56 protein-coding genes (1 of these 56 cut by a window edge) are annotated in these 55,939 nt (G+C 60.3%); 25 read left to right on the top strand and 31 right to left on the bottom strand.

Going from position 1 to position 55,939, the window contains the following annotated elements; genetic code table 11:
* From ACW9IB_RS11840 to ACW9IB_RS11775, 14 genes are all read right to left on the bottom strand, one after another.
* On the bottom strand, nt 1–47 hold the 5' end (the start) of the coding sequence (locus tag ACW9IB_RS11840) for a hypothetical protein (protein WP_457413755.1). It extends 1,243 nt beyond the left edge of the window; 47 of the gene's 1,290 nt are visible here — the first part of the coding sequence; the start codon lies at nt 45–47; its stop codon lies beyond the left edge, outside the window.
* Between the two features lie 128 nt (nt 48–175).
* On the bottom strand, nt 176–748 hold the full coding sequence (locus tag ACW9IB_RS11835) for a phage tail assembly protein (protein WP_457413753.1): 573 nt from the start codon (nt 746–748) through the stop codon (nt 176–178).
* A gap of 181 nt (nt 749–929) precedes the next feature.
* Nucleotides 930–1,436: a phage major tail tube protein gene (locus ACW9IB_RS11830; RefSeq protein ID WP_457365033.1), complete on the bottom strand. Its 507-nt coding sequence runs from the start codon at nt 1,434–1,436 to the stop codon at nt 930–932.
* Complete coding sequence (locus ACW9IB_RS11825; protein WP_457413752.1) at nt 1,436–2,602, bottom strand: phage tail protein; 1,167 nt, start codon at nt 2,600–2,602, stop codon at nt 1,436–1,438. Before ACW9IB_RS11825 ends, ACW9IB_RS11830 begins: the two co-directional genes overlap by 1 nt.
* A gap of 2 nt (nt 2,603–2,604) precedes the next feature.
* Nucleotides 2,605–2,808 (bottom strand): hypothetical protein, encoded by a 204-nt coding sequence (locus ACW9IB_RS11820; RefSeq protein ID WP_457365035.1) that lies wholly within the window; start codon nt 2,806–2,808, stop codon nt 2,605–2,607.
* Nucleotides 2,809–2,867: 59 nt separating this feature from the next.
* Nucleotides 2,868–3,296: a phage tail protein gene (locus tag ACW9IB_RS11815; protein WP_457413750.1), complete on the bottom strand. Its 429-nt coding sequence runs from the start codon at nt 3,294–3,296 to the stop codon at nt 2,868–2,870.
* A 2-nt stretch (nt 3,297–3,298) separates the two neighbouring features.
* Entirely contained in the window at nt 3,299–5,251 is a 1,953-nt protein-coding gene (locus ACW9IB_RS11810; RefSeq protein ID WP_457413749.1) for a phage tail-collar fiber domain-containing protein, read from the bottom strand.
* Nucleotides 5,252–5,881, bottom strand: coding sequence for a phage tail protein I (locus ACW9IB_RS11805; protein ID WP_457413747.1), 630 nt, complete (start codon nt 5,879–5,881; stop codon nt 5,252–5,254). It lies immediately after the preceding gene.
* Nucleotides 5,878–6,873 (bottom strand): baseplate J/gp47 family protein, encoded by a 996-nt coding sequence (locus tag ACW9IB_RS11800; RefSeq protein WP_457413746.1) that lies wholly within the window; start codon nt 6,871–6,873, stop codon nt 5,878–5,880. Before ACW9IB_RS11800 ends, ACW9IB_RS11805 begins: the two co-directional genes overlap by 4 nt.
* Complete coding sequence (locus tag ACW9IB_RS11795; protein WP_457365040.1) at nt 6,870–7,202, bottom strand: phage baseplate protein; 333 nt, start codon at nt 7,200–7,202, stop codon at nt 6,870–6,872. The genes ACW9IB_RS11800 and ACW9IB_RS11795 overlap by 4 nt, the downstream gene beginning before the upstream one ends.
* Before the next feature lie 9 nt (nt 7,203–7,211).
* A complete protein-coding gene (locus ACW9IB_RS11790; protein WP_457413744.1) occupies nt 7,212–7,823 on the bottom strand; it encodes a phage baseplate assembly protein V in 612 nt (203 codons plus the stop codon).
* A gap of 9 nt (nt 7,824–7,832) precedes the next feature.
* Nucleotides 7,833–8,330, bottom strand: coding sequence for a hypothetical protein (locus tag ACW9IB_RS11785; protein ID WP_457413743.1), 498 nt, complete (start codon nt 8,328–8,330; stop codon nt 7,833–7,835).
* Nucleotides 8,331–8,351: 21 nt separating this feature from the next.
* Entirely contained in the window at nt 8,352–8,696 is a 345-nt protein-coding gene (locus tag ACW9IB_RS11780) for a phage holin family protein (RefSeq protein WP_457365043.1), read from the bottom strand.
* A gap of 598 nt (nt 8,697–9,294) precedes the next feature.
* Nucleotides 9,295–10,029 carry a LexA family transcriptional regulator gene (locus ACW9IB_RS11775; protein WP_457365044.1) on the bottom strand — a complete coding sequence of 245 codons (735 nt, stop codon included), beginning with the start codon at nt 10,027–10,029 and terminating at the stop codon, nt 9,295–9,297.
* A gap of 199 nt (nt 10,030–10,228) precedes the next feature.
* On the opposite strand from ACW9IB_RS11775, the gene mutS reads away from it, so the two are divergent.
* Complete coding sequence (gene mutS / locus ACW9IB_RS11770) at nt 10,229–12,820, top strand: DNA mismatch repair protein MutS (protein WP_457413742.1); 2,592 nt, start codon at nt 10,229–10,231, stop codon at nt 12,818–12,820.
* 142 nt (nt 12,821–12,962) lie between these two features.
* Nucleotides 12,963–13,286: a ferredoxin FdxA gene (fdxA, locus tag ACW9IB_RS11765; protein ID WP_457365046.1), complete on the top strand. Its 324-nt coding sequence runs from the start codon at nt 12,963–12,965 to the stop codon at nt 13,284–13,286.
* A 496-nt stretch (nt 13,287–13,782) separates the two neighbouring features.
* Here the strand turns inward: fdxA and apbC are convergent, their stop codons facing one another.
* Nucleotides 13,783–14,877 (bottom strand): iron-sulfur cluster carrier protein ApbC, encoded by a 1,095-nt coding sequence (gene apbC / locus ACW9IB_RS11760; protein WP_457365047.1) that lies wholly within the window; start codon nt 14,875–14,877, stop codon nt 13,783–13,785.
* 171 nt (nt 14,878–15,048) lie between these two features.
* Between apbC and metG the strand changes: the two genes are divergently transcribed.
* The 4 genes from metG (at nt 15,049) to ACW9IB_RS11740 (ending at nt 19,176) form a co-directional block, all read left to right on the top strand.
* Entirely contained in the window at nt 15,049–17,100 is a 2,052-nt protein-coding gene (gene metG / locus ACW9IB_RS11755; RefSeq protein ID WP_457413740.1) for a methionine--tRNA ligase, read from the top strand.
* 101 nt (nt 17,101–17,201) lie between these two features.
* Entirely contained in the window at nt 17,202–18,176 is a 975-nt protein-coding gene (gene rsxB / locus ACW9IB_RS11750; RefSeq protein WP_457413776.1) for an electron transport complex subunit RsxB, read from the top strand.
* Nucleotides 18,177–18,244: 68 nt separating this feature from the next.
* Nucleotides 18,245–18,883 (top strand): endonuclease III, encoded by a 639-nt coding sequence (gene nth, locus ACW9IB_RS11745; protein WP_457365049.1) that lies wholly within the window; start codon nt 18,245–18,247, stop codon nt 18,881–18,883.
* Between the two features lie 107 nt (nt 18,884–18,990).
* Complete coding sequence (locus ACW9IB_RS11740) at nt 18,991–19,176, top strand: PA3496 family putative envelope integrity protein (protein ID WP_457365050.1); 186 nt, start codon at nt 18,991–18,993, stop codon at nt 19,174–19,176.
* A gap of 70 nt (nt 19,177–19,246) precedes the next feature.
* Here ACW9IB_RS11740 and ACW9IB_RS11735 read toward each other — a convergent pair whose 3' ends face one another.
* From ACW9IB_RS11735 to ACW9IB_RS11725, 3 genes are all read right to left on the bottom strand, one after another.
* Nucleotides 19,247–19,879, bottom strand: a complete 633-nt coding sequence (locus ACW9IB_RS11735) for a response regulator (RefSeq protein WP_457365051.1) — start codon at nt 19,877–19,879, stop codon at nt 19,247–19,249.
* Between the two features lie 588 nt (nt 19,880–20,467).
* Nucleotides 20,468–21,685 (bottom strand): argininosuccinate synthase, encoded by a 1,218-nt coding sequence (locus ACW9IB_RS11730; protein ID WP_025856870.1) that lies wholly within the window; start codon nt 21,683–21,685, stop codon nt 20,468–20,470.
* 129 nt (nt 21,686–21,814) lie between these two features.
* Nucleotides 21,815–22,723 (bottom strand): flagellar protein MotY, encoded by a 909-nt coding sequence (locus ACW9IB_RS11725; protein WP_457365053.1) that lies wholly within the window; start codon nt 22,721–22,723, stop codon nt 21,815–21,817.
* Nucleotides 22,724–22,879: 156 nt separating this feature from the next.
* Here ACW9IB_RS11725 and pyrC point away from each other — a divergent pair, with 156 nt between their 5' ends.
* The gene (pyrC, locus tag ACW9IB_RS11720; RefSeq protein ID WP_457413738.1) at nt 22,880–23,926 is read left to right on the top strand and encodes a dihydroorotase; all 1,047 of its coding nucleotides are present in this window, start codon (nt 22,880–22,882) and stop codon (nt 23,924–23,926) included.
* The gene (gene rnt / locus ACW9IB_RS11715; RefSeq protein ID WP_457365055.1) at nt 23,923–24,594 is read left to right on the top strand and encodes a ribonuclease T; all 672 of its coding nucleotides are present in this window, start codon (nt 23,923–23,925) and stop codon (nt 24,592–24,594) included. Before pyrC ends, rnt begins: the two co-directional genes overlap by 4 nt.
* Nucleotides 24,595–24,658: 64 nt before the next feature.
* Here rnt and ACW9IB_RS11710 read toward each other — a convergent pair whose 3' ends face one another.
* Nucleotides 24,659–25,261: a peroxiredoxin C gene (locus ACW9IB_RS11710; protein WP_457341699.1), complete on the bottom strand. Its 603-nt coding sequence runs from the start codon at nt 25,259–25,261 to the stop codon at nt 24,659–24,661.
* A 244-nt stretch (nt 25,262–25,505) separates the two neighbouring features.
* Here ACW9IB_RS11710 and ACW9IB_RS11705 point away from each other — a divergent pair, with 244 nt between their 5' ends.
* Entirely contained in the window at nt 25,506–25,724 is a 219-nt protein-coding gene (locus ACW9IB_RS11705; RefSeq protein ID WP_010564137.1) for a bacterioferritin-associated ferredoxin, read from the top strand.
* 201 nt (nt 25,725–25,925) lie between these two features.
* Nucleotides 25,926–26,396, top strand: a complete 471-nt coding sequence (bfr, locus tag ACW9IB_RS11700; RefSeq protein WP_457365056.1) for a bacterioferritin — start codon at nt 25,926–25,928, stop codon at nt 26,394–26,396.
* A gap of 69 nt (nt 26,397–26,465) precedes the next feature.
* Here the strand turns inward: bfr and grxD are convergent, their stop codons facing one another.
* Both grxD and ACW9IB_RS11690 read right to left on the bottom strand, forming a co-directional pair.
* Entirely contained in the window at nt 26,466–26,804 is a 339-nt protein-coding gene (gene grxD, locus ACW9IB_RS11695; RefSeq protein ID WP_457365057.1) for a Grx4 family monothiol glutaredoxin, read from the bottom strand.
* A 100-nt stretch (nt 26,805–26,904) separates the two neighbouring features.
* On the bottom strand, nt 26,905–29,013 hold the full coding sequence (locus ACW9IB_RS11690; RefSeq protein ID WP_457413737.1) for a molybdopterin oxidoreductase family protein: 2,109 nt from the start codon (nt 29,011–29,013) through the stop codon (nt 26,905–26,907).
* Between the two features lie 433 nt (nt 29,014–29,446).
* Between ACW9IB_RS11690 and argF the strand changes: the two genes are divergently transcribed.
* Both argF and ACW9IB_RS11680 read left to right on the top strand, forming a co-directional pair.
* Complete coding sequence (gene argF, locus ACW9IB_RS11685; protein ID WP_457365059.1) at nt 29,447–30,367, top strand: ornithine carbamoyltransferase; 921 nt, start codon at nt 29,447–29,449, stop codon at nt 30,365–30,367.
* The gene (locus ACW9IB_RS11680; RefSeq protein ID WP_457413736.1) at nt 30,364–31,410 is read left to right on the top strand and encodes an ABC transporter ATP-binding protein; all 1,047 of its coding nucleotides are present in this window, start codon (nt 30,364–30,366) and stop codon (nt 31,408–31,410) included. The genes argF and ACW9IB_RS11680 overlap by 4 nt, the downstream gene beginning before the upstream one ends.
* Nucleotides 31,411–31,418: 8 nt before the next feature.
* On the opposite strand, the gene ybaK is transcribed toward ACW9IB_RS11680, so the two are convergent.
* The gene (ybaK, locus tag ACW9IB_RS11675; protein WP_457365061.1) at nt 31,419–31,889 is read right to left on the bottom strand and encodes a Cys-tRNA(Pro) deacylase; all 471 of its coding nucleotides are present in this window, start codon (nt 31,887–31,889) and stop codon (nt 31,419–31,421) included.
* A gap of 326 nt (nt 31,890–32,215) precedes the next feature.
* Here ybaK and ACW9IB_RS11670 point away from each other — a divergent pair, with 326 nt between their 5' ends.
* The 11 genes from ACW9IB_RS11670 (at nt 32,216) to ACW9IB_RS11620 (ending at nt 44,686) form a co-directional block, all read left to right on the top strand.
* Entirely contained in the window at nt 32,216–33,070 is an 855-nt protein-coding gene (locus tag ACW9IB_RS11670) for an MIP/aquaporin family protein (protein ID WP_457365062.1), read from the top strand.
* A gap of 80 nt (nt 33,071–33,150) precedes the next feature.
* Nucleotides 33,151–34,656, top strand: a complete 1,506-nt coding sequence (glpK, locus tag ACW9IB_RS11665) for a glycerol kinase GlpK (RefSeq protein WP_457365063.1) — start codon at nt 33,151–33,153, stop codon at nt 34,654–34,656.
* Between the two features lie 95 nt (nt 34,657–34,751).
* On the top strand, nt 34,752–35,507 hold the full coding sequence (locus tag ACW9IB_RS11660; protein WP_457365064.1) for a DeoR/GlpR family transcriptional regulator: 756 nt from the start codon (nt 34,752–34,754) through the stop codon (nt 35,505–35,507).
* Between the two features lie 211 nt (nt 35,508–35,718).
* Nucleotides 35,719–37,257, top strand: a complete 1,539-nt coding sequence (glpD, locus tag ACW9IB_RS11655) for a glycerol-3-phosphate dehydrogenase (protein WP_457365065.1) — start codon at nt 35,719–35,721, stop codon at nt 37,255–37,257.
* A gap of 373 nt (nt 37,258–37,630) precedes the next feature.
* Entirely contained in the window at nt 37,631–38,557 is a 927-nt protein-coding gene (locus ACW9IB_RS11650) for a glutamate/aspartate ABC transporter substrate-binding protein (protein ID WP_457413735.1), read from the top strand.
* 195 nt (nt 38,558–38,752) lie between these two features.
* Nucleotides 38,753–39,499 (top strand): amino acid ABC transporter permease, encoded by a 747-nt coding sequence (locus ACW9IB_RS11645; RefSeq protein WP_457413733.1) that lies wholly within the window; start codon nt 38,753–38,755, stop codon nt 39,497–39,499.
* A complete protein-coding gene (locus ACW9IB_RS11640) occupies nt 39,499–40,170 on the top strand; it encodes an amino acid ABC transporter permease (RefSeq protein ID WP_457365068.1) in 672 nt (223 codons plus the stop codon). Before ACW9IB_RS11645 ends, ACW9IB_RS11640 begins: the two co-directional genes overlap by 1 nt.
* Entirely contained in the window at nt 40,167–40,901 is a 735-nt protein-coding gene (locus tag ACW9IB_RS11635) for an amino acid ABC transporter ATP-binding protein (protein WP_457413732.1), read from the top strand. Before ACW9IB_RS11640 ends, ACW9IB_RS11635 begins: the two co-directional genes overlap by 4 nt.
* Before the next feature lie 208 nt (nt 40,902–41,109).
* The gene (gene aauS / locus ACW9IB_RS11630) at nt 41,110–43,011 is read left to right on the top strand and encodes a two-component sensor histidine kinase AauS (protein ID WP_457365070.1); all 1,902 of its coding nucleotides are present in this window, start codon (nt 41,110–41,112) and stop codon (nt 43,009–43,011) included.
* Nucleotides 43,008–44,348, top strand: a complete 1,341-nt coding sequence (gene aauR / locus ACW9IB_RS11625) for a two-component response regulator AauR (RefSeq protein ID WP_457365071.1) — start codon at nt 43,008–43,010, stop codon at nt 44,346–44,348. Before aauS ends, aauR begins: the two co-directional genes overlap by 4 nt.
* Nucleotides 44,348–44,686, top strand: coding sequence for a GlpM family protein (locus ACW9IB_RS11620; RefSeq protein ID WP_457413730.1), 339 nt, complete (start codon nt 44,348–44,350; stop codon nt 44,684–44,686). The genes aauR and ACW9IB_RS11620 overlap by 1 nt, the downstream gene beginning before the upstream one ends.
* A gap of 57 nt (nt 44,687–44,743) precedes the next feature.
* On the opposite strand, the gene ACW9IB_RS11615 is transcribed toward ACW9IB_RS11620, so the two are convergent.
* From ACW9IB_RS11615 to ACW9IB_RS11590, 6 genes are read right to left on the bottom strand one after another with little or no spacing between them, the layout of a single operon-like run.
* Nucleotides 44,744–46,141, bottom strand: coding sequence for a sigma-54-dependent transcriptional regulator (locus ACW9IB_RS11615; RefSeq protein WP_457413729.1), 1,398 nt, complete (start codon nt 46,139–46,141; stop codon nt 44,744–44,746).
* Nucleotides 46,131–47,900 (bottom strand): ATP-binding protein, encoded by a 1,770-nt coding sequence (locus tag ACW9IB_RS11610; RefSeq protein ID WP_457365074.1) that lies wholly within the window; start codon nt 47,898–47,900, stop codon nt 46,131–46,133. Before ACW9IB_RS11610 ends, ACW9IB_RS11615 begins: the two co-directional genes overlap by 11 nt.
* The gene (locus ACW9IB_RS11605) at nt 47,900–49,024 is read right to left on the bottom strand and encodes a GNAT family N-acetyltransferase (RefSeq protein ID WP_457413728.1); all 1,125 of its coding nucleotides are present in this window, start codon (nt 49,022–49,024) and stop codon (nt 47,900–47,902) included. The genes ACW9IB_RS11610 and ACW9IB_RS11605 overlap by 1 nt, the downstream gene beginning before the upstream one ends.
* Before the next feature lie 30 nt (nt 49,025–49,054).
* A complete protein-coding gene (locus ACW9IB_RS11600; RefSeq protein WP_457413726.1) occupies nt 49,055–50,014 on the bottom strand; it encodes an alpha/beta hydrolase in 960 nt (319 codons plus the stop codon).
* Nucleotides 50,011–51,405, bottom strand: coding sequence for an aspartate aminotransferase family protein (locus ACW9IB_RS11595; RefSeq protein WP_457365077.1), 1,395 nt, complete (start codon nt 51,403–51,405; stop codon nt 50,011–50,013). Before ACW9IB_RS11595 ends, ACW9IB_RS11600 begins: the two co-directional genes overlap by 4 nt.
* A complete protein-coding gene (locus tag ACW9IB_RS11590) occupies nt 51,398–52,096 on the bottom strand; it encodes an MtnX-like HAD-IB family phosphatase (RefSeq protein ID WP_457413725.1) in 699 nt (232 codons plus the stop codon). The genes ACW9IB_RS11595 and ACW9IB_RS11590 overlap by 8 nt, the downstream gene beginning before the upstream one ends.
* Before the next feature lie 227 nt (nt 52,097–52,323).
* On the opposite strand from ACW9IB_RS11590, the gene ACW9IB_RS11585 reads away from it, so the two are divergent.
* Both ACW9IB_RS11585 and ACW9IB_RS11580 read left to right on the top strand, forming a co-directional pair.
* On the top strand, nt 52,324–53,094 hold the full coding sequence (locus ACW9IB_RS11585; protein WP_457413723.1) for a MipA/OmpV family protein: 771 nt from the start codon (nt 52,324–52,326) through the stop codon (nt 53,092–53,094).
* A 55-nt stretch (nt 53,095–53,149) separates the two neighbouring features.
* Nucleotides 53,150–54,016, top strand: a complete 867-nt coding sequence (locus tag ACW9IB_RS11580; RefSeq protein ID WP_457413722.1) for a fatty acid desaturase family protein — start codon at nt 53,150–53,152, stop codon at nt 54,014–54,016.
* Between the two features lie 84 nt (nt 54,017–54,100).
* Here ACW9IB_RS11580 and ACW9IB_RS11575 read toward each other — a convergent pair whose 3' ends face one another.
* From ACW9IB_RS11575 to ACW9IB_RS11565, 3 genes are read right to left on the bottom strand one after another with little or no spacing between them, the layout of a single operon-like run.
* Nucleotides 54,101–54,505 (bottom strand): transporter, encoded by a 405-nt coding sequence (locus ACW9IB_RS11575; protein ID WP_457365081.1) that lies wholly within the window; start codon nt 54,503–54,505, stop codon nt 54,101–54,103.
* Nucleotides 54,502–54,882 carry a transporter gene (locus tag ACW9IB_RS11570; protein WP_457365082.1) on the bottom strand — a complete coding sequence of 127 codons (381 nt, stop codon included), beginning with the start codon at nt 54,880–54,882 and terminating at the stop codon, nt 54,502–54,504. Before ACW9IB_RS11570 ends, ACW9IB_RS11575 begins: the two co-directional genes overlap by 4 nt.
* The gene (locus ACW9IB_RS11565) at nt 54,879–55,799 is read right to left on the bottom strand and encodes an arginase family protein (protein WP_457413721.1); all 921 of its coding nucleotides are present in this window, start codon (nt 55,797–55,799) and stop codon (nt 54,879–54,881) included. The genes ACW9IB_RS11570 and ACW9IB_RS11565 overlap by 4 nt, the downstream gene beginning before the upstream one ends.
* Between the last annotated feature and the right edge of the window lie 140 nt (nt 55,800–55,939).

Raw genomic sequence — 55,939 nt, 5'->3', positions numbered from 1 at the left:
GCGCTGTACGTCAGCCCGGCCGACGCCAGCGAATAATTGATTTGCATACCGCTCTACTCCTGTTTGACGCCAAGGCGAGTGATCGCGATGTCGTAGCGGCGCAAGGCTTTGGCGGCATCCCACTCCAGGATTTCCGCCTCATTGACCGAATAAACCAGCGGCACCACATCGAGGATTACGTCGATGTCGCGTTGCGAAAGAAGGCCGCCGGTTGATTTAAAAAATCGTTGATGCGCACCTGCAACTCGGTCCAGTCGGGCACCGTGAGTTGGGCCAGGTCGGGGATCATCAGGCCGGTGCAATGGGCGGTGATGAACTCGGCACGTTCCTTGTCGCTGGCGAGTTTTTTCATCACCTTGGTGGCACGCAGGGCGGGCATTTCCAGGGGCAGGTCGGTGTGGCTACGACCGGCGGCCTCCAGAGGCAGCAGCAGCTTGACCGGCGCATCGGCCGAGGCATCTTCGGGTTCGCCACGGAAGAACGACGCAGGACGCGTCGACATCTCGTGTACGTACTGGGCAATGCTCACGTAATCCGGGCGCTTGAGCTGGTCGAGTTCGTTTTCCGACAGGCCGGTGGCGAGTTTCGCCAGTTCGAAGAACTGATCGTCCTCGTCGTCACCGGCCCGGGCCAGCGCATCTTTCTGCGCGGCGTAGTACAGCGGTTTGAGCTGAACCTGCTCGATCTTCGCGCCGGTATCGGCGGTGATCGAAGACAGCAGGACATGCAGGGGTGGCATCCAGGCCATGGGGCAATTCCTTGGTCAACAACTGTTGAAGAAAACGCAGATACAAAGATGAGCGCGGTCAATGTGGGAGCCGGGCTTGCCCGCGAAGGCATCACCGCGGTGCAGCAGATAAACCGGGTCGCCTGTATCGCAGGCAAGCCAGCTCCCACATTGACAGTGCCCACCTCAGATCACGGGGTCTTTAAGGCATCAGCACCGCACGGCGGGCATCGCCGAGGATGTCCACGCCGTTGAGCACGAACTTCTGGGTGCGCACGTCGATGTCGATTACCGGGATGCCGTTTTCCAGGCGGTTGTAGGTGCGGCAGGACAGCTCCAGGGTGGTGGTGGCCTTGTCACCCATCTTCAGCTTCGCCTCCTCCAGGGATTTGAGCTTGCCGCCGACGGTGTGGTAGGTGAAATAGGTCTTGCCGTCCTGGTCCTGGCCGGCTTCACGCACATTGAGCAGGATGTCGTCCCCCAGGCGCACGCCCAGGGCCAGCATCACTTCCGGGCCGGCGCCTTGCAGCACCAGCTTGGCACCCAGCACCTTGCCGTTCTTGGCCATTTCTTCGGCGATGAAGCGGCCACCGGACATGGCTTCCATCTCGAACTCGATCTTCGGCGGGGTGAACTCTTCCACCGTCGCGGACAACGGCAGGCCTTGCAGGGTGGCCGCAATGGCCTGTCTTACACGGTTGGTAAACATTAGAGAACGTCCTCCAGGAACTGCTCGATGATTTCATCGCGGGCATTGAGTTGATAAATCATGTGTTCGTTCGGCGCGTAGCGGCCGTAGTCGATGACGATGTACCAGGTGCCGTTCTTGTACTTCTCGACACTGTTGAGTTCCGGGTGCAGGTACACGCTGCCACCGGGAATGGTTTCGTCGGCGACCAGGGTTTGCAGCCAGTCGTTGATGCGCTTGACCTCCTGGTCCATGAAGGACTTGGTGAGGTTCTTGGCCATGGCTTTCTGGCCGGCCTTGACCAGCTTGCGGCTGATGGCGTCTTCCAGGCCCACGTAGCTGATGAACTTGCCGGTGATGGACCGGTTGCCCAGCAGCGAGAAGCCGCCAAGGATGGTGCGGGCGTAGTAGCTCACGCCGTAGCGGTTGAGCAGGTCGCCTTCGGTGGAGGTGTCGAGGATGTTGTACTCAACCACGCGGGAAACGTCCTCGGCGAACGTCACCTGGTTGCCCGGGCTTTCCCACTGCTTGACCTTGGCCAACGCGGCGATGGCCAGGGACGACGGCGACAGGAATACGTTTTTCTTCGCCGCCCTGGAGTACACCGACGGCAGGTTGTGCACCAGCAGGCAACGGTCGAAGCCGAGGTCGGCACCGCCCAGTTCGCCGCTGTACTTCACTTGATCGGCGACGCTGACGTCTTTGCCATCCAGCACCACACGGGCCTTGATGCGTTTGCCGAACGCGGCGAACTCACCGGCCACGGCCTTGGTGCCGGTAAAGCCCGGCGCGCCAATGATGGTCAGGTCTTCCGGCACGCCGGCCAGCGCGGCCAGGCCCAGCTTGCGACCGGTCACCGGCTCGTCGCCGCCGATCACATTATTGACGGTGTCCGCCGGGGTCGCGCCCTCGTCGACGATCACCACATAGACCGGCACCTTGACCACTTTGAGGATCTGGTACACCGCCTGGAACAGCGTGCCCGACTCGGTACCGGTCGGGTCCAGCAGCGCCTGGGTGGTGAAACTGTTGATACGAAACGGCGCGTTCTTGGGGATCGACGCATGGGCCTTCGGCGCGGTGCCGACCAGCCCGATCACGTTATCGCCCAGGCCACCCATGGCCTCGGGGGATTCGGTGGCGTTGACGGTGATGCCGTTGTGCTCGAAGTTCAAAACCTCAGCCATGATTAGTCAGCCTTCTTGGTAGTGGCCTTTTTGGCCGGGGTGGTGTCCTTTGCGGCGTTCAGCACGCTGGTCAATTCCAGACGGCCAGCGGCGCGCAGGGCGGATGCTTCGACGTCCATCAGTTCCAGTTCCTCACCGACGGAGGACCAATGGCCGGCGCCGGTGGGGAATGGGGTGAGGACGGTGTAGGTTTGGCGAGTGGCCATTGGTGGATCTCCGGGCGAAAAAAAACCGCGATGTGCGGTTTTGGGTGATAAGTCGTTGCCTACTTGGTTTGTTCGACCAGCCAACTCGGTGGCTCCGGACGGTTTTCAACCATGGGGAAATTCGCAGACTGTGGCCAGTCACGTAACTGCTGCAGGTAGTTCAACAACTCGGCGAATTGATCTGGTGCCAACGTGGTCGTAATGGCCAACTCCAATTGATCGCGGTGCCGATCTCTTATTCCTGTCGCGGTCGCCAGTTGGCGGTCTCGCCATGAGCGCTCCTTGGCCCCCAACTGCTCGGAGGTGAGTCCGGGCGGATCGACAGTGACCGGAAAGCCTTGATCATCAGCAGCAATGATCCTCCCTGCGGCGTTTTCGGAGCGAAGTTCAGCGTGACGTGCGTTCGTGATCGCCTGACAAGCCTTATCAGACGGCTGCATGCCGGGCAGATAAAAACCGCCCGTTTCTGCGCAATAAAAGATGCTCATGGTTATTTTCCGATTCCGATGATGAACATATCCCTGTTATTAGCTGCAATCGTGTAAATATCTTGCCGATCAATGACCACTGTTGTTTTTGTCAATGCTCTGTACTGCGCACAGACGCCATCTTCAGCACGTGCAAATGGCGAATATGTTGCGCCGGAGATGGCGTAGCATGCGTCCGGCCATGCAAGTGGCCAAGTGAACGTTGTGGATTGGTCACCCGGTATCGAGACCCGACCGTACTGGATCAATAGACCACCCAGCCAAGTAGGAAACAGAATGTACCCACTGACGACGGCGAAACTCATTGCAAAGCCGAAGCGCATTTTCTTTGGAGTGATGATCGTTGCGTCATCCGTGCCAACGTCAGATTGAGCCTGCGAGGCAATTTTCGCGGTACCTTGAGAGGCTTCCGTGGCTTGAGTTGCGAGGGCCGCAAGGGCCGCAACATCAATATTTCCCTGATTAACCGGCGCGTTCCACGCCTTGATGCACCACATCACCGCCAGGTTGCGTGGTCGAGTCTCGATACCTCCCTCGGACTGAACATAACTGCTGCTGTTAGTCTGCGTACCACTGGAATACATCGTAGTGAAGCCGCCACCTGCTGCGGCTTCTCTGACAGTGATTCCGTGGTTGTGAGCTTTTAGCTGATCACTCTGCCAACTTCCCGCAGTGCGGCCAACGTCTACACCCCGACCATGATCCCAACCGCGCAAGAACTCCCCGCGCGACTCTGGCAGGCGAAAGAACCCGGCTGGCTCATTACCGGTGTTGAACGTAGTCCCTAGATACGCCGCCAGGTCAGGGTAGGTCGCAATGCTCTTCACACTGCCGTCCAACTCCAGGTATCCGGGCGGCACAGCAGCTTTGGGGAACGGCACGATCGATCCGACGGGCACGGCAGATTTCAAGGTATCGAGCTCGCTGACCAGCGCTGCAACGTCGATGTTTCCCTGGTTGATGGGGGCGTTCCAGGCTTTGATGCAGTACATCACGGCAATACTGCGTGGGCGTGTTTCATTCGCAGTGCGAGGGTCGCCGTTCACGCCATCAGTAATCGGTGTGGCAACTGTAGGACCAAGGACCGTATCACCTGCTTTATTGGATACGAATGGCCCATTTGACGCTTCACTGATAACGCCCGCCCTACCACGCAACTCATGACCATGGCCCTGGAAAGAGTCTGCGCGCCAACTACCGATTACACGCCCAGCATCCACCCCCCGCCCATGATCCCACCCACGCAAAAACTCCCCACGGGACTCCGGCAGTCGAAAATTCCCAACGCCCTCATCGCCCTTGTTGAACGCCGTCCCCAGGAACTTCGCCAAGTCCGGATAGGCCGCCGCACTCTTGACGCTGCCGTCGATTTCCAGGAAACCCACCGGGACCTTGTCGACCGGAAACGCGACCATCGATCCCACGGGCAATGCCGAAGACTGGGCAATCAGCGTCTCGATCTCCGCCTTCGAATAGGTGCCCTGCTTCAGGTAGTCCATCACCCAGGCCCGTGTCGCCTTCACCACTGTGTCGTCAATCAACAACGTCACGATCGAAGCGTTGCTGGTTTCGAAGATCGAGCGGATGTAGAACTCTTTCCCCGACCCGGACGTGGCCAGCACCGGCTTGTAGGATTCGGGGTATTTGACGATGGCGTACAGGATGCCGGTGTCGGTCCACAGCCCGGCCTCGCGCACATACCAGCCGCCAACATCGGAGGGGATGGTGACTTCGGCCATCAGCCAGCTGGGGTTCTTTTCGTCCTGGAACAACGCGTTCAACGGGCCGCGCCAGACTTCGCGTTTCAGCGCTTTTGCGCTGGCGTCGGGGTTGTAGACGGCGCCGTTGCCGTCGCCGACGGAGATCTGCGCCAGTTTGATCGGTACGCCTGCGGCCTTGCAGGCGGTTTCGTAGGCGATCCCCGCATTAGTGAGCAGGGTGTAATAGTCAGCCATTTAATGCTCCTGTGGATAAAGGGTGGTGGTTTCGACGGTGTAGAGACCGGCCGCCATAAAAGCGCGTCCTGTGGCCTCGACCCCTGCCAACACGTTGGGGTAAATCGTGGTGAGTTCGCCGCACAGCGTGGCGGCGCCGATGCTGTGGCGACCCGAGGCGCTCAAGCCGACGGAAATCGACAGAATGTCGCGCTCGCTTTTGGCGTCCGCCAGACGGCGGTCGAGTCGGGCGTCGACGGTTTCGCTGTAAGGCAATTCGGTCCAGGCCCGTACGGCAAAGCTGTAGGGCACGCCGGGCGGTGTCTGTTCGTACCAGGCGCGCACTTCGGGGCTCAGTTGCAGCCCCTTGGCGGCGTTTTCCAAGGCCTGGCGGGTGCCGGCCTGGCGTGCGGTGGGCCAGGCCAGTTTGACGGTCAGGCGCTTCTCGATTTCGGGCGCCGTGGTGCTCCACTCGTTCACCGCCCGATCCGCCGCCAGGTACGGCAGGAATGCTGCCGGGGTTCGGTCCGGGTCCATCAATTCGGGAAAGGGTGGCGTGACCCGCTCCAGTAAATAACCAAAACCCAGGTCCAGGGCTTTTTCCAGGGGGGCGCTGTTGACGGGCAACAGGCTCGGTTTGGGCTCACTCATAGTGTGCGCACCTCCACCTCGACACCCGTGCAATACGGGGCCTGGAACGCGGTGCTGATAATCGGCGCCAGCGGTTCGAGGATCTGCAATTGCACGGCGCCGGCGCTGTGGATGGCATAGTCGATCCAGCTGGGGTCCACGCGGCCTTCCAGGCGGTGACACGAGTCAGCGTAGGTTTGCAGCAGGTTTTGCGCCGCGACCTGGGTCAACCCCGAGTCGGGGCCGGCGTTGATTTTGGCGACCACACGAATCTTGTAGCGTTGAATCTGCGCCCCCTGGACGCTGACGAGATCGGTCTCCGGGCGTACATCGGGCCGTGCGAAATGACGCCGCACGCCGTCAAGCAAATCGGCGGACGGCGTGCCGTCGCCCTCCCGTGAAAGCACGGTGACCATCACTTCGCCCGGTGCCGTGCGCCGACCGTTGCCGTCCTTGACCTGGGCCGCATAGCCATCCGGGTCGAAGGTGTAACTGACGGTGACCACGCCAGGCGTCGCGCTTTGCACCTTGACCGAAGGCCGCTCACCGAGAGTGAACACTTCGCGGCGATACTGCATGCGCGAACCCGCCGCCGGCGCGTGGGGCGCCAGGTAATAGCGCAGGCGGGCGTCGTCATCGCTTTCTAGCACCGGCGGCACCGGCGGGAATGCCGACGGGTCACCGGGGTCGAGTACCTGGCGCTCCAGGCCCATGTCGGCCAGACGCGCATCCAGGTTGCTGCCGGTGGCCCACCACGCCAGCATCTGCTTGATGCGGGCGTTGTATTTGCGCTCGTGGGTTTGCAGGCGCACGCAAAACGCTTCCAGGGCCAGGGTCAGCAGTTCGCTTTCGTTGTCGAGACTGACCTTGAGCTTGGCCGCATTCTGCGGCGCGCGGGTGGCGACGTAATCGATGACAAACGCCTTGAATTCCGCCAGCAACGGTTCGAACGCATCGACGGCGATGATGGCCGGTTCCGCCAGTTGGTTCTGGCCAGGGATCAGCATGCTCATGTGACGACCTCGAAGGATTGTTGACGGTTTTTCCAGGTGCCGGCAAAACGCAGCAACAGACCTGCGCCCTGGCGGCTGGCGACGATGACCTGGGGTTGAAAGTCGGTGATGCCGTTCTGGGTGTTGTAGAACGCCTGGGCGGCATGGCTCTGGGCGAGGATCAGCAGGTCATCGCCCAGGTTCTGGCCGAGCAGTTGCGGGATCATCGAGCCGTATAGCGGGCGCTTCTGCCGAGTGCCCACGGGGGTAGTCAGCGCTCGGGTGGCACGCTGCACGAATTGCAGCCAGTCATCGACCGCTGCCCCGGTGTTCCTATCGATTCCGATCATGGCAAATCCTTATGCGCTGCTGATCACGCGGCCCTGGTGATCGACCACCGGACCGCTCAGGTGAATGCCGGCGGCGTCGAGCACAAGGCCGCTGCCACCGAGTTGCAAATTGATGCGGTCGGCGCTCATCAGCAGCATCGCCGCGCCGACCGTCGCCGTGACCTGCTCACGGGAACCGCTGACGGTGGTGGGGCCGTTGACCCAATTGAAGGTGTGGCTGGCATCGTCGTAATCGCTTTGAGTGCCGTCCTGATAGCGGCGCCGCGTCAACGACGCCACACCGGACACTGGTGGAAACTGGCCGCTGTTGAGGCCGAACAGGGCGACCGATTGTTCGCCCCCTTCCCCACCGCCATAGTTGAGCAGCAGGCATTGTTCGCCCACCGAAGGAATGCGGGTTTCCGTCTGCGCACCTGCGCTGGGGTTGAAGAAGCGGATGGACGGCGAGAGCAACTCACCGTGACTGACCCGACAGGTATTGCTGGCCGGGTCGACCGCCTGGCAGACGCCGATCCGGCAGAAGCTTTCGGCACGGCGGTAGAGGTCGTCGAGTTGGGCCTCCATTTCAGCCAGGCGCTCGACAATCGGCCCCAGTTGCATGCGCAGCAATGCATCGAACATGGGCGACTCCTACAGGGGGCGGTATTGATCCGGGTCGTCGATGTTCGAGACTTCCCAGGTGCGGGCAAACAGCGGAATACCGGTGGGATCTTCGAGCAGCAGCGGTCCGATATAGAGGGTTTGGGTGAAGGACACGGTCCAGGTGTCGTAGTCCGTTTCCGTACTGACTGATACCGACGGTGCCGCGACAATCTCCATAGGCAAATCGCACTGGTCTGGAGGCAGACCCCAGCGGTTATCCAGGGCCAGGTCCATCAGTTGGCTGGCCAGGTCGCAGGCCGCGAAAGGTGCCGAACCGCTGGCCACGGTGGCCCTGAGTGAAACCGACAAGGCGTGGGCCTTGCGGCCCTCGACTGAACGGGTGCCGGGGCCGTTGCGCTCCACGCTGATCAGTACGCCGGCGCCGGCAAAGTCGTGGTGATTGCCTACACGCAATTGTGGGAAAGCACTTTTCAGCGCGTCTCCAATCGCGACAGGTAGTTGAGAAGGTTTTTCGAGAGGTGTCATCGCGTTGCGTCCTTGCGGCGGTTATTGCTGATCCGGGCGGGAGGTCGGGGCCTGGTTGACCCCGATGCGTTTGGCCGCCCAGCGTTCATACAGGCCGATGGCGACGTCCGCGCCAGCCATGGCCGTGAGGCAACCAATGGCGCCGGCGGTCCAGATCGACATGCCGGCGGCATAACACAGCATCAGTGCCGATACCCCGCAGACCATGCACGCTCCGGAGCGCAGGGCCAGGCGCCGTATCAGCGACCAGCCACGGGCGCCCTCCTTGTCGGCGCGCCACATCTCGCCCGACACCCCGCCGATCAAGGCCAGTGCGATCACCAGCCAGATAGGCATTTCCGCTAACGCTTGCTGCTCGTTTGTCATGTCACGCCTCCTGGCTGAGCATTACCGGCAACGGGCCGGTTTCTGGGTAAATCCATGGGTAGGTAGGCATTCCAAAAAGCCCGGTTGCCCGGGCTTTTCAGTAATGCGGTCCTTCTTCGATCTTTCGGCGCTACTGGCGCGGTACGGATCTTTCCTCGATGTTTTTCCGACCACGATCCCTGTCTGCCGGATAACTGCTTCTGGTGCTTTACGCTGCACACCCGGGTCAGTTGCCAACCCTCTGAACCGTTATGAGGCCGGTTCATCGCTGCCTGTTCTTGAAGCGGTGAAACTAAAGAGCGTCGGCATCCTTGCCGGTGTTGCCTGGCATCCCTGCCATCGCTTCGATGGCGTCCTTGCCGGTGTTGCGTGCCTTCCTTGTCTTCCTTGGCGGCATCCTTGCCACCTCCACCAGACCTTGTTGGCTGGCTTGAGACGAAGAATATGCATGTATGCATATACAGTCAATGCATAAATGCATTTATTTTTCCTGATGACATGCATCAATGCATCAAAAGCCTTGCAGGCACTGGGCTGGATGATTTTTACAGGCGAAAAAAAGCCCGCTCAGGTGCGGGCTTTGTCTTGGACAAGGCGGTCAGCGGGCGTACATGCCCCACCAGAACACGTGGCCGAGGATGCTGATCTGCTCCTCCTGGATTTCTTGGAAGCTGTAGTCTTCGTCCGGGTGTTCATCACGATTGAAACTGCGCAGGCGAATCCCGGAAGGCAGGCGGTAGAGCTGTTTCACCCGTAGTTGACCATTGTGATTGATGGCATACAAGTCGCCATCGACGATATCGCCAATGCCGCTCTTGCCCGCATTCACGCCGACCGTCGCGCCGTCGCGCAACACTGGCAGCATGCTGTTGCCACGCACGGTCACGCACTTGGCCTGGTCGAACTGCACCCCGTTGTGCCGCAGGCTGCGCTTGCCGAACCGCAGGCTGGCCTTCTCGCTTTCCTCGATGACGAATCTTCCTGATCCAGCAGCCAATTCAACCTCGCGCAGAAAGGGGATCGACACCTCGTCGTCATTCACGGGGGTGTCGTCATCCCACAGGCTTATGTCCTTGAGTTCCGAATGCATCGGGTCACGCCCCTCCTCCCGCGAAACGCCCACCGCCGCGCGGCCGCGCAGCTGGTCGGTGCTCACGCGAAAGTACTCGGCGATACGGGAAATGTGCTTGTCCGAGGGGTCAACGATCTTGCCGCTGAGGATCCGGGACAACGTGGATTGAGGCACGCCGGTACGCCGGTGAAGCTCCGTGGGGGAGATCCGGTCGCGGTCCAGCAGTTCTCTTAAGACGGATGAAACGTTGCGTTTTTGCATAACAGGGATAATGGCGGGGGATTTCGGGGTTTGCAAATGCTGATTTGCATATTTCCAGCATTTACCTTGCCGGGGTACCTATCCGCTTGTGAACTGCGCCCGCCCGACCTCGCGTGTTAACCTTGCCGCCATCGCAAAATCGCAGGGCGGAATGCCCCACCTTTGCCCCACTCCTTTCAACGAATTTGCCTACTATCCGATGAGTAAGAACACTCCCGAGCTGTCCTCCCACACCCCAATGATGCAGCAGTACTGGCGCCTGAAAAACCAGCACCCTGATCAGTTGATGTTCTATCGCATGGGCGACTTCTACGAGATCTTCTATGAGGATGCGAAGAAGGCTGCCAAGTTGCTCGACATTACCCTGACGGCGCGTGGGCAGTCGGCGGGGCAGTCGATTCCGATGTGCGGGATTCCTTACCACTCTCTGGAAGGTTACCTGGTCAAGCTGGTGAAGCTTGGCGAGTCGGTGGTGATTTGTGAGCAGATCGGCGATCCGGCGACGAGCAAGGGGCCGGTTGAACGTCAGGTGGTGCGCATTATCACGCCGGGCACGGTGAGTGACGAGGCGCTGCTGGATGAGCGCCGCGATAACCTGATCGCCGCCGTGCTGGGGGATGAGCGGCTGTTCGGGCTGTCGGTGCTGGACATCACCAGTGGCAACTTCAGCGTGCAGGAGATCAAGGGCTGGGAGAATCTGCTGGCGGAACTGGAGCGCATCAACCCGGTGGAGTTGTTGATCCCGGATGATTGGCCGAAAGACCTGCCGGCGGAAAAGCGCCGTGGGACCAAGCGCCGTGCGCCGTGGGATTTTGAACGTGATTCGGCGCTGAAAAGCCTGTGCCAGCAGTTCTCCGTGCAGGACCTGAAAGGCTTCGGCTGCGAAACCCTCACCTTGGCCATCGGCGCCGCCGGTTGCCTGCTCAGTTATGCCAAGGAAACCCAGCGCACTGCCCTGCCGCACTTGCGCAGCCTGCGCCATGAGCGTCTGGACGATACCGTGGTGCTCGATGGCGCCAGCCGTCGCAACCTGGAACTGGACACCAACCTGGCCGGCGGGCGTGACAACACCCTGCAATCGGTGGTCGACCGTTGCCAGACCGCCATGGGCAGCCGCTTGCTGACCCGTTGGTTGAACCGCCCATTGCGCGACTTGAGCGTGCTGCAAGCGCGTCAGTCGTCCATTACCTGCCTGCTGGACGCTTACCGCTTCGAGAAATTGCAGCCGCAGTTGAAGGAGATTGGCGACATCGAGCGCATCCTGGCGCGGATCGGTTTGCGCAACGCACGCCCCCGTGACCTGGCTCGCCTGCGTGACGCCCTCGGCGCGCTGCCGCAACTGCAAGTGGCGATGACCGAGCTGGACACGCCTCACCTGCAACAACTGGCCGTCACCACCGGCACGTACCCGGACCTTGCAGCCCTGTTGGAGAAGGCCATCATCGACAACCCGCCAGCCATCATCCGTGACGGCGGCGTATTGAAGACCGGCTACGACGCCGAACTGGACGAGTTGCAATCCCTGAGCGAAAACGCCGGGCAATTCCTGATTGATCTGGAGGCCCGCGAAAAGGCCCGCACCGGTCTGGCCAATTTGAAGGTCGGCTATAACCGTGTGCATGGCTACTTTATCGAACTGCCGAGCAAGCAGGCCGAGTCGGCACCGATCGACTATCAGCGTCGCCAGACCCTTAAAGGTGCCGAGCGCTTTATTACACCAGAACTGAAGGAGTTCGAAGACAAGGCGCTGTCGGCCAAGAGCCGCGCCCTGGCTCGGGAAAAGATGCTTTACGAAGCCTTGCTCGAGGACCTGATCAGCCGCCTGGCGCCGTTGCAGGACACCGCTGCCGCCCTGGCGGAACTGGATGTGCTGAGCAATCTGGCCGAGCGCGCGCTGAACCTTGACCTGAACTGCCCGCGTTTCGTCAGCGAGCCGTGCATGCACATCGTGCAGGGCCGTCACCCGGTGGTGGAACAGGTGTTGACCACGCCGTTCGTCGCCAACGACCTGTCGTTGGACGACGATACCCGCATGTTGGTGATCACAGGCCCGAACATGGGCGGTAAATCCACCTATATGCGTCAGACGGCGTTGATCGTGCTGCTGGCGCATATCGGCAGTTTTGTACCGGCGGCCAGCTGTGAGTTGTCCTTGGTGGACCGTATTTTCACGCGGATCGGCTCCAGTGATGACCTGGCCGGCGGTCGTTCGACCTTCATGGTGGAAATGAGCGAAACCGCGAACATCTTGCACAACGCCACTGAACGCAGCCTCGTATTGATGGATGAAGTAGGGCGCGGCACGAGTACCTTCGACGGTTTGTCCCTGGCCTGGGCGGCAGCCGAGCGCCTGGCGCATCTGCGTGCCTACACCTTATTTGCCACCCACTACTTCGAACTGACCGTGCTACCGGAAAGCGAACCGCTGGTGGCCAACGTGCACCTTAACGCCACCGAGCACAACGAGCGCATCGTGTTTCTGCACCATGTATTGCCTGGGCCGGCCAGCCAGAGCTACGGCCTGGCCGTAGCGCAATTGGCCGGTGTGCCGAACGATGTGATCACCCGCGCCCGCGAACACCTCAGCCGCCTGGAAACCACCGCCTTGCCCCACGAAACCGTGGTCGCCAGCCCCGCCAAGGCCAAAACCAAACCCAGTGCGCCGCATCAGAGCGATATGTTCGCCAGCCTGCCCCACCCGGTGCTGGAGGAGTTGGCCAAGCTTGACCTGGATGACGTAACGCCGCGCAAAGCACTCGAAATGTTATATGCACTGAAGGTTCGGATATAACGCTGACGCGTGCAAGCTGGTAGACTCTCGCGCGGTTTGGGATGCTGCGGGCTATTAGCCTGGCCTGCAGACTATCGCTCCCGAACCTCGCGAGCCCTGCCACAAAGGGTTTCGCCGCCGCCGCCTGAGGAGAAAATTAGAAATGACCTTCGTCGTCACCGACAACTGCATCAAGTGCAAGTACACCGACTGCGTGGAAGTATGTCCGGTGGACTGCTTCTACGAAGGCCCGAACTTCCTGGTTATCCACCCGGATGAGTGCATCGACTGCGCCCTGTGTGAGCCGGAATGCCCGGCCGTCGCCATTTTCTCCGAGGACGAAGTCCCGGCAGAGATGCAGGAATTTATTGCGTTGAACGTCGAGCTGGCGGAAATCTGGCCGAACATCACCGAACGCAAGGATCCGATGCCGGATGCAGCAGAGTGGGATGGCAAAAAAGGCAAGATCGCAGACCTCGAACGCTGATAGCGTCGCCGCCCCCAAAAGGCCCCTTGCGGGCCTTTTTGCGTTTCTGGAGACAGGGTTTCACTTTTCTGCAGGCAAAAAAAAGGGGCGGTATGACCCGCCCACATTTTTTCCCTAGTCCCTGTATTCCTTTTCATCATCCTGATGAATCGCATCCTGCGACGTTCCTTCAAACCATCGTTCCTTGATGGCTGTGCCAATCCGTGGACACAGGGCTGATGTTAAAGAGTTCCAAGGGAAGTTCAACGGGATCCAACCCAGGGACTGACAGGTTTCTTGATTCCATATCCAATATTTAATTCTTATATTTCAACAAGATAGAAAACTCTCTCGTCGATTCGAGACAGACATGGATGGTAAAAAAACCAAACACTTACGAAAAAGTAAGCAAATGCTTACACGAGCAATTGCGTAAAAGCGTAACAGGCTACTGTTGCCGATCTTCCAGACATGAAAAAGCCCCGGCAGGGCCGAGGCTTTTTCCTTTCAATGGCCGTCAATCATCACTGACGGTAATGGTCGGCATCGCCGGGGCAGCCGCTTCCTGCAGCACAATCCGAGCGCCCACGTGGCGCGCCAGTTCCTGATAGATCATGGCGATCTGACTATCAGGTTCGGCCACAGCGGTGGGCTTGCCACTGTCAGCCTGCTCACGGATCAGCATCGACAGCGGCAACGAAGCCAACAGTTCGACACCGTACTGGCTGGCCAGCTTCTCGCCACCGCCCTCGCCGAACAGATGTTCTGCATGGCCGCAGTTGGAACAGATGTGTACCGCCATGTTTTCCACGACACCCAGCACCGGGATATTGACCTTGCGGAACATTTCCACGCCTTTCCTGGCGTCGAGCAGCGCCAGGTCCTGAGGCGTGGTCACGATCACCGAGCCGGCCACCGGAACCTTTTGCGCCAGGGTCAGCTGGATATCGCCCGTGCCTGGCGGCATATCGATCACCAGGTAGTCCAGGTCGCCCCAGGCGGTCTGGGTGACCAGTTGCAGCAAGGCACCGGATACCATCGGTCCGCGCCAGACCATCGGCGTGTTGTCATCGGTGAGGAAAGCCATGGACATCACTTCGACGCCCAGCGACTCGATGGGCACGAACCACTTCTGGTCCTTGACCTTGGGTCGGGTGCCTTCGGCGATGCCAAACATCACACCCTGGCTCGGTCCATAGATATCCGCGTCGAGAATGCCCACGCGCGCGCCTTCTCGCGCCAGGGCCAGGGCCAGGTTGGCCGCTGTGGTGGACTTGCCCACGCCGCCTTTGCCGGAGGCTACGGCCACCACGTTCTTGACGTTGGCCAGGCCCGGGATCTGCGCCTGCGCCTTGTGCGGCGCAATCACGCACTGGATGTCGACCTTGGCCGAACGCACGCCGTCCAAACCTTCGATGGCCATTTGCAGCATCTGCGCCCAGCCGCTCTTGAACAGGCCGGCGGCGTAACCCAGTTCCAGGCGAACGTCCACTTGGTCACCCTGAACCTCGATGGCACGAACACACCCGGCGCTGACCGGGTCCTGATTCAAATAGGGGTCGGTGTACTGGCGAAGAACGGCTTCCACCGCTGCGCGATTGACGGCGCTCATGGGCTACTCCCGAAAAAGACTGACTGAAACAGGCGGCTATCCTAACCGTTCCAGAGGCTTAACGGCATGCTTTCGCAGGTTTGGACGCGGCGGAAACAGCGCCACGGGGTGAAATAAATTTCCCGGCGCTTTATAGTGGCCGACCTCCGTTTCATCAAGTAGCCGAGCCCCATGTCCGAGCCACGCAAGATCCTCGTCACCAGCGCCCTGCCCTATGCCAATGGTTCCATCCATCTTGGCCATATGCTTGAGTACATCCAGACCGATATGTGGGTGCGCTTCCAGAAGCATCGCGGCAACCAATGCATTTATGTCTGCGCGGACGACGCCCACGGTTCGGCCATCATGCTGCGCGCCGAAAAGGAAGGGATCACGCCAGAACAACTGATCGCCAACGTGCAGGCTGAACACAGCGCCGACTTTGCCGATTTCCTGGTGGACTTCGATAACTACCACTCGACCCACGCCGAAGAAAACCGCGAGCTGTCGACCCGGATTTACAAACGGCTGCGGGACGCGGGGCATATCGACCAACGTTCGGTCACACAGTATTTCGACCCGGAAAAGAAAATGTTCCTGGCCGATCGCTTCATCAAGGGCACCTGCCCCAAATGCGGCACCGAAGACCAATACGGCGACAACTGCGAGAAGTGCGGCGCCACCTACGCGCCTACCGAATTGAAGGACCCGAAGTCGGCGATTTCCGGCGCGACCCCGGTGCTCAAGGATTCGCAGCACTTCTTCTTCAAGCTCCCGGACTTCCAGGCCATGCTGCAAACCTGGACCCGCAGCGGCACCTTGCAGGACGCCGTGGCCAACAAGCTCGCCGAATGGCTCGACAGCGGCCTGCAACAGTGGGATATCTCCCGCGATGCACCGTATTTCGGCTTCGAGATTCCTGACGAGCCAGGCAAATATTTCTATGTGTGGCTGGACGCGCCAATCGGCTACATGGCCAGCTTCAAGAACCTGTGCGACCGCACGCCGGCGCTGGACTTCGATACGTTCTGGGGCCAGGACTCAACCGCAGAGCTGTACCATTTCATCGGAAAAGACATCGTCAACTTCCATGCCCTGTTCTGGCCGGCAATGCTCGAAGGCTCGGGCTACCGCAAGCCGACCGGCATCAACGTGCATGGCTACCTGACAGTCAACGGCCAGAAGATGTCCAAGTCCCGGGGCACCTTTATCAAGGCGCGCACCTACCTGGATCATCTGTCGCCGGAATACCTGCGTTACTACTACGCCTCCAAGCTGGGTCGTGGCGTCGATGACCTGGACCTGAACCTGGAAGACTTTGTACAGAAGGTCAACTCGGACCTGGTGGGCAAGCTGGTCAACATCGCCAGCCGCTGTGCAGGGTTCATCCACAAGGGCAACGCGGGCCTGCTGGTGAGCGAAAATGCCGCCCCGGAGCTGACCGAAGCGTTCCTGGCCGCTGCGCCCGGTATCGCCGATGCCTACGAGGCCCGTGACTTTGCCCGTGCCATGCGCGAGATCATGGGCCTGGCCGACCGCGCCAATGCCTGGATCGCCGACAAGGCGCCGTGGTCACTGAACAAGCAGGAAGGCAAGCAGGCCGAGGTCCAGGCGATCTGCGCCACGGGCATCAACCTGTTCCGCCAGTTGGTGATCTTCCTCAAGCCGGTGCTGCCAGTGCTGGCCGCCGACGCCGAGGCCTTCCTCAATGTCGCACCGCTGACCTGGAACGATCACACCACCTTGCTCGCCAACCATCAATTGAACGAATTCAAGCCACTGATGACCCGTATCGACCCGGTCAAGGTGCAGGCCATGACCGACGCGTCGAAAGAAGACCTGATCGCCAGCCAGACCGATACCGGCGAATCGGCACCAGCCGGCAATGGCGAACTGGCCAAGGACCCGATTTCCCCGGAAATCGAATTCGACGCCTTCGCAGCCGTGGACCTGCGTGTCGCATTGATCGTCAAGGCTGAAGCCGTGGAAGGTGCCGACAAGCTGCTGCGCCTCACGCTGGACATCGGTGACGAGCAACGCAACGTTTTCTCGGGCATCAAGAGCGCCTACCCGGATCCGTCCAAGCTCGATGGTCGCCTGACCATGATGATCGCCAACCTCAAGCCGCGGAAAATGAAGTTCGGTATCTCCGAAGGCATGGTGATGGCAGCCGGCCCTGGCGGCAAAGAAATCTACCTGTTGAGCCCCGACAGCGGTGCCAAGCCGGGCCAGCGCATCAAGTAAGCGAGTAAGGCCGGTGTCGAGCGGGCTTGTGTGGCCAGCGGGCTTGCCCGCTTGCTACAAAAGCTGCTCACAACTCAAACCTGCTCAATACGACACGCCGCCTGCCAATGATCGCCCCCATGAACCTCATTCAACGCATCGATGCACTCTTGCCGCAGACCCAATGCGGCAAATGCGGGCATCCGGGCTGTAAGCCTTACGCCGAGGGTATCGCGCGGGGCGAAGCCATCAACCGGTGCCCGCCAGGCGGGCAGGAAACCATCGCGGGTCTGGCGCAATTGCTGGGCGTGCCGGTGCTGGAACTGGACATCAGCCGGGGAGAAGCGCCGGCACAGGTCGCCTATATACGCGAAGCCGAGTGCATCGGCTGCACAAAATGTATCCAGGCATGCCCGGTTGATGCGATTGTCGGCGCGGCGAAGTTGATGCACACCGTAATCCTCGACGAATGCACCGGCTGCGACCTGTGTGTAGCCCCCTGCCCCGTCGATTGCATTGAGATGCGCCCGGCAGCCAGTGTGTTGCCGATTGTAGGTGGCTTGGCGGCCAATGATCAGCAGCGTCATGAACGTGGCCTTAAACGCGACCGGGCACGCCGACGCTTTGAGCAACGCAACGCACGACTGCAACAGGAAGAAGCCTACAGGCTTGCCGAACGGCTGGCTCGAACCAATCGATCTGCGCCCACCTTATCCATACCGTCCGTCGACGCTCAGGATGCAGCGGTCAAGAAAGCCAAAATCACGGTGGCCATGAGTCGTGCCCAACTGCACAAATCATTGAAGGCATTTGGTCACCCACCAACGTTTGAACAGCAGTCACAGCTGATCACCCTGCAACAGCAGTTCGAAGCCGCAGAGCAGGCGCTGGCTGCGCTGGAGACGCCCAGTGCACCCACGACAGCGACGGCATCCAGCAAGACCGCCGACCTCAAGCGTGCCAAAATCCAGTTGGCAATGCGCCGGGCCGAGTTGAAGAAGGCCCTGGATGCGAACGCAGACCCTCAGCGACTGGCCAAAGCACACCATGATCTCGACGAGGCGCAGCGCCACGTAGATGCTCACGGCAAGGCCTGACACGCGATAACGCTTGCCGTGTGTATCGCTACAATTTCGCCGACCGCCCGCAAGGAACTCACGCCCCCATGAATGCCGCAAAGCGCCTGGAAATTTTTCGCAGGTTTCACGAAGACAATCCGGAACCCAAGACCGAGCTGGCCTACACCACACCGTTCGAGTTGCTGATTGCCGTGATCCTCTCGGCACAGTCCACGGATGTGGGCGTCAACAAGGCCACGGCCAAGTTATACCCGGTGGCCAACACGCCCGAGGCAATTCATGCCCTGGGTGTGGACGGTTTGTCGGAGTACATCAAGACCATCGGGCTCTATAACAGCAAGGCCAAGAACGTCATCGAGACCTGTCGCTTGCTGGTGGAGCTGCACGGCAGCGAAGTGCCACAGTCCCGCGAGGCCCTGGAAGCACTGCCTGGCGTAGGCCGCAAGACCGCGAATGTGGTGCTCAACACGGCGTTCAGGCAACTGACCATGGCGGTGGACACGCATATTTTTCGTGTAAGCAACCGTACTGGCATCGCCCGTGGCAAGAACGTGGTGGAGGTGGAAAAGCAGTTGATGAAGTTCGTGCCCAAGCCGTACCTGCTTGACTCCCACCACTGGCTGATTCTGCACGGGCGCTATGTCTGCCAGGCGCGCAAGCCGCGCTGCGGGAGCTGTCGCATCGAAGACCTGTGCGAATTCAAGGAAAAGACTTCCGACGATTGAGTGTTTATTGTTTTTTTCGATCCATCGATTGAAAAAATCTTTTTTACCCGTTCATGGATTATCGTTATAAGGAGCGCCAACGGCAGTCTTAGCCTGGAGTTAACCTTATGAGCACTGGCAAAGAACAACTGGATGTAGAAGACGACCTGGTTAGCGAGTCGGAGGACGACGGGGCGGAAGCGCCTGTGGTGGAGGTAGCCAAGACCAATCTCAGCAAACGTCGCACCATCGACAATCTCCTGGAAGAACGACGTTTGCAAAAACAGCTGGCGGATTACGACTTCGATCTCTGACAAGATCGCCGGCAAGCAGAAGCCTCCCTGACGGAGGCTTTTTTCTGCCCGAAGGCTTGCGCTGTTCGGCCTAGACCAGGCCGTTACGCTGGGCCAGTTCGATAAGGTCTACCAAAGAGCGGGCATTGAGCTTGAGCAGCAGGCGAGTCTTGTAGGTACTGACAGTCTTGTTGCTGAGAAACATACCGTCGGCAATCTCCTTGTTGGTCCTGCCGCGTGCCAGTTGCTGCAGCACCATCATTTCCCGGCCCGACAGGCGCTCGACCATTTCCGCTTCACTGGCATTCCCCAGGGTAGACCGTACAGAGTTGAGCGCCTGGTTGGGGAAGTAGCTGTAGCCCGACAAGACTGCCTTGATCGCACTCAGCAACTCTGTCAGATCCTGTTGTTTGCATACATAGCCAGCAGCTCCCGCCTGCATGCAGCGCATGGAGAAATGACCAGGGGCCTGGGATGTCAGCACCAACACCTTGAACGGAGCCGGCTGCTTGGTGGAAGACAGCCGGCAAATGACTTCCAGCCCGTCGAGTTTGGGAATTCCAATATCCAATATGACAATGTCCGGCATATGTTCCCGTGCAAGCTGCAACGCATCGACACCGTTATCAGTCTCGGCAACGACCTCATAACCATGACGCTCCATTAGCATACGCACAGCAAGACGAATGACGGGATGATCATCCACGATCAGCACTTTATTCATGAGGAAAGTCCAATTTCGCTGTTCGAATTATTTAGAGCAAGCACAATAGCCTAGTCGTTTCTCCGTTGGCATAGCGTCCCCCCCCGAGCAACAGTAAGCAGAGACCCAACCCACATCGATATCGGAATTACCTTACAAAAAATCGCTAAGCCGGATGTATCAGCCTCTATTGAAGCTTTCAGAACTTTCCGGGGCCTTACATATTTTGAGTGAAATATCCCCCCTGAAAGGCATACAGGGTAAACATTGCGCACATCAGTTTCAGCAAATGCCCCTTGCACGAAGGAAAACAAGTGGAAGAAAGGCGAAAAAGATCCGATTTTTTTAGTTCCATTCAACATATTTATTTACACCCAAAATCCCTACAGATTCTTTAACCCCTACACATCAAACTCCGCTCAGTGAGTGAAATTTCTGTAGGACATAGTTCCTGCAAATGTGTAAAAAAACATTCCCCCGTCAAATAACCATAACCACTTAAAAGCACAAGAACGATTTAAATTAAACACCCATAAACATGGGTAAAAATCAGCGCCAAAAAAAATGGCCCCTTAAACAGGAGCCATTTTTCCATGACGTGCTTGAAACTCAGAACAACGAGCGACCCTTGTTGGCCGCAATGCGCATACGCAATGCATTCAACTTGATAAAGCCTGCAGCATCCGCCTGGTTGTAGGCACCGCCATCTTCTTCGAAGGTGGCAATGTTGGCATCGAACAGCGACTCATCGGACTTGCGACCGGTCACGATCACATTGCCCTTGTACAGCTTCAGGCGCACCACACCGTTCACGTGAACCTGAGAGGCGTCGATCATTTGTTGCAGCATCAGACGCTCAGGGCTCCACCAGTAGCCGGTGTAGATCAGGCTGGCGTACTTGGGCATCAGCTCGTCTTTGAGGTGAGCGACTTCGCGATCCAGGGTGATGGACTCGATGGCGCGGTGAGCGCGCAGCATGATGGTGCCGCCTGGGGTTTCGTAGCAACCACGGGACTTCATGCCCACGTAACGGTTCTCGACGATGTCGAGACGGCCGATGCCGTGTTCACCGCCAATGCGATTCAGGGTCGCCAACACCGTGGCCGGGGTCATTTCAACGCCGTCCAGCGCGACGATGTCGCCGTTGCGGTAGGTCAACTCCAAGTATTGCGGCTTGTCAGGCGCGTTCTCCGGGGAGACGGTCCAACGCCACATGTCTTCCTCGTGCTCGGTCCAGGTGTCTTCCAGCACACCGCCTTCATAGGAGATGTGCAGCAGGTTGGCATCCATCGAGTAAGGGGACTTCTTCTTGCCATGACGTTCGATCGGGATAGCGTGCTTTTCGGCGTAATCCATCAGCTTTTCACGGGACAGCAGGTCCCATTCACGCCAAGGAGCAATTACTTTCACGCCAGGCTTGAGGGCGTAGGCGCCCAGCTCGAAACGCACCTGGTCGTTGCCCTTGCCGGTAGCGCCATGGGAAATGGCGTCAGCGCCGGTTTCGTTGGCGATTTCGATCAGACGCTTGGCGATCAGCGGACGTGCGATGGAGGTACCCAGCAGGTACTCGCCTTCGTAGACGGTGTTGGCGCGAAACATCGGGAAAACGAAATCGCGGACGAACTCTTCGCGCAGGTCGTCAATGTAGATCTCCTTCACGCCCATGGCTTGCGCCTTGGCACGTGCAGGTTCGACCTCTTCGCCCTGACCCAGGTCAGCGGTGAAGGTCACCACTTCACAGTTATAAGTATCCTGCAGCCACTTGAGGATCACCGAAGTGTCCAGGCCGCCGGAATACGCGAGAACGACCTTGTTTACGTCGGCCATGCCATCACTCCACGGGGTTGTACGGAAAGGCGTCGATTCTACCGACCAAAACCGTGAAATTACAGGGGCGCGACAGCAAATGAAGATAAAGCGACAGATTATGTCGAACGGGCGACCCAGAACCGCACTTTATGACGTGGCGGCCGGGTTCGCCGGTGCAGTTGCCTGGGGGGCCGGCTTTTCGGGCGCCGCCACACGTTCGAGCTGAATGTTCACGCGGCGGTTCCTGGCGCGGTTAGCGGCATTGGTGTTGGGCACCAATGGGTAGCTTTCCCCGTGGAAACGCACGGTGATCTGGGATTCCGGAATGCCGTTGGCCTTGAAGTAATCCACTACGGCCAGCGCGCGGCGACGCGAGACGTCGCGGTTGGTCAGGCGATTGCCGCTGTTGTCGGAATGCCCATTGAGCTCGATATGGTTGACTGTGGGGTCCGCCTTCATGAACGCGAGGATCACCGCCAGCTTCTGCTTGGCGGCCGCATCCAGCTCAATACCACCACCCGGGAAGCCGACTTCTGTCTGCTTGACCTGATCGTAGTTCATCGGTAACAGCTTGGCGGTGCACACCTGATAGTCGTTGTAAGCCTTGTTGAATTTCACCGGCAGCAGACGAATCTCCGAGTATCCGCCCTCACGCCCGTAATGCCGCACGGTCGGGCTGCGCCCTTCAAGCAAACCACTGAACAGGCGCCCGGCCTGGGCCTGGGAACTGTTAAACAGTACATCGCCACTACCGGCGCGCACGGCGCCGAGATTGATGTCCCCCCGGCCCGGCTGCCACGGTGCGGCGGCGGCCAGCAAAGTGGCCGAGCCTGCCCCAAGCGCACCGTTGTAGGCTTTGAGACGAAATGTGGCCTGCTCTCCGGCCCGGCGCACGAACTCGCCCGAGCCGAAATCGGTGATCGGCTGAGTCAGACGGCACTCGAACTGGTCGCCTTCCACCTTCCACTCGATGTTCTCCAGACGCGTCTGGAACGTGAGGGCCATCGCAGGCAGGCTGGCGAACACACTGAGCAGGGCTAGATAATGCTGGCGCACGGGAGGCTCCACTGGTTTCTACAACACTTCAAAGCGTCATACATCGTTAAGGCATACCCAGGGATATCGGTCGCATCCGGCAAAACTTGATAGCGAGTGCCTGCAAGAGTCTTTTCCGGTAGCATTCCCACCAGATTGACCCGCCTGGAATCCCCAATGTCCGACCGCCTGACCCTGCTGCGTCCCGACGACTGGCATATTCATCTTCGCGATGGTGCTGCGTTGCCCCACACCGTTGCCGATGTAGCGCGCACGTTTGGCCGCGCCATCATCATGCCTAACCTGGTACCTCCGGTGCGTAATGCCGCCGAAGCCGACGCCTATCGCCAGCGTATCTTCGCTGCACGGCCGGCCGGCAGCCGCTTCGAGCCGCTGATGGTGCTCTACCTGACCGACCGCACCCAGCCTGAAGACATTCGCCAGGCCAAGGCCACCGGTTTCGTGCATGCCGCCAAGCTGTACCCGGCCGGCGCGACCACCAACTCCGATTCCGGCGTGACCAGTATCGACAAGATCCTGCCAGCCATCGAAGCCATGGCCGAAGTGGGCATGCCGCTGCTGATCCACGGTGAAGTCACCCGTGGCGATGTGGATGTGTTCGATCGCGAGAAGATCTTCATCGATGAACACATGCGCCGCGTGGTCGAGCTGTTCCCGACCCTCAAGGTCGTGTTCGAGCACATTACCACCGCGGATGCCGTGCAGTTCGTCACCGAGGCCTCGGCCAACGTTGGCGCGAGCATCACCGCACATCACTTGCTGTACAACCGCAACCACATGCTGGTGGGTGGGATACGACCGCACTTCTATTGCCTGCCGATCCTCAAGCGCAACACCCACCAGGTAGCGTTGCTGGACGCAGCCACCAGCGGCAGCCCGAAGTTTTTCCTCGGTACCGACTCCGCTCCACACGCCCAACATGCAAAGGAAGCCGCGTGTGGCTGTGCGGGTTGCTACACGGCGTATGCGGCAATCGAGCTGTATGCAGAAGCGTTCGAGCAACGCAATGCCCTCGACAAGCTCGAAGGTTTTGCCAGCCTCAATGGTCCACGGTTCTATGGACTGCCGGTAAATACCGACCGTATCACCCTGGTTCGTGAAGACTGGACCGCCCCCGCCAGCCTGCCGTTTGGCGAGTTGACCGTCATCCCGCTGCGCGCCGGTGAAACACTGCGCTGGCGCCTGCTGGAGGAAAGCAAGTGAGTGAAGACTTTTACGATGACGAACAAGAGCACGGTGGCGGTAGTTCCCGTCACCCGATGGCCGAGCGGTTTCGCGGCTATCTGCCGGTGGTCATCGACGTAGAGACCGGAGGTTTCAACAGCGCGACCGATGCACTGCTGGAAATCGCCGCCACTACCATCGGCATGGATGAACAGGGTTTTGTGTTCCCGGAACACACCCACTTCTTCCGCGTCGAGCCGTTCGAAGGGGCGAATATCGAAGCCGCCGCGCTGGAGTTCACCGGGATCAAGCTCGATCACCCACTGCGTATGGCGGTGAGTGAAGAAGCAGCGCTCACCGACATTTTTCGCGGCGTGCGCAAGGCCTTGAAAGCCAATGGCTGCAAACGCGCGATTCTGGTGGGCCACAACAGCAGTTTCGACCTGGGCTTCCTGAATGCCGCCGTGGCGCGGCTGGACATGAAGCGCAACCCGTTCCACCCGTTCTCCAGCTTCGATACCGCCACCCTCGCCGGCCTGGCTTATGGCCAGACCGTGCTGGCAAAAGCGTGCCAGGCAGCCGGCATCGACTTTGACGGTCGTGAGGCCCACTCGGCTCGCTACGACACCGAGAAGACAGCCGAGCTGTTCTGCGGCATCGTCAACCGCTGGAAAGACATGGGCGGCTGGGAAGATTACAACGACTGAAGTCATTTCCCGCGCATAAAAAAACCGGCCTGCTTAGGCCGGTTTTTTTTGCATTGAACCTGGCTTACAGCTTGCCAGCGTTCTCGCTCAGGTAAGCAGCAACGCCTTCTGGCGAAGCGTTCATGCCTTTGTCGCCTTTTTTCCAGTTGGCTGGGCAGACTTCGCCGTGCTCCTCGTGGAATTGCAGGGCGTCAACCAGGCGGATCAGCTCTTCCATGTTACGGCCCAGCGGCAGGTCGTTAACGATCTGGGAGCGAACGACGCCTTTGTCGTCGATCAGGAACGCGCCACGGAAAGCCACGCCGCCTTCGGACTCAACGTCGTAGGCCTTGGCAATGTCGTGCTTCAGGTCGGCAGCCATGGTGTATTTGACTTTGCCGATGCCGCCATCATTGATGGCAGTGTTGCGCCAGGCGTTGTGGGTGAAATGGGAGTCGATGGAAACCGCTACCACTTCAACGTTGCGCGCCTTGAAATCGTCCATGCGGTGGTCCAGAGCGATCAGCTCCGAAGGGCAGACGAAGGTGAAGTCCAGCGGGTAGAAGAACACCAGGCCGTATTTGCCTTTGATGGCTTCAGACAGTTTGAAGCTGTCAACGATTTCGCCATTGCCGAGGACTGCGGGTACGTCGAAATCCGGGGCTTGTTTGCCGACGAGTACGCTCATTGGATATCTCCTGATGTGAGGGTGACGATTGAAGTAAAAGGATCGCTTCCAAGCCTGCCTCAAATAAACGACAGCCCTGTGACGCAATCACGCTTCGTGAAGACCGACCATCATACACTGAAAAAACCGTTCGTCAGCGCGCCAGGGGCGCAAGTGCAAGGGTCGAGATTCTACTTTGACAATCATTCTCGTTAACATTAAGATCCATCGCACTGAAGCCTCAAACCCGCGATGGTTCTCCCCTATGTATGTGTGCCTCTGTACTGGCGTGACCGACGGACAAATCCGCGAAGCGATCTATGAAGGTTGCTGCAGCTACAAGGAAGTGCGTGAAACCACCGGCGTTGCCAGCCAATGTGGCAAATGTGCTTGCCTCGCCAAGCAAGTGGTACGGGAAACCCTGACTCAGCTGCAGACAGCTCAGGCCGCGCTCCCCTATTCAGCAGAATTTACACACGCGTGAATCAGCGTGTTTTGAAGAACCGGACTTAGTGTCCGGTTTTTTTATGTCTGCAATTCAATTAGTTAGCGTCAAGACGCGGAACACAAACATTCTTATTCCGATTAATTTTCATTTATTATTCAATAACTTAGGTTTGACACTAAGGTTTTCGCCGCTCAAACTCCGCCTTATACACAGCTATTACAGGGCAGGACCCCAGTCATGAAAGGCGACATCTCAGTCATCCAGCAACTCAACAAAATCCTTGCCAATGAACTGGTCGCGATCAATCAGTACTTTCTGCATGCCCGCATGTACGACGATTGGGGCCTGGAAAAGCTGGGCAAGCGTGAATACAAGGAATCCATCAAGGCCATGAAGGACGCAGATGCGTTGATCAAGCGGATTCTGTTCCTGGAAGGTCTGCCGAACGTGCAGGACCTGGGCAAGCTGAACATCGGCGAACACACCCAGGAGATGATCAGCAGCGACCTGAAGTTCGAACACAAGAGCCACAGCGACCTCAAGGCTGCCATCGCACATTGCGAAACCAAGGGTGACTTCGGTAGCCGTGAATTGTTGGAAGACATCCTGGAAGACCAGGAAGAACACATCGATTGGCTGGAAACCCAACTGGGCCTGATCAACAAAGTCAGCCTGGAAAACTACCTGCAATCGCAGATGGGCGAATAAACCCTCGGCGCGCAGGTACAAAAAAGCCCCGCTCTCCTTCGAGAAGCGGGGCTTTTTACTATGCGCGGATCAGGCGTTGCTCTTCGCTGCCGCGTTTGCCGCCGCTTCTTTGATCAGCGCTTGCAGCGAACCATCAGCCGCCATCTCGACGATGATGTCACTGCCGCCGACCAGCTCACCGGCCACCCACAGTTGTGGGAAGGTAGGCCAGTTGGCGTACTTGGGCAGGTTGGCGCGGATTTCAGGGTTCTGCAGGATATCCACGTAGGCGAATTTTTCGCCGCACTGCATGATGGCCTGGGAAGCCTTCGCGGAGAAACCGCACTGAGGCGCGTTGGGTGCGCCCTTCATGTAAAGCAGAATGGTGTTGTTGGCAATCTGCTCTTTGATCGTTTCGATGATATCCATGGAACACCTCGGCTGGAACTTTGCGACTCACAGGTCGGCACGGTGGCGCATTGTAGCGCAAAATCCCAGCAGAATGCTCAGGCAAGCCGACAGTCTGACATCACGCCGCCGCCACCCGCACCGGCACCCCATTGAGCGCCGCATTGCCTGACAGTTCGTCCAGCTGTCGCTCATCGGTCAGGTCATTGGCGCTCGCGCCCGGCTGCCCACTGGCGATGCTCATTTGCACGCCGGGGCGGCCATGCCCCCAACCATGGGGCAGACTGACCACGCCGGGCATCATGTCCTGGCTGGCCATCACCTCCACTTCGATCATCCCGATCCGCGAGCTCACGCGCACACGTTGCCCGTCGCTCAGATCACGGCTGGCCAAATCATCTGGATGCATCAGCAACTGATGGCGCGGCTTGCCCTTCACCAACCGGTGATAGTTATGCATCCAGGAATTGTTGCTGCGTACATGGCGACGGCCGATCAGCAAGAGTTCGTCCGCCACCGGAACCGGTTGTGCGGCGAAGCGTGCCAGGTCGGCCAGGATCACCGCCGGCGCCGCCTGCACCTTGCCATCAGCGGTTTTCATCCGGGCAGCGAGATTGGGCTGAAGCGGTCCCAGATCCACGCCGTGGGGGTGGTCCGCAAGCATTGCCAACGACAGTTTGTGGCTCGAAGCATCACCATAGGCCCCGGCGCGCAGCCCGAAGTCGATCATCTGCGCAGGCGCCAGAGTCGGTTTAAGTGTCGTTCCGGTCTGGGCGGCAAACGCCCGGGCCAGGCCCACAAAAATCTCCCAGTCATGCAGCGCGCCCTCGGGCTTGGGCAGAATCGCCCGGTTGAAACGCGTGACGTTGCGCACTGCAAACATATTGAAAGTCGTGTCGTAGTGATCGTTTTCCAGTGCAGAGGTGGACGGCAGGATCAAGTCGGCATAACGCGTGGTCTCGTTGATATACAGATCGACGCTGACCATGAACTCCAGGCCCTCCAGGCCCTGCTCCAACTGCTTGCCGTTGGGTGTCGAGAGCACCGGGTTGCCGGCCACGGTCACGAGCGCGCGGATTTGCCCTTCGCCTGCGGTGAGCATTTCTTCAGCCAAGGCGGACACAGGCAGTTCACCACTGTATTCAGGGCGACCGGAAACCCGGCTCTGCCAACGATTGAAATGCCCGCCCGACGTAGAGGCCACCAGGTCCACCGCCGGAGTGGTGCACAAGGCGCCGCCGACACGGTCCAGATTGCCGGTCACCAGGTTGATCAATTGCACCAGCCAATGACACAACGTGCCGAATGCCTGGGTCGAAACCCCCATGCGTCCATAACACACCGCCTTGTCTGCCGCGGCAAAGTCCCGCGCCAGCTGGCGGATCTGTTCGGCAGGCACCGCACACTGCGGGCTCATTGCCTCGGCGCTGAACCCGGCGATTGCACGGCGCACCTCGTCCAGGCCTTCGACCGGCAAATGACTGTCACGCGTCAGGTTTTCACTGAACAACGTGTTGAGCACCCCAAACAACAACGCCGCATCACCGCCCGGGCGCACGAACAGATGCAGATCGGCCATCGCCGCCGTCTCGCTGCGCCGCGGGTCGACCACCACCACTTTGCCGCCACGGGCCTGGATGGCCTTGAGGCGCTTCTCCACATCGGGCACGGTCATGATGCTGCCGTTGGAGGCCAGCGGGTTGCCACCGAGGATCAACATGAAGTCGGTGTGATCGATGTCCGGGATCGGCAGCAACAACCCATGCCCGTACATCAAATGACTGGTGAGGTGATGAGGCAACTGGTCCACCGACGTCGCGGAAAATCGGTTGCGCGTCTTCAACTGGCCGAGGAAATAGTTGCTGTGGGTCATCAGCCCATAGTTATGCACGCTGGGATTGCCCTGATACACCGCCACTGCGTTCTGCCCGTGGCGAGCCTGGATGCCCGCCAGTCGCTCGGCCACCAACGCAAACGCGTCATCCCACGGGATCGGCTGCCATTCGCTGCCGACCCGCAGCATGGGTTGATGAAGGCGGTCGGGGTCGTTCTGAATATCCTGCAACGCCACAGCCTTGGGGCAGATATGCCCGCGGCTGAAACTGTCCAGAGGGTCACCCTTGATCGATGTGATCGCCAGGCTGCCGTCATCAGCTCGGGTGGTTTCCAGGGTCAGGCCGCAGATGGCTTCACACAGGTGGCAGGCACGGTGGTGCAGAGTCTTGGTCATGGCCAGTCTCTTTATCAGGCTTTGGCCCAACTATGGCCCGCGACTGAGAGGCGCGCCACCAACGTTAGTCCCGTGAATCGCCAAGCATCAGGCCGGACCATGAGCAAGCGTGAGCAAATGTTTCAGAAGCCATTGCCCCAATGCCAAAACCGACACAGCCTGGCTCGGGCCCGCCCTCGCGCATTGCAAAAGGCCTTGGGGCCAGTGTACAAATGGCCCGCTGCTGTCAGGAAATCGTCTTCAAAAGCGCTCGCGCGCCCTTCTTGAACACCCCTAAAAACCGTAGCCCTATTGGTAAGACGCGACATTTAATTATAAGATCGCGCCTTCCCCTATTTCGTCGCCCCGTGCGGCTTTCGCCGCAGGTCTCGCCCGTTGTCACAATAAACAAGGCTTTGAGTATCTGCGGTCTGTTGCAAAAAGGTAGTTAATGATGAGCGCAAGGCACTTTCTCTCCCTGATGGATTGCACACCCCAAGAGCTGGTCAGTGTGATCCGTCGAGGCATTGAGCTTAAAGACCTGCGTAACCGCGGCGTACTCTTCGAGCCTTTGAAAAACCGCGTGCTCGGCATGATTTTCGAGAAATCCTCGACCCGTACCCGCGTGTCGTTCGAAGCGGGCATGATTCAGCTGGGTGGCCAGGCCATCTTCCTGTCGTCGCGTGACACCCAATTGGGCCGTGGCGAGCCGATCGCCGACAGCGCCATCGTCATGTCGAGCATGCTCGATGCCGTGATGATCCGTACCTTTGCCCACAGCACCGTGACCGAATTTTCCGCCAACTCTCGGGTACCGGTGATCAACGGCCTGTCCGATGACCTTCACCCCTGCCAGTTGCTGGCCGATATGCAAACCTTCCTCGAACACCGCGGTTCGATCCAGGGCAAGACCGTGGCCTGGATCGGCGACGGCAATAACATGTGCAACAGCTATATAGAAGCGGCGATCCAGTTCGACTTCCAGCTGCGCGTCGCCTGCCCTGAAGGCTATGAGCCTGATGCACGCTTTCTGGAGCAGGCCGGTGATCGCGTCACGATCGTGCGCGACCCGCGAGAAGCCGTGACCGGCGCCCACCTGGTGAGCACCGACGTCTGGACCTCCATGGGCCAGGAAGACGAAACCACCAAGCGCCTGGCGCTGTTTGCGCCGTTCCAGGTTACCCGTGCCCTGCTTGATCTGGCCGCGCCGGACGTACTGTTCATGCATTGCCTGCCCGCCCACCGTGGCGAAGAAATCAGCCTCGACCTGCTGGACGACCCGCGTTCGGTCGCCTGGGACCAGGCCGAGAACCGCCTGCACGCACAAAAGGCCCTGCTTGAATTCCTCGTTGCACCGTCGTACCAGCAGCCATGAGCCAGCCACTGTTGCTGAACCTGCGCAATCTGGCATGCGGCTATCAAGACCAACGGGTGGTACAGAACCTCAGCCTGCACCTCAATGCCGGCGACATCGGTTGCCTGCTCGGCTCCTCGGGCTGCGGCAAAACCACCACACTGCGCGCGATTGCCGGTTTCGAGCCGATACATGAAGGTGAAATCAGCCTGGCAGGCGAGGTGATCTCCAGCGCCGGCTTCACCCTGGCCCCGGAGAAACGCCGGATCGGCATGGTGTTTCAGGACTACGCGCTGTTTCCTCACCTTAGCGTGGCCGACAACATCGCCTTCGGCATTCGCAAGCACCCTCAAAAGGACCGAGTGGTGGCCGAGTTGCTGGAGCTGGTCAACCTGAAGAATCTGGGCAAGCGTTTCCCCCACGAGCTTTCCGGTGGTCAGCAACAACGCGTCGCCCTCGCCCGCGCCCTGGCTCCCGAGCCACAACTGCTGTTGCTGGATGAACCCTTTTCCAACCTCGATGGCGAACTGCGGCGCAAGCTCAGCCATGAAGTGCGCGACATTCTCAAGGCGCGTGGCACCAGCGCAATCCTGGTAACCCACGACCAGGAAGAAGCGTTCGCCGTGAGTGATCAGGTGGGTGTGTTCAAGGAGGGTCGTCTCGAGCAGTGGGATACGCCCTACAACCTCTATCACGAACCCCACACGCCTTATGTCGCCAGCTTTATCGGCCAGGGTTATTTCATCCGTGGCCAATTGAGTTCGCCGGAATCGGTCTCTACCGAACTGGGCAACCTGCGTGGCAACCGCGCCTACAGTTGGCCAACCGGCAGCGCCGTGGATGTCTTGCTGCGCCCGGACGACATCGAATATGCGCCGGACAGCACCCTGCAAGCTCGGATCGTCGGCAAGACCTTCCTGGGCGCGTCGACACTGTATCGACTGCAACTGCCGACCGGTGCGCAACTGGAATCGATTTTCCCCAGCCATGCAGACCATCCGGTCGGGGCCGACGTGGGCATTCGTGTGGCCGCCGAACACCTGGTGCTGTTTCAGGCAACGTAGGCGCGAGCCTACGCCCGACCGATTTCCGCGAATTTGGCCTGGGTATGTTCAGCCAGCACTGCTGCCGGCAGCTCGACTTCCAAGCCCCTTCTCCCGGCACTGACGAAGATCGTCGCAAAAGGCTGCGCCGTCACATCGATAAACGTGCGCAGCCGCTTCTTCTGCCCCAGCGGGCTGATCCCACCCAACAGATAACCGGTCGAGCGTTGCGCCGCCGCCGGATCGGCCATCTCGACTTTCTTCACGCCAGCGGCATGCGCCAAGGCTTTCAGGTCGAGGCTTCCGACGACCGGCACCACTGCCACCAGCAGCTCACCTTTTTCACTGCTGGCCAGCAGGGTCTTGAATACCTGCGCCGGGTCGAGCCCCAATTTTTCCGCAGCCTCCAGCCCGTACGACGCCGCCTTGGGGTCGTGCTCGTAACTGTGGACGCGATGTTCGGCGCGAACTTTCTTCAACAGATCCAGTGCGGGGGTCATGAACACTCCGGGCATGACAGACAGAAGGCCAATTCTAGGCCAACGCCCTGCAAAACGCTCTAGTGCGGCCCCTTAAGCGCGAATGCTGGAAAAAAACCTGCATGATCATTCACCAGACCAATAGTTTGAAAATGACCAATGGTTCACTTTCGACCTTTGACAGCCATCTTTCTTGTCTATATTTTTTCGTTTACGAATACCGCAGGAAAACTCCTACGGTCTCATAGCTATCCTCCGTATCAGGGATGGGGATCCCGGCTACGGTGTACAGCGCGCAAGGCCCGTTGCGGCCAGGCGCCAGACAAGAAAAACAACTGAGGCTTTCAATGACTACTGCTCTTCAACAGCCCTCGCTTTCGAGCCAATGCATGGCCGAATTCCTGGGGACTGCGCTACTGATCTTCTTCGGCACCGGATGTGTCGCTGCGCTCAAGGTCGCGGGTGCCAGCTTTGGCTTGTGGGAAATCAGTATCATCTGGGGGGTTGGCGTCAGCATGGCGATCTACCTGAGCGCCGGCATTTCCGGGGCCCATCTCAACCCCGCCGTCAGTATTGCCCTGTGCATTTTCGCTGACTTCGACAAACGCAAACTGCCCTTCTATATCCTTGCGCAGATCGCGGGCGCCTTCTGCTCTGCTGCGCTGGTGTACACGCTCTACAGCAACCTGTTTTTCGATTACGAACAAGCCCATCACATGGTGCGTGGCTCCCAGGCCAGCCTGGAGCTGGCCTCGGTCTTTTCCACCTACCCGCACGCTCTGTTGAGTACGGCCCAGGCTTTCCTGGTGGAAATGGTCATCACCGCCATCCTGATGGGCGTGATCATGGCGCTTACCGACGACAACAATGGCCTGCCACGCGGCCCGCTGGCACCGCTGTTGATCGGCCTGCTGATCGCCGTGATCGGCAGCGCCATGGGCCCGCTTACCGGCTTTGCGATGAACCCCGCACGGGATTTCGGGCCCAAGCTGATGACCTTTTTCGCTGGCTGGGGTGAAATGGCATTCACGGGTGGCCGGGATATTCCTTACTTCCTGGTTCCTATTTTCGCGCCGATCGTTGGCGCATGCCTGGGCGCCGCCGCTTATCGTGGGCTGATTGCCCGCCATCTGCCGAGCGCCACACCTGCTATAGCTGAAACACCTGACACGGCTGTCAACGGCAAGACCCGCACCTCCTGATAGCGCCAGCCTGGTTCCGACTGCCCTCTCGCGGTCCAGGCTGATGACCGACTTACCTATTTTCGCCCAAGGCAATCGACATGACCGACCTCCAGAACAAGAACTACATCATTGCCCTTGACCAGGGCACCACCAGTTCCCGGGCGATCATCTTTGATCGTGACGCCAACGTGGTCTGCACTGCCCAACGTGAATTCGCCCAGCACTACCCGCAAGCCGGTTGGGTCGAACATGATCCGATGGAAATTTTCGCCACCCAGAGCGCGGTGATGGTCGAGGCCCTGGCACAAGCCGGCCTGCACCATGACCAGGTCGCCGCCATCGGCATCACCAACCAGCGCGAAACCACGGTGGTGTGGGACAAGGTTACTGGCCGCCCCATTTATAACGCCGTGGTCTGGCAGTGCCGTCGCAGCACCGAAATCTGCCAGCAGCTCAAGCGCGACGGCCACGAGCAGTACATCAGCGAGACCACGGGCCTTGTGACCGACCCGTATTTCTCCGGCACCAAGCTCAAATGGATCCTCGACAACGTCGAAGGCAGCCGTGAACGCGCACGCAACGGCGAGCTGCTGTTCGGCACCGTCGACAGCTGGCTGATCTGGAAATTTACCGGCGGCAAGACCCACGTCACCGACTACACCAACGCCTCGCGCACGATGCTCTTCAACATCCACACCCTGGAATGGGATGCGAAGATGCTGGAGATCCTGGATATCCCTCGGGAAATGCTGCCGGAAGTGAAGTCATCGTCGGAGATCTACGGTCGCACCAAAAGCGGCATCGCCATCGGTGGCATCGCCGGCGACCAGCAAGCGGCCCTGTTCGGCCAAATGTGCGTCGAAGCTGGCCAGGCCAAGAATACCTATGGCACCGGCTGCTTCCTGCTGATGAACACCGGCGACAAGGCGGTGAAATCCCAGCACGGCATGCTCACCACCATTGCCTGCGGCCCACGCGGCGAAGTGGCCTACGCCCTGGAAGGCGCCGTCTTCAACGGCGGCTCCACCGTGCAGTGGCTGCGCGATGAGCTGAAGATCATCAACGATGCCCTCGACACCGAATACTTCGCCAACAAGGTCAAGGACAGCAATGGTGTGTACCTGGTGCCGGCCTTTACCGGCCTGGGCGCCCCCTACTGGGACCCCTACGCCCGTGGCGCGCTGTTCGGCCTGACCCGTGGCGTACGCGTGGATCACATTATTCGTGCAGCCCTGGAGTCGATTGCCTACCAGACTCGCGACGTCCTCGACGCCATGCAACAGGACTCCGGCGAACGCTTGAAGGCCTTGCGCGTGGATGGCGGTGCCGTGGCCAACAACTTCCTGATGCAATTCCAGGCCGACATCCTCGGCACCCAGGTCGAGCGCCCGAAAATGCGCGAAACCACCGCATTGGGCGCCGCCTACCTGGCAGGCCTGGCCTGTGGTTTCTGGGGCAGCCTGGAAGAACTGCGCGGCAAGGCGGTGATCGAACGCGAATTCGAACCTCAGCTGGATGAGGCGGCCAAAGAGAAGCTCTACGCCGGTTGGCAGAAAGCGGTCAGCCGCACCCGCGACTGGGAACCCCACGAAGACGCCGAATAAGCCAAGCGCCGGACCGGGTTGGGGTTGTAACTGGCAGGGAGCGGATTCCTGCGTCATCATGGGCCACTTTTGTATGGCAGCCCAAAGGACGCCCCATGAATCTGCCTCCCCGCCAGCAACAAATCCTCGAACTGGTCCGCGAACGCGGCTACGTCAGTATCGAGGAAATGGCGCAGCTGTTCGTTGTCACCCCGCAAACCATTCGCCGCGACATCAACCAGTTGGCCGATGCCACCTTGTTGCGCCGCTACCACGGTGGCGCCGCGTATGACTCCAGTGTCGAAAACACCGCCTACGCCATGCGTGCCGACCAGATGCGCGACGAGAAACAGCGCATCGGCGAAGCCATTGCCGCACAAATCCCGGATCACGCCTCACTGTTCATCAATATCGGCACCACCACCGAATCCATCGCCCGTGCGCTGCTGAACCACAGCCACCTTAAAATCATCACCAACAACCTCAACGTCGCCGCGATGCTCAGCGCCAAGGATGACTTCGATGTGCTGCTCACCGGCGGCAACGTGCGTCGTGACGGTGGCGTGGTGGGCCAGGCCAGTGTCGACTTCATCAACCAGTTCAAGGTCGACTTTGCCTTGGTAGGCATCAGCGGCATCGACGAAGACGGCAGCCTGCTGGACTTCGATTATCAGGAAGTACGGGTGTCCCAGGCGATCATCGCCAACGCGCGCCAAGTGATCCTGGCGGCGGACTCCAGCAAATTCGGGCGCAATGCCATGATTCGCTTGGGGCCGATCAGCCTGGTGGACTGCCTGGTGACCGACCAGCAGCCGGTGCCGGCACTGGTTCAGCTTTTGAACCAGCACAAGGTTCGGTTGGAAGTCGTGTAACCCTGTGGTGAGCGGGCTTGCCCCGGGGCAAGTCCGCTCACCACATCCGTCGGTTGCCTCTCCTGCAAATGTTCACAAATTTTCTTTTCTCGGCCTTTCGATGAGTTTTTTCAATCGAAGTCGAGTGGCTGTGCCCGCGTTTATCGGCTACCATTTTCGCAAATGAACATTAATGTTCGAATTCAAATACGAAAAATCGCGAGGCCAGCCGATGAACCCTTCTACCTTGCCTGCTCCACCGCTCGCCGAAGTCTATGACGTGGCCGTTATCGGCGGCGGGATCAATGGCGTCGGCATTGCGGCAGACGCAGCCGGTCGCGGTTTGTCGGTATTCCTTTGCGAAAAGGACGACTTGGCCAGCCACACCTCTTCCGCCAGCAGCAAGTTGATCCACGGCGGCCTGCGCTACCTGGAACATTACGAATTCCGTCTGGTGCGCGAAGCCCTGGCTGAACGTGAAGTGCTGCTGGCCAAGGCCCCGCATATCGTCAAGCAAATGCGCTTCGTGCTGCCGCATCGCCCGCACCTGCGTCCGGCCTGGATGATCCGCGCCGGCCTGTTCCTGTACGACAACCTGGGCAAGCGCGAAAAACTCGAAGGTTCGAAAAGCCTCAAGTTCGGTGCGAACAGCCCATTAAAAAGCGAAATCACCAAGGGTTTCGAGTATTCCGACTGCTGGGTCGACGACGCCCGCCTGGTAGTGCTCAACGCCATGGCCGCCCGCGAGAAAGGTGCTCATATCCACACCCGTACCCGCTGCGTGAGTGCCCACCGCAGCAAGGGCCTGTGGGAAATGAACATGGAACGCGCCGACGGTAGCCTGTTCTCGATCCGTGCCAAAGCGCTGGTGAATGCCGCCGGTCCATGGGTCGCCAAATTCATCAAGGATGACCTGAAGCTGGATTCGCCCTACGGCATCCGCCTGATCCAGGGCAGCCACCTGATCGTGCCCAAGCTGTACGAAGGCGCCCATGCACACATTCTGCAGAACGAAGACCAGCGCATTGTCTTCACTATCCCCTACCTGAACCACCTGACGATCATCGGTACCACCGACCGCGAATACACCGGGGACCCGGCGAACGTGGCGATTACCGAAGGCGAAACGGACTACATGCTCAAGGTGGTCAATGCCCACTTCAAGAAGCAACTGAGCCGCGACGACATCGTCCACACTTATTCCGGCGTGCGTCCGTTGTGCAACGACGAATCCGATAACCCGTCGGCGATCACCCGTGACTACACCCTGGCACTGTCCGGCGCGAAGGGCGAGGCGCCGATCCTGTCGGTGTTCGGCGGCAAACTGACGACCTACCGCAAACTCGCGGAATCCGCGATGACGCAGTTGGCGCCCTACTTCACCCAAATGCGTCCGAGCTGGACCGCCAAGGTCAGCTTGCCCGGTGGCGAAGACATGACCACGCCGGAAGTCCTGGCCGAGGCCATTCGCAGTCGATTCGACTGGGTGCCGAGCGAAATCGCACGCCGCTGGTCCACCACCTATGGCAGCCGAACCTGGCGTCTGCTGGAGGGCGTGCAATCGCTGGCCGATCTGGGTGAACACCTCGGTGGCGGCCTGTACACCCGCGAAGTGGATTACCTGTGCGCCGAAGAGTGGGCCACCCAGCCTCAAGACGTACTGTGGCGGCGCACCAAGCTCGGCCTGTTCACCACGCCGCAGGAACAGGACAATGTGCAGCGCTACCTGTCCCAGGTCGAACAGAACCGCAGCAAGATCGAAGCGGCCTGACACCGCAGCTCACAGCAGCGACCCCGTTCGACAAAAACCAGAAACGCCGCGCTTATCCCGATGAGCGCGGCGTTTTTGCGTTTCCACAGGCAATTTAGCCCTGACGGAAGCGCCAACATCGCATTCGGTTTTCCGAACGCCATATCCGACACCATTCGGTTTGCCGGACCCATGGTTGAGCCAACAGCCGTCACACAAAGTTAATCTCCATATAAATCAAACGTTTAATCATTTTGTTCAGGTCTGGCACGAGTCATGCTCTACACTCCTTGACGATTGCCTGGGGCGTCTCAGCAGCCGTCACGGGCATTAGCTGTACAAAGAGAGCCGTTTAGCCGGCTTCATAAAAAAAACAAATGTCGAGGAAGTATTGATGCGCATCGTTCCCCATATCCTGGGCGCAGCTATCGCTGCTGCTCTGATCAGCACTCCAGTTTTCGCCGCAGAACTCACCGGCACGCTGAAGAAAATCAACGACTCCGGCACCATCACCCTCGCTCACCGCGACAGCTCCATTCCGTTTTCCTACATCGCGGATGGTTCGGGCAAACCCGTCGGCTACTCCCACGACATTCAGCTGGCTATCGTTGAAGCCCTGAAAAAAGACCTGAACAAGCCCGACCTGAAGACCAAGTACAACCTGGTCACCTCGCAAACCCGTATCCCGCTGATCCAGAACGGCACCGCGGATATCGAATGCGGCTCCACCACCAACAACGCCGAGCGCGCCCAGCAAGTTGACTTCACCATCAACATCTTCGAAATCGGCACTCGCCTGCTGGTCAAGAAAGGCGCTGACGGCAAGGCGAGCTACAGCGATTTCGCTGACCTCAAAGGCAAGAACGTCGTGACCACCGCCGGTACCACGTCCGAGCGCATCATCAAGGCGATGAACGCCGACAAGCAGATGGGCATGAACGTCATCTCCGCCAAGGACCATGGCGAGGCCTTCCAGATGCTGGAAAGCGGCCGCGCCGTTGCCTTCATGATGGACGACGCCCTGCTGGCCGGTGAAGAAGCCAAGGCCAAGAAGCCGGACGACTGGGTCATCACCGGTACTCCGCAGTCCTTCGAAGCCTACGCTTGCATGGTTCGCAAAGACGACCCAGCGTTCAAGAAGGCCGTGGATGACGCCATCGTTGGCCTGTACAAGTCCGGCGAAATCAACAAGATCTACAGCAAATGGTTCGAAAGCCCGATCCCACCGAAAGGCCTGAACCTGAACTTCCCGATGAGCGAAAAGGTCAAGGATCTGATCGCGAACCCAAGCGACAAACCAGCGCCAGACGTAAAAATCTGATACCTGACTAAGCTTATCTCCTGAGGGAGCCAACCCCTCCCTCAGGCGTCTGTTACTACCTGCTGGCTGTACTGTGGAACACTCGACCTGGCGGTTTTCGAGCCGATCGCGTGTGCCTGGCGTTCACCGCCAGGCGGGAAAGGATCTTCCCCAAGCGGGTGCTTGTACATCGATCGATCTTGAGGGGAGACCCTAATGAATTACAACTGGGACTGGGGCGTGTTCTTCAAGTCCACCGGCGTGGGCAGCGAGACTTATCTCGACTGGTACATCGCCGGCCTGGGCTGGACCATTGCCATCGCTATCGTGGCATGGATTATCGCCTTGCTGCTGGGCTCCATTCTGGGGGTCATGCGCACCGTGCCAAACCGCATCGTATCGGGCATCGCGACCTGCTACGTGGAACTGTTTCGTAACGTGCCGCTGCTGGTTCAGCTGTTCATCTGGTACTTCCTGGTACCCGACCTGCTGCCGCAAAACCTGCAGGACTGGTACAAACAAGACCTCAACCCGACCACCTCGGCCTACCTGAGCGTCGTGGTCTGCCTGGGCCTGTTCACCGCCGCCCGTGTGTGTGAGCAAGTGCGCACCGGCATCCAGGCGTTGCCACGCGGCCAGGAATCCGCGGCCCGCGCCATGGGCTTCAAGCTGCCGCAGATCTACTGGAACGTGCTGCTGCCCCAGGCCTACCGGATCATCATTCCGCCGCTCACCTCGGAATTCCTCAACGTCTTCAAGAACTCCTCCGTGGCGTCCCTGATCGGCTTGATGGAACTGCTGGCACAAACCAAACAGACTGCCGAATTCTCGGCCAACCTGTTCGAAGCCTTCACCCTGGCCACGCTGATCTACTTCACCCTGAACATGAGCCTGATGCTGCTCATGCGCCTGGTCGAGAAGAAAGTCGCCGTGCCCGGCCTGATCTCCGTGGGGGGTAAATAATGGACTTCGATTTCAGCGGCATCATCCCCGCTATCCCGGGTCTGTGGAACGGCATGCTCATGACCCTGCAACTGATGGTCATGGGTGTGATCGGCGGTATCGCCCTGGGCACCATCCTGGCGCTGATGCGCCTGTCGTCCAGCAAGCTGCTGTCCCGCGTGGCCGGCGCCTACGTGAACTACTTCCGTTCGATCCCGCTGCTGCTGGTGATTACCTGGTTCTACCTGGCGGTCCCGTTCGTGCTGCGCTGGATCACCGGCGAAGACACCCCGATCGGTGCGTTCACCTCCTGCGTCGTGGCCTTCATGATGTTCGAAGCCGCGTACTTCTGTGAAATCGTACGGGCGGGCGTGCAGTCGATTCCCAAGGGCCAGATGGCGGCGGCACAGGCCATGGGCATGACCTACGGCCAGACCATGCGCCTGATCATCCTGCCGCAGGCGTTCCGCAAGATGACCCCGTTGCTGCTGCAACAGTCGATCATCCTGTTCCAGGACACCTCGCTGGTCTACACCGTGGGCCTGGTGGACTTCCTCAACTCCGCCCGCTCCAACGGCGACATCATCGGCCGCTCCAACGAGTTCCTGGTCTTCGCCGGTGTCGTCTACTTCATCATCAGCTTTTCCGCCTCGCTGCTGGTCAAGCGTCTGCAAAAAAGGTTTGCCGTATGATCTCTATCAAGAACATCAACAAGTGGTATGGCGACTTCCAGGTGCTGACCGATTGCAGCACCGAGGTTAAAAAAGGCGAAGTGATCGTGGTGTGCGGGCCGTCCGGTTCGGGCAAATCCACCCTGATCAAGTGCGTCAACGCGCTGGAACCGTTCCAGAAGGGCGACATCGTCGTGGACGGCACCTCCATCGCCGACCCGAAGACCAACCTGCCGCAACTGCGTTCGCGCGTGGGCATGGTGTTCCAGCACTTCGAACTGTTCCCGCACCTGACCATCACCGAGAACCTGACCATCGCGCAGATCAAGGTGCTGGGCCGCAGCAAGGAAGAAGCCACCAAGAAAGGCCTGCAACTGCTCGACCGCGTGGGCCTGTCGGCACACGCCCACAAGCACCCGGGCCAACTCTCCGGCGGCCAGCAGCAACGTGTGGCCATCGCCCGCGCCCTGGCCATGGACCCGATCGTCATGCTGTTCGACGAACCGACCTCGGCCCTCGACCCGGAAATGGTCAACGAAGTGCTCGACGTAATGGTGCAACTGGCCCACGAAGGCATGACCATGATGTGCGTAACCCACGAAATGGGCTTCGCCCGTAAAGTGGCCGACCGCGTGATCTTCATGGACGCCGGCAAGATCATCGAAGACTGCCCGAAAGAAGAGTTCTTCGGCGACATCAACGCCCGCTCCGAACGCGCGCAGCACTTCCTTGAGAAAATCCTGCAGCACTAAGCCCTACAAAGCTTCCACTGTAAAAACCGGGCCCATGTGGGAGCGGGCTTGTGTGGGAGCTGGCTTGCCTGCGATGGCATCACCTCGGTACCCCTGTGATACCGAGGCGTCTGCATCGCGGGCAAGCCCGGCTCCCACAAAAGCCAGGCCCCACACAAACAGGTCCATGCCAGGGCCGGCAAGCTCTGGTTGACCCAAGGCATCTGTGATGAAATGCGACCCCAACCCTTATCGCGCCGCGCCGCCATCACTTGCCGTGAAGCCCCGTCTGATACGCCAGCTTTTCCTGCCGCCGTTGATCATCGCCCTGATGATCGGCCTGGGTTACATCGGCTTCTGGGTCAGTGAGTACTATGGCATCCGCACCCTCAGCGACAACGGCGAGCGCCAGCTGGAGTTGCACGCCCGCACCGTCGAAAGCGAACTGAGCAAATACACCTACCTGCCCAGCCTGCTGGAACTTGAGTCCAGCGTCTCCACGCTACTGGCCGACCCGAACCAGGAAACCCGCAAAACCGTCAACGATTACCTCGAAGGCCTGAACCGGCGTAGCCGCAGCCGCGCCATCTACGTGATGGACACTACCGGCCGGGTGCTGGCCACCAGTAACTGGCGCGATGCCGACAGTTACCAGGGTGAAGACCTGTCCTTTCGCGCCTATTTCCAGAACGCCGTCCGCGGTCAGCCTGGTCGTTTCTACGGCATCGGCAGCACCAACGGCGAACCCGGCTACTACCTGGCCCATGGCCTGGAAGAGCACGGCAAGATCATCGGTGTCGCGGTGGTCAAAGTGCGCCTCGAAGCCCTTGAAGAGCGCTGGCAACGCGCGCGCCTCGAAGCGTTTGTAAGCGACGAGAACGGCATCATCATTCTGTCCAGCGACCCGGCCCGCCGCCTCAAGGCCGTGCGCCCGCTCAGCGACGAGACCAAGGAGCGCCTGGCCCACAGCCTGCAATATTACTGGGCGACCTTGAACGAGCTGGAGCCCCTGGCCCGCGAACGCCTCAACGAAGGCACCGAAAAACTCACCTTCCCGGCCAACAGCGAAGTGGTGGCCGACGAACACGAAGTCAGTTACCTGGCCCAGACCCGCCCGCTCAACGACACGCCGTGGAATTTCACCCTGCTCACCCCGCTCAATGACCTGCGCCGTGCCGCGATCAACCAGGGCATCCTGGTGGCCGTCGCCTTCGGCCTGGTCGCCTTTCTGCTGATCGCCTGGAACGAGCGCCGCAAGGTCATCGCCACCCGCCTCGCCGCCCGGGAAGCCTTGCAGGAGGCCAATAGCCAGCTCGAACGGCGGATCGCCGAACGCACCACCGACCTGCGCGCCAGCAACGAACGGCTCAAGGGCCAGATTCGCGAGCGGCGCCAGGCCGAAGAAACCCTGCGTCGTGCCCAGGACGAACTGGTGCAGGCCGGCAAACTGGCGGCCATCGGGCAGATGTCCACCAGCATCGCCCACGAGTTGAACCAACCCCTGGCGGCGCTGCGAACCTTGTCCGGCAACACCGTGCGCTTTCTCGAACGTGGCGCCCTGGACACCGCCAGCGCCAACCTCAAGACCATCAATGAACTGATCGACCGCATGGGCCGCATCACCGCCAGCCTGCGCTCCTTCGCCCGGCGCGGTGACGACCAGGGCGAAGCCGCATTGGGTAAAGCCGTGGACGCAGCATTCCAGGTGTTGAGCGCGCGCCTCGATAGCCTGCCGCTGACCCTGCACCGTGACTTCACCCCTGCCCAGTTGCAGATCGACCAGACGCGCCTGGAACAGATTCTGGTCAACCTGATCGGCAATGCCCTCGACGCCATGCAAGCGCAACCAGCCCCGCAACTGTGGCTGGAGGGTCAACAGATCGATGACAAATACCGCCTGTACGTGCGCGACAACGGTCACGGCATCGACCCCGAAGCGCGCAAGCATCTGTTCGAACCGTTCTTCACCACCAAGCCCGGCGAACAAGGCCTGGGCCTGGGCCTGACCCTGTCCGCCAGCCTCGCTGCGGCCACCGGCGGCAATCTTGCCGTGGAGCACCCGGCCAGTGGCGGAACCGCCTTTGTCCTGTGCTTGCCGATGGCCGGCGCTCAACAACACGAGCCGACATGAACACAGATCTGAATGCCAACCTGACGGTCCTGATCGTCGAAGACGACCCCCACGTACTGCTCGGCTGCCAGCAGGCACTGGCGCTGGAAGACATTCCCAGCGTGGGCGTAGGCAGCGCAGAAGAAGCCCTGACCCGCATCGGCGAAAACTTCGCCGGCATCGTGATCAGCGACATTCGCCTGCCGGGCATCGACGGCCTGGAGCTGTTGAACCGCCTCAAGGCCCTGGATAAAAGCCTGCCGGTGGTGTTGATCACCGGGCATGGCGATATTTCCATGGCGGTCGGTGCCATGCGCAACGGCGCCTACGACTTCATGGAAAAGCCCTTCTCGCCCGAGCGCCTGGTGGACGTGGTTCGCCGTGCCCTGGAGCAACGCGGGTTGGCCCGGGAAGTCTGGTCGCTGCGCCGCCAGTTGGCCGAGCGGGATTCTTTGGAAGGTCGCATCATCGGCCGTTCGCCGGCCATGCAGAACCTGCGGGAACTGATCGCCAATGTCGCCGACACCTCGGCCAACGTATTGATCGAAGGTGAGACCGGCACCGGCAAGGAGCTGGTCGCGCGTTGCCTGCATGATTTCAGTCGGCGTCACACCCACCAGTTCGTCGCCCTGAACTGCGGCGGCCTGCCGGAGAACCTGTTCGAAAGCGAGATATTCGGTCATGAAGCCAACGCCTTTACCGGCGCCGGCAAGCGTCGCATCGGCAAGATCGAGCACGCCCATGAGGGCACACTGTTTCTCGATGAAGTGGAGAGCATGCCGATCAACCTGCAGATCAAGCTGCTGCGGGTATTGCAGGAGCGCACCCTGGAGCGCCTGGGTTCCAACCAGAGCGTGGCGGTGGATTGCCGGGTGATCGCCGCCACCAAGTCCGACCTCGACGAACTGAGCCGCGCCAGCCAGTTCCGCAGCGACCTGTACTACCGCCTCAACGTGGTCACCCTGGAACTGCCCCCCCTGCGCGAGCGCCGCGAAGACATCCTGCAATTGTTCGAACACTTCCTGCAGCAATCCTCCCTGCGCTTTGACCGCACCGCGCCCGACCTCGACAACCAGACCCTGTCCAGCCTGATGAGCCACGACTGGCCCGGCAACGTGCGCGAACTGCGCAACGTCGCCGAACGCTTCGCCCTGGGCCTGCCCGCCTTCAAGAAAAGCGGCGCCAGCGGCGGCAGCCATGGACTGGCCTTCACCGAAGCGGTGGAAGCGTTCGAGCGCAACCTGCTCAACGACGCCCTGCAACGCAGCGGCGGCAACCTGACTCAAGCGAGCCAGGAACTGGGGATGGCCAAGACCACCCTGTTCGACAAGGTCAAGAAATACGGGTTGAGCCACTGATGGATCTGGTACTCAAAGCCGCCCTTGGCGCGGCAGTGGTGTTGATTCTGGCGGCGCTGGCCAAGACCAAAAACTATTACATCGCAGGCTTGGTGCCGCTGTTCCCGACCTTTGCCCTGATCGCCCACTACATCGTCGGCAAGGGTCGCTCGGCGGAGGACTTGAAAACCACGATCCTGTTCGGGATGTGGTCGATCATTCCGTACTTTGTGTATTTGGCGACGTTGTATGTGATGGTCGACCGGATGCGGCTGGAAGCCTCGCTTGCGGTGGCGGCAGTGGCGTGGTTGATGGCAGCGACGGTGCTGGTCAGCGTCTGGGTGCGCCTGCACACCTGACATTGTGGGAGCTGGCAAGCCAGCTCCCACATTTTGGATTGAGGTGTATCAGAGAGGTCAGCGAACGATCTTGTCGACCTGAATGCCCAGCTTCTTCAGCCGATACCAGAAGCTGCGCTCGGAAATCCCGATTTTCTGCGCCGCCGCGGCCTGCACACCGTTGCTCTCCTGCAACGCCGCCAAAATATAGGCCTTCTCCACCTCAGCCAGCGCCGCATCCAGGTCCGGCGGCAGCCCCGGCCCGTCGCTCAGAATCGCCTCGACGCCGCCCTCGCTCGGCCTTGAGGCAAACAGGTAGCCCGGCAGGTCGATGTCTTCGATCACCGGCGACGCCGCCACGATGGTCGCGCGCTCGACGCAGTTCTGCAGCTCTCGGATATTGCCCGGCCAGTGATACGCCGCCATGGCCTGCAACGCTTCCGGGCTGAAGCCGGTGATGCGCTTGCCGGCGGTGGCGCTGAGGGTCTGGGCGAAATGGCGGGCCAGCGGCGCGATGTCTTCCACGCGCTCGCGCAGGGACGGCAAGGGAATCGGGAACACGTTGAGGCGGTAATACAGGTCCTCGCGAAACTCCTTGTTGGCCACCGCGTCCAGCAGGTTCTTGTTGGTGGCGGCGATCACCCGCACATCCACCTTGCGCTCGCGCGGATCGCCCACCGGCTCGATCACCCGCTCCTGCAACGCGCGCAGGATCTTGGCCTGCAAGGCCAGGGGCATATCGCCCACTTCATCGAGAAACAGCGTGCCCTTGTCGGCCTGTTGAAAACGCCCGACCCGGTCGGCCACGGCGCCGGTAAACGCGCCTTTGCGATGGCCGAACATTTCACTTTCCAGCAGGCCCTCGGGAATCGCCGCGCAGTTCACCGCCACGAAGGGTTGATCGGCGCGGCTGCCGTGCTTGTGTATGGCGCGTGCCACCATCTCTTTGCCGGTACCGCTTTCGCCGGTGAGCAGGATGGTTGCGCTGCTGTCGCGCACCGAATCCACCGCTTGCAACACCTTGCGAAACGCCGGGCTGTCGCCCACCAGGCTGTCGAACTGGGCGTGCTCGTCCAGCTCGGCGCGCATGCGGGCGTTGTCGCGCATGATGTCGCGAAATTGCAGGGCCTTGGCCACGGTGATGTCCAGTTCGTCGATATCGAACGGCTTGGCAATGTAGTCATAGGCGCCGTTGCGCATCGACTGCACCGCGTTTTTCACCGTGCTGTAGGCGGTCATCACGATCACCGGCACCTGGGGGTAACGCACCTTGATCTCGGCCAGCAGCGCCGGCCCGTCCATGCCCGGCATGCGCCAGTCACTGATCACCAGGTCGATGCTTTCCTGCTCCAGCACTTTGAGCGCATGCAGGCCATTGCCGGCGGTAAATACCTGGATGTCCCCCTGGCCCAGGGCCGACGCCAGCAGGTCGCAGAGCTTGGGCTCGTCGTCGACCACCAATACGTTATGCGTCATGACTGTCCTCGTCGTCTTCGCCCGTCGCCGGAATGTACAGGCTGAAGGTGGCGCCGGCATCTTTCTCACTGGCACATTCAATGCTGCCGTCGTGACTTTCCATGATCGAATAGACTTTGGCCAGACCCAGGCCGGTGCCCGAGGCCTTGGTGGTGACGAACGGCGTGAAGATGCGCTCGATCATGTCCGCCGGGATACCTTGGCCGGTATCGGCGATGCTGATGATCGTGTTGTCGTCTTCGCTACGGATGCCCAGGGTCAGGCGCCCGCCCTCGGGCATGGCGTCGATGGCGTTGAGAATCAGGTTCAGGCAGGCCTGTTTGAGCTGCTTGGCATCGGCGTAGATCGTCGCGCCGGGCGCCTGGTCATCGATCTGTGCATCGATGTTGTGGGTGGACAGCTCCGGGCCGCAGAAGCCGAGGATTTCCTCTACCAACACGCGCGCCGGCTGCATCACGCGCAAGGGCGGGTTGGGTTTGGCGAAGTCGAGGAACTCGGTGATCAGGTCGTTGATGCGGCTGACCTCGCTGATCACGTATTCCAGGTGGCGCTTGTCGGTGTCCGGCAAGTCCGCGCGACGGTGCAGCAACTGGGTGGCGGTCTTGATGATGCCCAGCGGGTTGCGGATCTCGTGGGCCAGGCCCATGGCAACTTCACCCAGGGCGTGCAGGCGGTCGCGCCGGCGCAATTGGGCTTCCAGGTGATGCAGTTCGCCCAGGCGTTCGGTCATGTGGTTGAAGGTGCTGCTCAACTGGGCCAGTTCATCGCCGCCGCTGACCAGCACCCGGTGCTCGTAATTGCCCGAGATCACCGCGCTCACGCCTTGGGACAAATCCCGCAGCGGCTTGGTCAGGCGCCGCGACACCAATACCCCCGCTGCCAGCGACAACGCCGAACTGAGCAGGAAAATCAGCACGAACAGGTTGCTCTGGTTCACCAGCCCCACCAGGCTGGTATGGCGCAACAGGCCACTGAAAATCACGCCTTGCAGGTCGCCGGCGTCGTTGAAGATCGGCCAGTACAACCCGCTGTAGTTGTTGGTGAACTGCTCGCTGGGCTGCTTGGTGCTGCGCATCAGGGTTTCGACGTTCTTGGGGATGCGCGAGGGGTGATCCTCAAAGCGCTGGGTAGAGAAGATCTCCGAGAAGCCGTCGGGGTTGGCCAGGTACAGACGCAAATCCAGGGAGTGCACATCGGCCACACTGGTGAGGAAACTGCTGTCCAGGTAGGTGGCCACCAGCAACAGGTAATCGACGCCGTCCTGGGTGGTCTCGAAGGTGGACACCACGATCCCGGTGCTCACACCCGCCACCTGCACGGTCTGCAGCACCGCGTTGCTGGTGAGGTTGATCTGTTTGACGATGTCGTCGGAGGCGGTGCTGAACACCAGTTTGTGGTCGCTGGTGCGAATGAGCGCCACCACATCGATATCCGTGGCATCGGCGATGTCGGCCGTCAGCCGGTCATGCTTGGCGGCCTGACGGTTCGACGGTGGGCTGGTGTAACGCAGGAACAGCTTGGCCATGCGCGCGTTGTCGTGAAGGATGTCGCCGATCTCGTCCTTGACGATCTTGGTCGACTCTTGCAGCCAGATCCTTACGTTGCTGTCGAAAATCTGCGACAGCGTGGTGGCGGCCAGCTCCGCCGCGATCATCGTCGGAATCACGCTGACCAGCCAGAACGCCAGCACCAGCTTGCGCTGGACACTCCAGCGCGAAATGGCAAAAGGACGGGCTTTCGGGCGGGTCTTGGTGATCATCAGGTTTCGCTTATCGCAGCAGCCATGGCAGGGTCGGAACGATCCGGTCGAATAAACAGTTTTACAAGCTTGAGCAGGCCGTTGACCAGCCGGTTGCGATGCCGAAAGAACACACTGTTGCCCTGGAACTCGCAGCCCAGGCGCAGCTTACTGGCATACCCGGCCTGCCCGCACTCATACACTGCAATCTTGTGTTCAATACAGTAGTCGACATTGGTCAGCCAACTGCGGAAGTACAGGTTGTAGTCGCGGGTGAACTCGACGTCATGCCCGAAAAACTTGTCCACCAGCCGGTGTTCATCCACCAGGATCAGGTTGAACGCCACCAGTTGCTCGTCCACCCAGTAAAGAACACAGACCGCGCGCTCCCCCAGCCGTTCGAGCACTCCGGTGAAATAGCCGGCGGGCAGCCGTTCGAACTGCAACTCGGCGCGTGTGAGGGTGGCTTCGTACAGGCGCATGACCTCGGGCAGCACATCGTCGATATTGCGTCGCCACTCCACTCGCGGCCCCGGCGCGCGCAGCTTGCGCCGCAGGTCCTTGCGCGTGGATTTGCCCAGGGAACCGAGGTAGGCGTCCACCGACCCGTAAGGCAGCGGCAATACTCCGGTTGGCAGGCTGGGCATGCTTTGAAAGCCGGCAGCGCGGCAACTGTCGAGCCAATGGGGGTCCTTGCTCGGCGCGTCCTTGACCGCCACCAGGCCGATGCCGAACTCATCGGCATCCTGGCGCGCCGCGACCAGCAATTGCTCGAACAACGCCGCGCGACGGACCGTCGGCACATGGCTCGCAACGCCGGCATCGCAGCGCTCGGCCACAGGGGAACCGAGGGCGTACAACCCCAATTTCAAGAGGCCCGGCCACAGCCGTTCGACCCGCTCGGTCAAGCGCTTGCCGGCACCCGACACCGTGGTGTCGAGCCGATAATGGGTGATGAACGCGGCAGCCACGGCCACCAGCGTTCCATCGTCGAACACCGCCAGGTATCGCCACTGAAAATCATCGATGGCGGCGTTTTCCACGGCGACGTAATAGTCCCAGTCCTCCAGCGCCCCGGGAAAACAGTCGTTCCAGGCACTGCGCTGGATGGCCCGGATAGTCGGGAAGGCTTGGGTGGTGATCACAGGTGTCCCTTATTTCTGGATGAGCGCCAATCAAATGTGGGAGCTGTCGAGCCCCGGCGAGGCTGCGATGGCATCACCCCGGAACACTGGGTAGACCGAGGCGCCTGCATCGCAGCCTCGCTGAAGCTCGACAGCTCCCACATTGATCTGCATGGGTTTGACGTCCGCATGCTGCGCGACAAATTCCGCACTCAACTCGATCACCCGGCGGTATTGCAGGTCGACGGTGATCATGTGGTAGCAGTTGTCCAGCAGGATCTTGGTCACCGGCCCGCCCAGATGGCGCTCCACGTAATCGGCGTTCCAGCGGCTGGTGATGTCGTCCTCGATGGAATGCAGCACCAGCGCAGGCGTCTGGATCGAGGGCATGAGCCGCTTCACCACGGCGTTCATCCGGTGCAACTCGCGCACCGTGATGCCCTCCATGGTCAACAGGCCAGCCTCGCTGCTCTGCCCTTCCTTCATCTGGCGCTCGACGATACCGCGCAGGCGTTCGTTCTTGATGCCATAGGGCGGTTTTTCTTCGAAGCGGCAAATGTGCACGCCGAATGGAATCTTCATCAACAACGGCGTCAGGAACGCCAGCTTGTTGATGCTCCAGCCGTCGTACTTCAGGGTGGTCGAGTACATCAGCAGACCCGCGACCTGCCCCGGGAACTGCGATGCCACATACATGGACATCACCGCCCCCATCGACAGGCCACCGACAAACACCTGCTCGTGGCGCTGCTTCACGCCGACGAAGGTCTTGCGCACGCCTTCGTACCAGTCGAGCCAGCCGGTGGCCTGCAGGTCGCTGTTATCACCGCAGTGCCCGGCCAGGGTGGGCACGTACACCGTGCAATTGCCCGCCTTGACCAGGCCCTTGGCGACCTGGCGCAACTCCGTCGGGGTGCCGGTCAGGCCGTGGATCAGCAGGATCCCGACCGGACCTTCACCGAGAACGAAACCGGCATCGCCTTCACCGAGGTCGATCTCTACCTGTTTCACCGGTTGGTCGCCCGCACCAGCAGTTGCTCGAGCAGCTTCAGGCCCAGTTCGATTTCCGGGTAGCTGATTTCCAGGGACGGTGCCAGGGTGATCACGTTCTTGTAGTAACCGCCCACGTCGAGAATCAGGCCGAGTTTCTGGCCGTCCACCACCATGTCGCCCTTCATGCCTTCCTCGACCATGTAGTCCAGGGTCGCCTTGTCCGGGGTGAAACCATCCGGTGCGCAGATTTCGCAACGCAGCGCCAGGCCCAGGCCGTCGACATCGCCAATGATCGGGAAGCGCTTCTGCAGGTCTTGCAGGCCTTCGAGGAAGAACTTGCCCTTGGCCATGACCATCGCGCCGTAGTCGACTTCGTTGGTCATCTTGAACATTTCCAGGCCCACGGCCGTACCCAACGGGTTGGAGGCGAAGGTGGAGTGGGTGGAGCCTGGCGGGAAGATCTTCGGATTGATCAGTTCTTCACGGGCCCAGATGCCGCCCAGCGGGTTGAGACCGTTGGTCAGCGCCTTGCCGAACACAATCACGTCCGGTTGCACGTCGAAGTGCTCGATCGACCACAGTTTGCCGGTGCGGTAGAAGCCCATCTGGATTTCGTCGGAAACCAGCAGAATGCCGTGCTGATCCAGCACTTGCTTCAATTCGCGGTAGAAGTTCATCGGCGGGATCACGTAGCCGCCGGTGCCCTGGATCGGCTCGACGTAGAACGCCGCGTATTCGCTGGCGCCGACTTTCGGGTCCCACACGCCGTTGTATTCGGTCTCGAACAGACGGGCGAACTGCTGCACGCAGTGGCTGCCGTACTCTTCCTTGGTCATGCCTTTGGGGCCACGGAAGTGGTACGGGAACGGGATGAACTGCGCACGCTCGCCGAAGTGGCCGTAGCGGCGACGGTAGCGGTAGCTCGAGGTAATCGACGACGCACCGAGGGTACGGCCGTGGTAGCCGCCTTCGAAGGCGAACATCAGGCTCTTGCCGTTGGTGGCGTTACGCACCACCTTCAGGGAGTCTTCGATGGACTGCGAACCACCGACGTTGAAGTGCACGCGACCGTCGAGGCCGAACTTCTTCTTGGCATCGACCGCGATCATTTCCGACAGCTCGATCTTGCCTTTGTGCAGGTACTGGCTGGCGATTTGCGGCAGGGTGTCGATCTGCTGTTTCAGCGCGTTGTTCAGGCGTGGGTTGGCGTAGCCGAAGTTGACCGCCGAGTACCACATTTGCAGGTCGAGGTAAGCCTGGTCTTCAGTGTCCCAGACGTAGGAGCCTTCGCAACGGCTGAAAATGCGCGGTGGCTCGATGTAGTGAACGGTGTCGCCGTAGGAGCAGTACTTGGCTTCTTTGTCCAGAAGCACCTGGTCTTCGGCGGTAGCGATACGGATATCAGACATGGTGGAAGAGTTCCTGGTTGTCAGCAGTAAAGGAGTTGGCGTTGGCGGCGATGCCTTGTGGCAGCAGCGCCAGCAGCGCAGGCACTTCAGCGAAGGTCTCGAAGCGTGCGTGGGGAATGTCGTTGGTCACGCAGTAGTCGGCGAGGCTGCCCTTGGCGAACACGAAGTCGGCGGTGGACGCCACACACATGTCGGACTTGCCGTCGCCGATCACCAGCACGCGCTTGTTACGTGGCGTGGACTTGCACTTGCAGTTGCCGGAGGCGGCACGGCAGGCATCGCTGGAATACGGGAAGTCGATGCGCCAGCTGTTCTGGTCGACCTGGCGCAGGCGGTTGGCGAGGATCGGCAGCAGGGTCACGTAGTTGCGTGACAGGATCCGCGCAATGCCCTGCTCGATGCCGTCGCTGACCACTTCGATGGACGCGCCCAGGCCGATGACGTGGTCGACGAAGTCCGGGAAGTCCGGGTCGATCTCGACGCTGTCGAAGTACGCCAGCAGTTCGTTCGGCGTGGCCTTGATCAGCGCCAGTTGGCGGCTCAGGCATTCGCGTGAACCGATATGCCCATCCAGCCATTCCTGTTCGATGGTTTCCCACTCGGGACCGGCGAAGCGTTGGAGGACGTTGTCGATGACGTCGGTGGGGGTGATGGTCCCGTCGAAGTCACACACGATATGCCAATGGATCATCAGTGTTTACCTTGGAAGAGCGCGCTGTGTGCGCTTGCAACAGGGGTAGAGCAGGGAGTGTGCCAACTGGCCATCGCCCAGCAGGGCTGGGGCTTTGCCCGGTGCAGGAAGGGATTTGTGTCGCGGGAGCTACAATTTTTGTAGCTTGCTACAAACAAGATGAGTGCTTGCGCGGCACAGGCGCTTCGCGCGTTCATGCGCACGTAATCAATCAAGGAACCGTGACCATGTTCAGGATCACATGCGCTGCATTCGCCGGTTTGCTTGGCCTGTGGAGCTTTTCGAACGCTGCCGTGGCCGAAGGCATCACCGGTGAAGTGGGTGCAGGCGTCAGCTATCAACCCCGGGAACCCACCGGCAGCCGCTACCAGATCACCGCCATTCCTTATTTCGATCTGGACTGGGGCAGTGTCAGCCTCGGTACCGACGACGGCCTGACCTGGAGCGCCCTGAATACCAACGGTTTTACCGCCGGACCCTATATCAATTACGTCCCGGGCCGCACCGCCAACGGCGCCCTTGCGGGCCTGCGGGATGCCTCGAGCATGGCCGAGGTGGGCGGGTTCGTGCAGTACGCGCCCGCCGACTTCTGGCGGGTCTATGCCCAGTTGGGCCGCGCCGTGGGCGGGGGACACGACCAGGGCGGCGTGCTCGGCAAGGTCGGTGGCGAGCTGGGCTACCCGCTGGGCGGCGGGATCATTGGCAGCAGCGGCCTGATGGCGCACTTCGCCGACGACCGCCAGACCAACACGTTTTTCGGTGTGGACGACAACGAGGCCGCAGCCTCGGGCTTCAAGCCATACAACGCCAGCGGCGGCTTCCAGAACCTGACGTTTACCCAGAGCTTCGAGTTTCCCCTGGCGCCGAAATGGTCACTGCTGACCAGTGCCAGCTGGGTGCACCTGGTGGGTTCGGCGGCCGATAGCAGCATCGTCCGGCAGACCGGCGAAGTGAACCAGGGCCAGGTACAAACGGCCATCAGTTACAAGTTCGATTAGGTTGGTCTGGGGTTTGCAATGACGTCCTGGAATCCACTTTTCCAGGACATTTTCAATGGCTCGCCCCGCTTACCGCCTGCTGCATCACTCACTCTGGGACCTGGTGCCCATCGCCCTGGGCCTGGCGCATTTCGCGTTCGTCATCTGGCTGGTCGCCGCCTTCCACAGCCTCAGCTGGTGGGCCCTGGTGCCGCTGGCGCTGGTGTACGCGATCAGTCTGTCGTGGAGCATCAACAGCATCTCCCACAACCAGATTCACAATGCCTACTTCACCCACCGGCCCATGAACCGCGCGTTCGATTTGCTGCTGTCGGTGACCATCGGCTTCTCCCAGACGCTGTACCGCGATATCCACAACCGCCATCACCGTGGCAACGCCGACCTGCCGGGGCCGGACGGCAAGACCATCGACCCGCTGTCGATCTACCAGCGTGGCCACGATGGCCAGCCGGAAAACCCGTGGGCCTATACGTTCCTGAGTTTTTTCCGCGATGATCCCAAGCCGTTCTACGACGAAATGAAGCGCAAGCGCCCGGCGGATGCGCGCTGGGTCAAGGTCGAGATCGTCGTGACTGTGGCGTTCTACATCGCCCTGGCGTTCTACGACTGGCACGCGGTGGTGTGGCTGCTGCCGTTCTGGTACCTGGGCCAGTGCCTGTCATCGCTCAACGGCTACTACGAACACTTCGGCGGCAACCCGGACCTGCCGATTGCCTGGGGCGTGAGCTCCTACAGCGTGTTGTACAACCTGATCTGGATGAACAACGGCTACCACGCCGAACACCACTACCGGCCAAAGATGCATTGGACCAAGGTGAAGGCGTTTCATCGGGAAATCGCCGGGCAGCAACGCGAGGCGGGGGTGAAGCAGCTTCCGGTGTCACACGGGTTGGGTTTCCTGGTGGCGCACAGAAAATCCTGACCAGCCACTCACCCTTGTGGTGAGCAGGCTTGCCCTGCGCGAGGCAAGCTCGCTCACCACAAAGATCGAGTCAGGCCCGAGTGATCAGTTTTCTTCGCCTTCGGCCAGCAGGGCGATGCCGCCGATAATCACCGCGACGCCCACCCAGTGCAGCAGGCTGATGTGTTCCCCCAGCCCCAGCCACGACCCCAGCAACACCACCACGAACACCAGCGAACTCAGCGGGAACGCCAGGGACAGACTGCTGCGGCGCAGGATCAGCATCCACACGAAAAACGCGCCGATATAACTGCCGATCGCCGCCAGGATCCCGGGGTTGCGTGCCACCTCCCCCAGCCACTGCCAGCTCACGTCCATCTGCCCCAGTTGATCCCCGGCCACCTTGGTGAACAACTGCCCGGCGCTCTCGGTACAAATCAGCAGCGCCCACAGCACCACCGTGCCCAAGCGCCCATGCAGCCAGCCGTTATTCAGGGTTTGCGTACTCATGCCTGACTCCCTGCAATCGCCACCAACATCACACCAAACGTAATCACCAGGGTGCCCAGCCAGCGACGGCGGCTGACGGTTTCGCCCAGCACCACTTTGCCCGCCAGCACTACCCCGCAATAAGCCAGGGCCGCCGCCGGGAACAGCAGGCTCAACGGTGCGCGGGACAGGGCTTCGAGCCACACGAAGAACTCCACGGCATAGGCGCCGATCCCCGCCCACAGCAACGGCGCGTTGAACACCTGGCCCCAGAACGCATTCAGGCGAAAACCGCCCTCCAGTTCCGGCAAACGGTCCAGGCCGATCTTGAAACACAGCTGCCCGATCACATCGAGCACGATGGAAAACGCCACCAGCAACACCACGGTCAAGGTCACGGGAACAACTCCTCAAACAGGTCGATCAAGGCCGCATTGGTGGCCGCATTGCGTTGCAAATCTTCGGCGCTCCAGCGCTCGGGCGGCGGTTGGTCGGACTTGGCCTCCCATCGCTTGAACGCATTGCTGAACGCCGGTGTGGCGAACTCGCCGCACACGTCGATGCCGATGATGCGTTTACCCGCCGCCAAGGCCCGCAGGGCTTGCAGCAGATGGGTCAGGCGCATGCCGCCCTGGTCCCAGTTGGTGGCCGCGTCTTCACTGGCAAGTACGTCTTTGTCGATGGTGATCCAGATCGCATCGGTGGGCAGGTCGTCGATCATTTGTTCGAGGAACGCCGCCCAATCCAGCTCGGCCAGGTTGCGCCAGTGCAGGTGGTTTTCTTGCTGCTGATGGCCGGCGCCATCGCCGACCCGCCCCCAGACTTTCGACGGTGCATGCTGCCAGGGAAACAACTGCAACCGCCCCTGCTTCAAGGCGCCCAGGTTGCCACCGCGCAATTGCGGATTGTGCAGGTCGTCGCTGCATGGGCCGAGGGTGACGATGCGTTTGATCGCCGGCATTTTCAGCGCCCGATTGACCCACGAGCCACAGTGACGCTTGGGCGCAAAGCGCACCCAGTCGGGGTGGTTGTCGAAGTGGATCAGGCTGATGGGTTCTTTGAGGTCTGCGAGAAATGCCGGCGTGAGGTGGTGATAGTCGCCGGAGCCGACAAACAGGATTTCCGGGCGCGCGTCCACCGGCCGGGGCCGTTGGGCCAGGCGGTGGGCGAAGCGGTTCCAGGTCTTTTCGGTGGACCACAGGCGCAGCTTGGGGCCCAGGTCCAGCAGGTCAATGCGGGTCGCGGCGCCACTGGCCAGCCGCCGGGCAATCGGAGCCTGGCCGGTGAGGCTGTGGTCGAGGTCGAGAATGTTCAAGGCAGTGTCCCCTAAGGCTTTAAGGGGTCAATGCAAGGGACGGGCCAGCCCCACTCTTGAAGACAGTGACTGACCAATGTGGGAGCGGGCTTGCTCGCGAGTGTGGTGTGTCAGTCATTGAATACTGGGCTGACACACTG

Source organism: Pseudomonas sp. SDO524_S393 (genome assembly GCF_054071875.1).
Note: the sequence above shows the minus strand (reverse complement) of the source record. Positions and strands in the feature narration are given on the sequence as shown.

What these genes read in the sequence shown, in the direction of transcription:
- ACW9IB_RS11835 (WP_457413753.1), bottom strand. Translation starts at nt 748, where the DNA reads ATGGCCTGGATGCCACCCCTGCATGTCCTGCTGTCTTCGATCACCGCC.
- ACW9IB_RS11830 (WP_457365033.1), bottom strand. Translation starts at nt 1,436, where the DNA reads ATGTTTACCAACCGTGTAAGACAGGCCATTGCGGCCACCCTGCAAGGC.
- ACW9IB_RS11825 (WP_457413752.1), bottom strand. Translation starts at nt 2,602, where the DNA reads ATGGCTGAGGTTTTGAACTTCGAGCACAACGGCATCACCGTCAACGCC.
- ACW9IB_RS11820 (WP_457365035.1), bottom strand. Translation starts at nt 2,808, where the DNA reads ATGGCCACTCGCCAAACCTACACCGTCCTCACCCCATTCCCCACCGGC.
- ACW9IB_RS11815 (WP_457413750.1), bottom strand. Translation starts at nt 3,296, where the DNA reads ATGAGCATCTTTTATTGCGCAGAAACGGGCGGTTTTTATCTGCCCGGC.
- ACW9IB_RS11810 (WP_457413749.1), bottom strand. Translation starts at nt 5,251, where the DNA reads ATGGCTGACTATTACACCCTGCTCACTAATGCGGGGATCGCCTACGAA.
- ACW9IB_RS11805 (WP_457413747.1), bottom strand. Translation starts at nt 5,881, where the DNA reads ATGAGTGAGCCCAAACCGAGCCTGTTGCCCGTCAACAGCGCCCCCCTG.
- ACW9IB_RS11800 (WP_457413746.1), bottom strand. Translation starts at nt 6,873, where the DNA reads ATGAGCATGCTGATCCCTGGCCAGAACCAACTGGCGGAACCGGCCATC.
- ACW9IB_RS11795 (WP_457365040.1), bottom strand. Translation starts at nt 7,202, where the DNA reads ATGATCGGAATCGATAGGAACACCGGGGCAGCGGTCGATGACTGGCTG.
- ACW9IB_RS11790 (WP_457413744.1), bottom strand. Translation starts at nt 7,823, where the DNA reads ATGTTCGATGCATTGCTGCGCATGCAACTGGGGCCGATTGTCGAGCGC.
- ACW9IB_RS11785 (WP_457413743.1), bottom strand. Translation starts at nt 8,330, where the DNA reads ATGACACCTCTCGAAAAACCTTCTCAACTACCTGTCGCGATTGGAGAC.
- ACW9IB_RS11780 (WP_457365043.1), bottom strand. Translation starts at nt 8,696, where the DNA reads ATGACAAACGAGCAGCAAGCGTTAGCGGAAATGCCTATCTGGCTGGTG.
- ACW9IB_RS11775 (WP_457365044.1), bottom strand. Translation starts at nt 10,029, where the DNA reads ATGCAAAAACGCAACGTTTCATCCGTCTTAAGAGAACTGCTGGACCGC.
- mutS (WP_457413742.1), top strand. Translation starts at nt 10,229, where the DNA reads ATGAGTAAGAACACTCCCGAGCTGTCCTCCCACACCCCAATGATGCAG.
- fdxA (WP_457365046.1), top strand. Translation starts at nt 12,963, where the DNA reads ATGACCTTCGTCGTCACCGACAACTGCATCAAGTGCAAGTACACCGAC.
- apbC (WP_457365047.1), bottom strand. Translation starts at nt 14,877, where the DNA reads ATGAGCGCCGTCAATCGCGCAGCGGTGGAAGCCGTTCTTCGCCAGTAC.
- metG (WP_457413740.1), top strand. Translation starts at nt 15,049, where the DNA reads ATGTCCGAGCCACGCAAGATCCTCGTCACCAGCGCCCTGCCCTATGCC.
- nth (WP_457365049.1), top strand. Translation starts at nt 18,245, where the DNA reads ATGAATGCCGCAAAGCGCCTGGAAATTTTTCGCAGGTTTCACGAAGAC.
- ACW9IB_RS11740 (WP_457365050.1), top strand. Translation starts at nt 18,991, where the DNA reads ATGAGCACTGGCAAAGAACAACTGGATGTAGAAGACGACCTGGTTAGC.
- ACW9IB_RS11735 (WP_457365051.1), bottom strand. Translation starts at nt 19,879, where the DNA reads ATGAATAAAGTGCTGATCGTGGATGATCATCCCGTCATTCGTCTTGCT.
- ACW9IB_RS11730 (WP_025856870.1), bottom strand. Translation starts at nt 21,685, where the DNA reads ATGGCCGACGTAAACAAGGTCGTTCTCGCGTATTCCGGCGGCCTGGAC.
- pyrC (WP_457413738.1), top strand. Translation starts at nt 22,880, where the DNA reads ATGTCCGACCGCCTGACCCTGCTGCGTCCCGACGACTGGCATATTCAT.
- ACW9IB_RS11710 (WP_457341699.1), bottom strand. Translation starts at nt 25,261, where the DNA reads ATGAGCGTACTCGTCGGCAAACAAGCCCCGGATTTCGACGTACCCGCA.
- ACW9IB_RS11705 (WP_010564137.1), top strand. Translation starts at nt 25,506, where the DNA reads ATGTATGTGTGCCTCTGTACTGGCGTGACCGACGGACAAATCCGCGAA.
- bfr (WP_457365056.1), top strand. Translation starts at nt 25,926, where the DNA reads ATGAAAGGCGACATCTCAGTCATCCAGCAACTCAACAAAATCCTTGCC.
- grxD (WP_457365057.1), bottom strand. Translation starts at nt 26,804, where the DNA reads ATGGATATCATCGAAACGATCAAAGAGCAGATTGCCAACAACACCATT.
- ACW9IB_RS11690 (WP_457413737.1), bottom strand. Translation starts at nt 29,013, where the DNA reads ATGACCAAGACTCTGCACCACCGTGCCTGCCACCTGTGTGAAGCCATC.
- argF (WP_457365059.1), top strand. Translation starts at nt 29,447, where the DNA reads ATGAGCGCAAGGCACTTTCTCTCCCTGATGGATTGCACACCCCAAGAG.
- ACW9IB_RS11680 (WP_457413736.1), top strand. Translation starts at nt 30,364, where the DNA reads ATGAGCCAGCCACTGTTGCTGAACCTGCGCAATCTGGCATGCGGCTAT.
- ybaK (WP_457365061.1), bottom strand. Translation starts at nt 31,889, where the DNA reads ATGACCCCCGCACTGGATCTGTTGAAGAAAGTTCGCGCCGAACATCGC.
- ACW9IB_RS11670 (WP_457365062.1), top strand. Translation starts at nt 32,216, where the DNA reads ATGACTACTGCTCTTCAACAGCCCTCGCTTTCGAGCCAATGCATGGCC.
- glpK (WP_457365063.1), top strand. Translation starts at nt 33,151, where the DNA reads ATGACCGACCTCCAGAACAAGAACTACATCATTGCCCTTGACCAGGGC.
- ACW9IB_RS11660 (WP_457365064.1), top strand. Translation starts at nt 34,752, where the DNA reads ATGAATCTGCCTCCCCGCCAGCAACAAATCCTCGAACTGGTCCGCGAA.
- glpD (WP_457365065.1), top strand. Translation starts at nt 35,719, where the DNA reads ATGAACCCTTCTACCTTGCCTGCTCCACCGCTCGCCGAAGTCTATGAC.
- ACW9IB_RS11650 (WP_457413735.1), top strand. Translation starts at nt 37,631, where the DNA reads ATGCGCATCGTTCCCCATATCCTGGGCGCAGCTATCGCTGCTGCTCTG.
- ACW9IB_RS11645 (WP_457413733.1), top strand. Translation starts at nt 38,753, where the DNA reads ATGAATTACAACTGGGACTGGGGCGTGTTCTTCAAGTCCACCGGCGTG.
- ACW9IB_RS11640 (WP_457365068.1), top strand. Translation starts at nt 39,499, where the DNA reads ATGGACTTCGATTTCAGCGGCATCATCCCCGCTATCCCGGGTCTGTGG.
- ACW9IB_RS11635 (WP_457413732.1), top strand. Translation starts at nt 40,167, where the DNA reads ATGATCTCTATCAAGAACATCAACAAGTGGTATGGCGACTTCCAGGTG.
- aauS (WP_457365070.1), top strand. Translation starts at nt 41,110, where the DNA reads ATGAAATGCGACCCCAACCCTTATCGCGCCGCGCCGCCATCACTTGCC.
- aauR (WP_457365071.1), top strand. Translation starts at nt 43,008, where the DNA reads ATGAACACAGATCTGAATGCCAACCTGACGGTCCTGATCGTCGAAGAC.
- ACW9IB_RS11620 (WP_457413730.1), top strand. Translation starts at nt 44,348, where the DNA reads ATGGATCTGGTACTCAAAGCCGCCCTTGGCGCGGCAGTGGTGTTGATT.
- ACW9IB_RS11615 (WP_457413729.1), bottom strand. Translation starts at nt 46,141, where the DNA reads ATGACGCATAACGTATTGGTGGTCGACGACGAGCCCAAGCTCTGCGAC.
- ACW9IB_RS11610 (WP_457365074.1), bottom strand. Translation starts at nt 47,900, where the DNA reads ATGATCACCAAGACCCGCCCGAAAGCCCGTCCTTTTGCCATTTCGCGC.
- ACW9IB_RS11595 (WP_457365077.1), bottom strand. Translation starts at nt 51,405, where the DNA reads ATGTCTGATATCCGTATCGCTACCGCCGAAGACCAGGTGCTTCTGGAC.
- ACW9IB_RS11590 (WP_457413725.1), bottom strand. Translation starts at nt 52,096, where the DNA reads ATGATCCATTGGCATATCGTGTGTGACTTCGACGGGACCATCACCCCC.
- ACW9IB_RS11585 (WP_457413723.1), top strand. Translation starts at nt 52,324, where the DNA reads ATGTTCAGGATCACATGCGCTGCATTCGCCGGTTTGCTTGGCCTGTGG.
- ACW9IB_RS11580 (WP_457413722.1), top strand. Translation starts at nt 53,150, where the DNA reads ATGGCTCGCCCCGCTTACCGCCTGCTGCATCACTCACTCTGGGACCTG.
- ACW9IB_RS11575 (WP_457365081.1), bottom strand. Translation starts at nt 54,505, where the DNA reads ATGAGTACGCAAACCCTGAATAACGGCTGGCTGCATGGGCGCTTGGGC.